The organism is Collimonas sp. OK412, from assembly GCF_900112135.1.
Classification (GTDB): Bacteria; Pseudomonadota; Gammaproteobacteria; order Burkholderiales; family Burkholderiaceae_D; genus Collimonas; species Collimonas rhizosphaerae.
On the sequence record NZ_FOLC01000032.1, the window covers coordinates 1 to 45,211 of the forward strand.

The 45,211-nt window shown below is 59.9% G+C and carries 45 protein-coding genes; 16 read left to right on the forward strand and 29 right to left on the reverse strand.

Annotated elements, in window-relative coordinates:
* Nucleotides 1-284, reverse strand: a 284-nt coding sequence (locus tag BM062_RS22235; protein ID WP_139220162.1) for a transposase, incomplete at its 3' end; no start/stop codon positions are given.
* A 188-nt stretch (nucleotides 285-472) separates the two neighbouring features.
* On the opposite strand from BM062_RS22235, the gene BM062_RS22240 reads away from it, so the two are divergent.
* Entirely contained in the window at nucleotides 473-820 is a 348-nt protein-coding gene (locus BM062_RS22240) for a putative signal transducing protein (RefSeq protein WP_092401073.1), read from the forward strand.
* A 17-nt stretch (nucleotides 821-837) separates the two neighbouring features.
* Here BM062_RS22240 and glnE read toward each other — a convergent pair whose 3' ends face one another.
* Nucleotides 838-3,594 (reverse strand): bifunctional [glutamate--ammonia ligase]-adenylyl-L-tyrosine phosphorylase/[glutamate--ammonia-ligase] adenylyltransferase, encoded by a 2,757-nt coding sequence (gene glnE / locus BM062_RS22245; protein ID WP_092401076.1) that lies wholly within the window; start codon nucleotides 3,592-3,594, stop codon nucleotides 838-840.
* 269 nt (nucleotides 3,595-3,863) lie between these two features.
* Here glnE and BM062_RS22250 point away from each other — a divergent pair, with 269 nt between their 5' ends.
* From BM062_RS22250 to BM062_RS22265, 4 genes are all read left to right on the forward strand, one after another.
* The gene (locus BM062_RS22250; RefSeq protein ID WP_254785213.1) at nucleotides 3,864-8,060 is read left to right on the forward strand and encodes a YhdP family protein; all 4,197 of its coding nucleotides are present in this window, start codon (nucleotides 3,864-3,866) and stop codon (nucleotides 8,058-8,060) included.
* A gap of 65 nt (nucleotides 8,061-8,125) precedes the next feature.
* On the forward strand, nucleotides 8,126-8,947 hold the full coding sequence (locus BM062_RS22255) for a carbon-nitrogen hydrolase family protein (RefSeq protein WP_092401082.1): 822 nt from the start codon (nucleotides 8,126-8,128) through the stop codon (nucleotides 8,945-8,947).
* Between the two features lie 101 nt (nucleotides 8,948-9,048).
* Nucleotides 9,049-10,509: a metalloprotease TldD gene (gene tldD / locus BM062_RS22260; protein ID WP_092401085.1), complete on the forward strand. Its 1,461-nt coding sequence runs from the start codon at nucleotides 9,049-9,051 to the stop codon at nucleotides 10,507-10,509.
* 19 nt (nucleotides 10,510-10,528) lie between these two features.
* The gene (locus tag BM062_RS22265) at nucleotides 10,529-10,984 is read left to right on the forward strand and encodes a GNAT family N-acetyltransferase (RefSeq protein WP_092401187.1); all 456 of its coding nucleotides are present in this window, start codon (nucleotides 10,529-10,531) and stop codon (nucleotides 10,982-10,984) included.
* Nucleotides 10,985-10,988: 4 nt separating this feature from the next.
* Here the strand turns inward: BM062_RS22265 and BM062_RS22270 are convergent, their stop codons facing one another.
* Together BM062_RS22270 and BM062_RS22275 are read right to left on the reverse strand one after the other, a co-directional pair.
* Nucleotides 10,989-11,423 (reverse strand): hypothetical protein, encoded by a 435-nt coding sequence (locus BM062_RS22270; protein WP_092401088.1) that lies wholly within the window; start codon nucleotides 11,421-11,423, stop codon nucleotides 10,989-10,991.
* Nucleotides 11,404-12,006, reverse strand: a complete 603-nt coding sequence (locus BM062_RS22275; protein WP_092401091.1) for a nucleotidyltransferase domain-containing protein — start codon at nucleotides 12,004-12,006, stop codon at nucleotides 11,404-11,406. The genes BM062_RS22270 and BM062_RS22275 overlap by 20 nt, the downstream gene beginning before the upstream one ends.
* Before the next feature lie 119 nt (nucleotides 12,007-12,125).
* Here BM062_RS22275 and BM062_RS22280 point away from each other — a divergent pair, with 119 nt between their 5' ends.
* Together BM062_RS22280 and BM062_RS22285 are read left to right on the forward strand one after the other, a co-directional pair.
* Nucleotides 12,126-13,151 carry a cupin-like domain-containing protein gene (locus BM062_RS22280; protein ID WP_092401094.1) on the forward strand — a complete coding sequence of 342 codons (1,026 nt, stop codon included), beginning with the start codon at nucleotides 12,126-12,128 and terminating at the stop codon, nucleotides 13,149-13,151.
* A gap of 39 nt (nucleotides 13,152-13,190) precedes the next feature.
* Nucleotides 13,191-13,562, forward strand: coding sequence for a cupin domain-containing protein (locus tag BM062_RS22285; RefSeq protein ID WP_092401097.1), 372 nt, complete (start codon nucleotides 13,191-13,193; stop codon nucleotides 13,560-13,562).
* 21 nt (nucleotides 13,563-13,583) lie between these two features.
* Here the strand turns inward: BM062_RS22285 and ada are convergent, their stop codons facing one another.
* The 5 genes from ada to BM062_RS22310 form a co-directional block, all read right to left on the reverse strand.
* Nucleotides 13,584-14,666, reverse strand: coding sequence for a bifunctional DNA-binding transcriptional regulator/O6-methylguanine-DNA methyltransferase Ada (ada, locus tag BM062_RS22290; protein WP_092401099.1), 1,083 nt, complete (start codon nucleotides 14,664-14,666; stop codon nucleotides 13,584-13,586).
* Between the two features lie 78 nt (nucleotides 14,667-14,744).
* Nucleotides 14,745-15,416: a DNA-3-methyladenine glycosylase family protein gene (locus BM062_RS22295; RefSeq protein ID WP_092401102.1), complete on the reverse strand. Its 672-nt coding sequence runs from the start codon at nucleotides 15,414-15,416 to the stop codon at nucleotides 14,745-14,747.
* Nucleotides 15,417-16,070 (reverse strand): DNA oxidative demethylase AlkB, encoded by a 654-nt coding sequence (gene alkB, locus BM062_RS22300; protein ID WP_092401105.1) that lies wholly within the window; start codon nucleotides 16,068-16,070, stop codon nucleotides 15,417-15,419.
* 10 nt (nucleotides 16,071-16,080) lie between these two features.
* Nucleotides 16,081-16,800: a 2OG-Fe(II) oxygenase gene (locus tag BM062_RS22305; RefSeq protein ID WP_217647637.1), complete on the reverse strand. Its 720-nt coding sequence runs from the start codon at nucleotides 16,798-16,800 to the stop codon at nucleotides 16,081-16,083.
* Between the two features lie 20 nt (nucleotides 16,801-16,820).
* Nucleotides 16,821-17,384 carry a methylated-DNA--[protein]-cysteine S-methyltransferase gene (locus BM062_RS22310; RefSeq protein WP_092401111.1) on the reverse strand — a complete coding sequence of 188 codons (564 nt, stop codon included), beginning with the start codon at nucleotides 17,382-17,384 and terminating at the stop codon, nucleotides 16,821-16,823.
* A gap of 325 nt (nucleotides 17,385-17,709) precedes the next feature.
* On the opposite strand from BM062_RS22310, the gene BM062_RS22315 reads away from it, so the two are divergent.
* Nucleotides 17,710-18,915 carry an MFS transporter gene (locus tag BM062_RS22315; protein WP_092401114.1) on the forward strand — a complete coding sequence of 402 codons (1,206 nt, stop codon included), beginning with the start codon at nucleotides 17,710-17,712 and terminating at the stop codon, nucleotides 18,913-18,915.
* Between the two features lie 286 nt (nucleotides 18,916-19,201).
* On the forward strand, nucleotides 19,202-20,269 hold the full coding sequence (gene aroG / locus BM062_RS22320; protein ID WP_092401117.1) for a 3-deoxy-7-phosphoheptulonate synthase AroG: 1,068 nt from the start codon (nucleotides 19,202-19,204) through the stop codon (nucleotides 20,267-20,269).
* A 61-nt stretch (nucleotides 20,270-20,330) separates the two neighbouring features.
* Here the strand turns inward: aroG and BM062_RS22325 are convergent, their stop codons facing one another.
* Together BM062_RS22325 and BM062_RS22330 are read right to left on the reverse strand one after the other, a co-directional pair.
* On the reverse strand, nucleotides 20,331-20,966 hold the full coding sequence (locus tag BM062_RS22325) for a retropepsin-like aspartic protease family protein (RefSeq protein WP_092401120.1): 636 nt from the start codon (nucleotides 20,964-20,966) through the stop codon (nucleotides 20,331-20,333).
* 122 nt (nucleotides 20,967-21,088) lie between these two features.
* Complete coding sequence (locus BM062_RS22330) at nucleotides 21,089-21,574, reverse strand: YajQ family cyclic di-GMP-binding protein (RefSeq protein WP_014007212.1); 486 nt, start codon at nucleotides 21,572-21,574, stop codon at nucleotides 21,089-21,091.
* 196 nt (nucleotides 21,575-21,770) lie between these two features.
* Between BM062_RS22330 and murB the strand changes: the two genes are divergently transcribed.
* Nucleotides 21,771-22,802 (forward strand): UDP-N-acetylmuramate dehydrogenase, encoded by a 1,032-nt coding sequence (gene murB / locus BM062_RS22335; RefSeq protein ID WP_175501129.1) that lies wholly within the window; start codon nucleotides 21,771-21,773, stop codon nucleotides 22,800-22,802.
* Nucleotides 22,803-22,947: 145 nt separating this feature from the next.
* Here murB and BM062_RS22340 read toward each other — a convergent pair whose 3' ends face one another.
* Entirely contained in the window at nucleotides 22,948-23,262 is a 315-nt protein-coding gene (locus BM062_RS22340) for a pyrimidine/purine nucleoside phosphorylase (RefSeq protein WP_092401123.1), read from the reverse strand.
* A 284-nt stretch (nucleotides 23,263-23,546) separates the two neighbouring features.
* On the opposite strand from BM062_RS22340, the gene BM062_RS22345 reads away from it, so the two are divergent.
* A complete protein-coding gene (locus BM062_RS22345) occupies nucleotides 23,547-23,969 on the forward strand; it encodes a universal stress protein (RefSeq protein ID WP_092401126.1) in 423 nt (140 codons plus the stop codon).
* Between the two features lie 124 nt (nucleotides 23,970-24,093).
* Here the strand turns inward: BM062_RS22345 and BM062_RS22350 are convergent, their stop codons facing one another.
* The 5 genes from BM062_RS22350 to BM062_RS22370 form a co-directional block, all read right to left on the reverse strand.
* The gene (locus BM062_RS22350) at nucleotides 24,094-24,774 is read right to left on the reverse strand and encodes an MgtC/SapB family protein (RefSeq protein WP_342831296.1); all 681 of its coding nucleotides are present in this window, start codon (nucleotides 24,772-24,774) and stop codon (nucleotides 24,094-24,096) included.
* Nucleotides 24,775-25,054: 280 nt separating this feature from the next.
* A complete protein-coding gene (gene argG, locus BM062_RS22355; protein WP_092401132.1) occupies nucleotides 25,055-26,389 on the reverse strand; it encodes an argininosuccinate synthase in 1,335 nt (444 codons plus the stop codon).
* Between the two features lie 48 nt (nucleotides 26,390-26,437).
* Nucleotides 26,438-27,352 (reverse strand): ornithine carbamoyltransferase, encoded by a 915-nt coding sequence (gene argF / locus BM062_RS22360; RefSeq protein ID WP_092401135.1) that lies wholly within the window; start codon nucleotides 27,350-27,352, stop codon nucleotides 26,438-26,440.
* A gap of 187 nt (nucleotides 27,353-27,539) precedes the next feature.
* Nucleotides 27,540-28,505, reverse strand: a complete 966-nt coding sequence (rsgA, locus tag BM062_RS22365; RefSeq protein WP_092401138.1) for a ribosome small subunit-dependent GTPase A — start codon at nucleotides 28,503-28,505, stop codon at nucleotides 27,540-27,542.
* Nucleotides 28,498-29,781: a M48 family metallopeptidase gene (locus tag BM062_RS22370; RefSeq protein ID WP_092401141.1), complete on the reverse strand. Its 1,284-nt coding sequence runs from the start codon at nucleotides 29,779-29,781 to the stop codon at nucleotides 28,498-28,500. Before BM062_RS22370 ends, rsgA begins: the two co-directional genes overlap by 8 nt.
* 88 nt (nucleotides 29,782-29,869) lie before the next feature.
* On the opposite strand from BM062_RS22370, the gene orn reads away from it, so the two are divergent.
* On the forward strand, nucleotides 29,870-30,478 hold the full coding sequence (orn, locus tag BM062_RS22375; protein ID WP_092401144.1) for an oligoribonuclease: 609 nt from the start codon (nucleotides 29,870-29,872) through the stop codon (nucleotides 30,476-30,478).
* Nucleotides 30,479-30,533: 55 nt separating this feature from the next.
* Here orn and BM062_RS22380 read toward each other — a convergent pair whose 3' ends face one another.
* The 3 genes from BM062_RS22380 to BM062_RS22390 form a co-directional block, all read right to left on the reverse strand.
* A complete protein-coding gene (locus BM062_RS22380) occupies nucleotides 30,534-31,232 on the reverse strand; it encodes a UPF0149 family protein (RefSeq protein ID WP_092401147.1) in 699 nt (232 codons plus the stop codon).
* A gap of 288 nt (nucleotides 31,233-31,520) precedes the next feature.
* Nucleotides 31,521-32,390: a DNA ligase gene (locus tag BM062_RS22385; protein WP_092401150.1), complete on the reverse strand. Its 870-nt coding sequence runs from the start codon at nucleotides 32,388-32,390 to the stop codon at nucleotides 31,521-31,523.
* 81 nt (nucleotides 32,391-32,471) lie between these two features.
* On the reverse strand, nucleotides 32,472-32,858 hold the full coding sequence (locus BM062_RS22390; RefSeq protein WP_092401153.1) for a VOC family protein: 387 nt from the start codon (nucleotides 32,856-32,858) through the stop codon (nucleotides 32,472-32,474).
* A gap of 86 nt (nucleotides 32,859-32,944) precedes the next feature.
* On the opposite strand from BM062_RS22390, the gene BM062_RS22395 reads away from it, so the two are divergent.
* Nucleotides 32,945-33,937: a serine/threonine protein kinase gene (locus BM062_RS22395; RefSeq protein WP_092401193.1), complete on the forward strand. Its 993-nt coding sequence runs from the start codon at nucleotides 32,945-32,947 to the stop codon at nucleotides 33,935-33,937.
* Between the two features lie 27 nt (nucleotides 33,938-33,964).
* Here BM062_RS22395 and BM062_RS22400 read toward each other — a convergent pair whose 3' ends face one another.
* Both BM062_RS22400 and BM062_RS22405 read right to left on the reverse strand, forming a co-directional pair.
* Nucleotides 33,965-34,294 carry a DMT family transporter gene (locus BM062_RS22400; RefSeq protein ID WP_092401156.1) on the reverse strand — a complete coding sequence of 110 codons (330 nt, stop codon included), beginning with the start codon at nucleotides 34,292-34,294 and terminating at the stop codon, nucleotides 33,965-33,967.
* Between the two features lie 39 nt (nucleotides 34,295-34,333).
* Nucleotides 34,334-35,230 carry a LysR family transcriptional regulator gene (locus tag BM062_RS22405; protein ID WP_092401159.1) on the reverse strand — a complete coding sequence of 299 codons (897 nt, stop codon included), beginning with the start codon at nucleotides 35,228-35,230 and terminating at the stop codon, nucleotides 34,334-34,336.
* 134 nt (nucleotides 35,231-35,364) lie between these two features.
* On the opposite strand from BM062_RS22405, the gene BM062_RS22410 reads away from it, so the two are divergent.
* From BM062_RS22410 to fahA, 3 genes are read left to right on the forward strand one after another with little or no spacing between them, the layout of a single operon-like run.
* Nucleotides 35,365-36,720 (forward strand): MFS transporter, encoded by a 1,356-nt coding sequence (locus BM062_RS22410; RefSeq protein ID WP_092401162.1) that lies wholly within the window; start codon nucleotides 35,365-35,367, stop codon nucleotides 36,718-36,720.
* 29 nt (nucleotides 36,721-36,749) lie between these two features.
* Nucleotides 36,750-38,066, forward strand: a complete 1,317-nt coding sequence (hmgA, locus tag BM062_RS22415; RefSeq protein WP_092401165.1) for a homogentisate 1,2-dioxygenase — start codon at nucleotides 36,750-36,752, stop codon at nucleotides 38,064-38,066.
* Between the two features lie 10 nt (nucleotides 38,067-38,076).
* Complete coding sequence (fahA, locus tag BM062_RS22420; RefSeq protein WP_092401168.1) at nucleotides 38,077-39,348, forward strand: fumarylacetoacetase; 1,272 nt, start codon at nucleotides 38,077-38,079, stop codon at nucleotides 39,346-39,348.
* 67 nt (nucleotides 39,349-39,415) lie between these two features.
* Here the strand turns inward: fahA and BM062_RS22425 are convergent, their stop codons facing one another.
* From BM062_RS22425 to BM062_RS22450, 7 genes are all read right to left on the reverse strand, one after another.
* Nucleotides 39,416-39,907, reverse strand: coding sequence for an Hcp family type VI secretion system effector (locus BM062_RS22425; protein WP_092401171.1), 492 nt, complete (start codon nucleotides 39,905-39,907; stop codon nucleotides 39,416-39,418).
* Nucleotides 39,908-40,234: 327 nt separating this feature from the next.
* On the reverse strand, nucleotides 40,235-40,618 hold the full coding sequence (locus BM062_RS22430; protein WP_092401174.1) for a type II toxin-antitoxin system HicB family antitoxin: 384 nt from the start codon (nucleotides 40,616-40,618) through the stop codon (nucleotides 40,235-40,237).
* Between the two features lie 7 nt (nucleotides 40,619-40,625).
* A complete protein-coding gene (locus BM062_RS22435) occupies nucleotides 40,626-40,820 on the reverse strand; it encodes a type II toxin-antitoxin system HicA family toxin (protein WP_254785216.1) in 195 nt (64 codons plus the stop codon).
* A 236-nt stretch (nucleotides 40,821-41,056) separates the two neighbouring features.
* Complete coding sequence (locus BM062_RS22440; RefSeq protein ID WP_092401177.1) at nucleotides 41,057-42,121, reverse strand: purine-nucleoside phosphorylase; 1,065 nt, start codon at nucleotides 42,119-42,121, stop codon at nucleotides 41,057-41,059.
* A gap of 143 nt (nucleotides 42,122-42,264) precedes the next feature.
* Entirely contained in the window at nucleotides 42,265-43,167 is a 903-nt protein-coding gene (lpxO, locus tag BM062_RS22445; RefSeq protein ID WP_092401180.1) for a lipid A hydroxylase LpxO, read from the reverse strand.
* Nucleotides 43,168-43,200: 33 nt separating this feature from the next.
* Nucleotides 43,201-43,392 carry a hypothetical protein gene (locus BM062_RS25365; protein WP_139220163.1) on the reverse strand — a complete coding sequence of 64 codons (192 nt, stop codon included), beginning with the start codon at nucleotides 43,390-43,392 and terminating at the stop codon, nucleotides 43,201-43,203.
* 169 nt (nucleotides 43,393-43,561) lie between these two features.
* Entirely contained in the window at nucleotides 43,562-45,208 is a 1,647-nt protein-coding gene (locus BM062_RS22450) for a DUF2334 domain-containing protein (RefSeq protein WP_092401184.1), read from the reverse strand.
* Between the last annotated feature and the right edge of the window lie 3 nt (nucleotides 45,209-45,211).

A 45,211-nucleotide genomic window follows, 5' to 3' on the forward strand; every position in this document is an offset into this window, starting at 1 on the left:
AAACCGGCGAACCAGCGATACGCAACGTTCACTTGTACTTCGCGCATCAACTGCCGTTCACTGCGTACGCCAAACAGATAGCCAATGAATAAGAGTTTGAACAACACTACCGGATCGAGCGCCGGACGCCCGTTATCGGCGCAGTACAGGTGCGCTACCTTCTCACGGATAAAATCGAAATCGACCGCCGCAGCGATCTTACGTAGTAGATGATCACTGGGCACCAGGCTTTCCAGTGTCACCATCTCCAGTTCGTGCTGGTACGGTGCAGGGATTTTTAGCATGCCCCATTATAGAAAAAGCCTTCCAATTTCGGAAGGCTTTGTCAGCAACCTGAGCCCCGCTCATTAACTGAGCGGGGCTTTTTTGCGTAGGATCGGCGCAGTCTCCTCACCGTGGCTTTATGTCCGGCCGCGTGAGTGCGGTATACTGGTTTATGTTGTGAATATTTTAACTTAATCCGAGAGCCCGTATGACAGTTAGCGTACGCAGCCAGGGCGATTTTGAAACGATTGCCCGTTCAACGATTCCCTCCGATCTGGAAGTCCTGAGGGCTTTGCTTGAGTCTGAGAGGATACCGGCGTTTGTCGTCGATGGCGGCATCAACCAGGTGTATTCCTTGCTGGCGGTCGCCACCGGCGGGGCTCGCTTGCAGGTGGCGTCCGAGCACGTGGAGGCAGCCAGGCAGATCCTGACGGCTTTCGAATCCGGGCAGCTGACGTTGGACGACGAAATTGTCGGCGAAGAGCGCGCTGCTCCGCCGGACAAGCGCAGGGGCCGTGCCCTTATCATCATGCTCATGAAATTACTGACTGGGTAGCGTTTAAAACCCTGTTTTCATGAGCCGGCGATCTTGAAAATCTCGGTCCACAATTGTTTTACTACGGAGATTTCCGCGGCTATGCGGCTCGCCGCCACGCGCGCTCGTTCCTCTCCCTGCAAACGGCCCTGGTGCTGCAGCTTGCGGAAAGTCCGGTAAGCGTCGGCTACTGCGTGAGCCAGGCCCCCATCAATCAGTCCGAGTTTCCCGCACAGTTTCAGCAAGGCGATATTGCCGATGTCGGCGGTCAGCTGCGGGTAGGCGGCGGCATGGCGCAGGATCAGGAATTGCACCAGGAATTCGATGTCGATCATGCCGCCGGCGTCGTGCTTGAGGTCGAAACGGTCGCTGCGGTTGGGATGGGCGTCGCGCATTTTCTGGCGCATTTCCAGCACTTCGCTTTGCAGCCTGGCGGCATCGCGCTGCTGGCTTAGCACTTCCACGCGCAGGGTTTCGAAGCGTTCGCCGATCGCGGCGTCGCCGGCGCAGAAGCGGGCTCGGGTCAGGGCCTGGTGCTCCCACAGCCAGGCCGATTCGCGCTGGTATTTCTCGAATTTGCCGAACGACGATACCAGCAGGCCGCTGGCGCCGTCGGGGCGCAGCGCAATGTCGATGTCGAACAGGATGCCGGCCGGCGTATGGCTGGTCATCCAGGTGATGAAGCGCTGTGCCAGCTTGGCGTACAGGGCCGGGCCATCCTGGTCTTCATCCTCATACAGGAACACCACGTCGAGGTCGGAAACATAACCGAGTTCCTTGCCGCCCAGCTTGCCGTAGGCGATCACGGTGAACAGCGGCGTCTCGCGGTGGCGGCCGGGCATCATGTTCCAGATCGCCTGCACGGTGGCGGCGACCAGGATGTCAGCCAGGATCGAAAGGTGGTCGGCCAGCGCCTCGACGCTGAGCACGCCCTCCAGGTCTTGCGCCAGCAGGCGGAACTGCTGGGCGTGGTGCATTTCGCGCAGGATGTCCATCTGGCGTTCGGTGTCGCCGGGAGCGGTGTCGAGCTGGCGCTTGCATTCCTGGGCGAACACCGGCCAGTCCGGTGCGGCATTCAGGCTGCGCGGATCCAGCAGCTCGTCCAGCAGGATCGGGTGCTGGGTCAGGTATTTGGCGGCCCAGTCGCTGGCGCTGATCATGCGGATCACGCGATGCAGGGTGGCGGGATATTCAGTCAGCAGCGCCAGGTAGGCGGCGCGCCGCACGATCGCCTCCAGGAAATCCAGCAGGCGGTTGAGGGTAGGCAGGTGGCGCTCGGGTTCGGGGATGGCGGCGACCACCGGCAGCGCCGCGTTGACCAGCGCCAGCAGGCGCGTGCGGCTGGCGGCCGGCAGGTTTTGCACGCGCGTCGATTGCCAGGTGGTGACCAGCCGTTGCGCCGCCGCCGAGGCGTCGGAGAAGCCGCAATGGGTCAGCACCAGCGCAATCGTTTCGCGGCTGTCGGTTTCGCTCAGCGTGTGCAAGGGATTGTCGCACTCATCCCAGTCTTGCTGGCTGGGGCGGCTGTGCTGCTTGTCCTTGAAGATGTCGTCGAACTGGGCATCGACCAGGGTCCGGTGCTTGTCGAGTTCCTGCATCAATGAGGCCACGTCGGCAAAACCCATTGCCTGGGCGATGATCAGGCAGTCGGCGCCGTTGGTGGGGAAGGTATGGGTTTGCGCATCGTCCAGGTATTGCAGCCGGTGTTCCAGGTTGCGCAGGAAATCGTAGGCTGCCAGCAGCTTGTCCACCACTGCGGCGTCCAGCAGGTTCTTGGCCGCCAGGGTGCGCAGGGTGGTGCGGGTCGAGCGGTCGCGCAAATCGCCATCGCGGCCGCCGCGGATCAGCTGGAATACCTGTGCCAGGAATTCGATTTCGCGGATGCCGCCGCGTCCCAGCTTGACGTTGTTGCTGCGCTCAGGATGCAGCGCTTCCAGGCGTTTCACTTCCGAGCGGATTTGCGCATGCATGGAACGCATGGCGTCGATCGAGCCGTAATCCAGGTAACGCCGGAACACGAACGGACGACTGATGTTGGCCAGGGTGGCGATATCTTCCGGCCGCCCGGTCAGCGCGCGCGCCTTGCACCAGGCATAACGCTCCCATTCCCGGCCCTGGGTCACCAGGTAGGTTTCGACCATGTTGAAGCTCGCCACCAGAGGCCCGGAAGCGCCGTTCGGCCGCAGCGCCATGTCGACCCGGAAGGTGAAGCCGTCTTCGGTGATCTCGGACAATGCACCTATCAGTTTCTTGCCGAGGCGAGTGAAGAATTCATGATTCGACAAGGAGCGCTGTTCTGCGCTTGTGGTCTGCGTATCGCCGTCTTCCGCGTACGTGAAGATCAGGTCGATATCGGAGGAAACATTGAGTTCGCAGCCGCCCAGCTTGCCCATGCCCAGCACCAGCAACTCCTGCGGCTGGCCCGATTCTTCGCCCAGCGGCGTGCCGTGCAGCGCCACCAGGTCTGCGGTCAGCGCCGCCAGGTGGGTTTGCACTGCAAATTCGGCGAAAGTGGTGATGGCGCTGACCACTTCGTCCAGGTCGGCCAGTCCGCGCAAATCGCGTTCGATCAGGGTGCATACCAGCAGGTTGCGTAGGCGGCGCATGGCGCGCGGTAACGGCATGCCGGAATCTGTTTCTTTTTGTAACAAGTGCTTAAGCAGCGTCTGGTCGACGGTTAATCTTGTCAACGGCTTGGCCAACTCTGCGACCTGTCCGGCGCGTCCGGCTTCGGCATTCACCCAGCGTGCAAAATAACGCGAGGCGGCGGTGCTGCTTAATAGAGATGGGGTCACGGGGATGAGATCAGGGATTGAAGGGTAAATGGCGCAAAATTCAAAGAAAATAGCAGGGTTTTCGACGGTCTTTTTGTTTTTTTAGCTATGCGCGGGCATGATCCATGCGAACATATGGCTTGGCGGCTTGTCGAACATCAACAGCTTGCCACTCTGGAAACACCCAGATGCAGCCGATTTATTTTACTTCCTATCCCTGCTCAGTTGGGGGACAGAGTAACAGGCCCTAGCCGCTGTCTCACAATGATTAATTTTACCCATTCTGATTGATGTTGGAAGAACAAGCAAAAATCCCGCCGCCGGCCAGCAAGCTTCAAATCTGCTGGCGCGCCGGGATCGCCACCTATAGACACGCTAACCTGGTCACCCACCATCTGCTGGGGGCTTTGCTGACGCTGGTGGTGGTGGCGTATTTTCTGTTTTGCGGACTGTTCCTGGGTTTGCGTTATGTAGTGCTGCCGAACGTCGGCTACTACAAGGCCGAGGTCGAGCATATCGTCAGCAAGACAGTCGGCAATCCGATTTCGATCGGCACGATCCAGGCCTCCTGGCATGGCTTGCAGCCGCGCCTGGTGCTGGACAACGTCGTGGTGCACGACAAGGGCGGCCAGCCGGCGCTGACGCTGCCGCAGGTGGCGGCCACCATTTCCTGGCGTTCGGCGCTGGTGGGGGCGGTGCGGCTGGCTTCGCTGGAGATCAATAAACCCGATTTGCAAATCGAGCGCGATGCCCAGGGCAACCTGTTCGTCGCCGGCATCCTGGTCAACTCCAAGCAGGAAAACGACGGCGCCGGCGCCGAATGGCTGCTGGCCCAGCGCAAGATCGTGATCCGCGGCGGCCAGGTACGCTGGCGCGACGACCTGCGCAAGGCGCCAGAGCTGGTCCTGGCCAATATCGACCTGGTGCTGCAAAACCGCTGGCGCCGCCATCAGCTGTCGGCGCGGGCGACGCCGCTTGCCTCATTTGCGGCGCCGCTGGATCTGCGGGCGGATTTTGTCCATCCGGTATTTACCCACAAGACCGCCGATTTCAAGCGCTGGACCGGCACCCTTTACGCGAACCTGCACGATGCCGACCTGACGGTGTGGAAGCCTTACTTCGATTATCCCTTCGAGATCAGCCAGGGCAAGGGCGCGGTGCAAGCCTGGCTTGACCTGGACCATGCCAAGGTCAGCAACTTTACCGCCGACCTGGAGCTGAACGACCTGGCCATGCAGCTGCGGCCCGACCTGCAGCCGCTCAGCCTGGCGAATATCAGCGGACGCATTTCCGCGCATGAGGAACTGGGGCCGGCGCCGCAAGATGGCGCGCCGACCTTCGGCGCCAACGGCCATGCCGTGACGCTCACCGATTTTTCCCTGAAAACCGCGGACGGCCTGAGCCTGCCGCGCACCACCATCAGCGAATCCTATGCGCCGGCGCGCGGCAAGCAGGCGGAAAAATACAGCTTGCAAGCCAAGCAGCTGGATTTGCAGACATTGGCGAGTTTCGCCCAGCGCTTGCCGCTGACAGCCGCGCAGATCAAGATGATTGACGATTTTGCGCCACGCGGCCAGTTGCGCGACTTTGCCGCGCAGTGGCAGGGCGCTTATCCGGCAATCGTGTCGTACAGCGCCAAAGGCCAGTTCGACGGTTTGACCGTCAACGCCCAGGCGCCGCATGCGGCGCAGCCCAAGACCGCCAGCCAGCCGGCGCAAGCCGCGGTGCCTGGCATTCCGGGGATTGAGAACCTGAGCGGCAGTGTCGACGCCAACCAGGACGGCGGCAGCGTCAGCCTGAAATCGGAAAAAACCCAGCTGGAATTGCCCGGCTTCTTCGATACGCCGCTGCTGCCCTTCGACAAGCTCGACATGCAGGCGCGCTGGCATTTCCAGCAAAAGAATGTGCTGCTGCAGATCGACAGCATGGATTTTGTCCAGGACGGCCTGGCGGGATCGCTCTCGGGCACGCATCTGCTGCCGCTGCAAGACCGCCACGGCGTCGCGCTGGGGGTGATCGACATGACCGGCAGCATCAGCGAATTCAACCTCAAGAAAATCGGCACTTACCTGCCGCTGCATACCCCCGAGCATTTGCGCAACTGGCTGGTCGGCGCGCTCAAGGAGGGCAAGGCGAAAGACGTGACGATCAGGCTCAAGGGCGACCTGGCCGATTTCCCGTTTCACACGGACACCGCGAACGCTAAACCGAAAGGCGAATTCAGCGTCGCCGGCAAGATAGAAAACGGCACGCTGGAATACGACCCCTCCCACGTCGGCCAGGATGGCAAGCAGCCGCTGTGGCCGCTGCTGGAAAAGATCGAAGGCACGTTTGCGGTGGACCGTACGCGCTTGCAGATCAAAGCCGCCACCGCGCAAACCTCGGCGGTGACGGTAAGCGACGTGACGGCGACGGTGCCGGACCTGGCGTCGCATGACGAGATGCTGCTGATCGACGGCACCGCCGCCGGCGCCTTGCAGAATTTCGTGCAGTTCACCAACAATAGTCCGGTGCTGCACTGGATCGACGGTTTCACCAGCGAATCGCAAGCCAAGGGCAATGCCAAGCTGCAGTTGAACCTGCAACTGCCGCTGGCGCATGTGATCGACGCCAAGGTCACCGGCGTGCTGCAATTCCAGAACAATGACGTGGTCCTGCAAAAGATCATCCCGCCTATCGCCAACGCCACCGGCCAGCTTGAATTCAATGAAAAGGGCTTCAACCTGAACGGCATCAAAGGCAGCCTGCTGGGCGGGCCGGTGCAAGCCAGCGGCGGCACCCAGGCCGATCGCCAGACTGTGATCAAGATCGAAGGCAGCGCCGGCGCCGACGGCTTGCGCGCCATGTATCCGGCCGCGTCGATGCAAAAGCTGCTGTCGCACGCCAGCGGCAGCAGCCGCTATACCGCCACCGTGGCGATCCGAGAGCATCATCCTGAGCTGGTGGTCGAATCCAGCCTGCAAGGCATCGGCCTGGATTTCCCGGAACCCTTGCGCAAGAGCGCCAGCGAAGCGATGCCGCTCAAGTTCGAGTGGCTGGGCGTAGCTTCCGACGATGCGGCGATGGCGCGCGACGAACTCAAGCTGGCCCTGGGATCGGCCGTCGTTGCGCGTTACCAGCGGCAGAAGCCGCTCGGCAAGAGCGCCGCCGAGAACGGTAAACCGGCCGACTGGAAAATCCTGCGCGGCGGCATCGGCATCAATGCGCCGGCGCCGGACCCGGATAGCGGGCTGGCGATCAACATGAATGCCAAGACCTTGAATGTCGACGCCTGGAACAACCTGGCCGGCGCCTTGAACGAAGATGGCGCCGCCAAGGCCGGCGAGGAAACACCCCTGACCGGTCTGGCGCAGTATGCCGAACCGAACCTGGTGTCGGTCAAGGCCGGCCAGCTGGTCCTGCTGGGCAAGACGCTGGACAATGTGGTGCTGGGCGCTACCCATCAGAAAAACGCCTGGCAGGTCAACATCGATTCCAGGCAGGCTTCGGGTTACGTCACCTGGAATGCCGCGCCGTCGGGCCGCGGCCTGGGCAAGGTGACCGCGCGCCTGTCTTCGCTGATCATTCCGCAAGGCGGCGAGACGGATGTCGGCGACGTGCTGGAAGGCAAGGGCGGCTCTACCCAGATTCCCGGGCTGGACATCATCGCCGAGGATTTCCAGCTGCTGGGCAAGAAGCTCGGGCGGCTTGAACTGAGCGCCAACAACGTGCGCGCCAATGTCGGCAACGAATGGCGCATCCATAAGCTGTCGATCAAGAATCCCGATGCGGAATTGAAGGCCGACGGCAAATGGACCACCGTCAACGGCGACAACACCACCAGCCTGACCTACGCCATGGATATCGCCGACGCCGGCAAGCTGCTGGACCGCTTCGGTTTTGCGCATGTGCTGCGGGCCGCCAAGGGACGCATGGATGGCGAAGTCAGCTGGAAGGGTTTGCCGTTCACCATGGATATCCCGTCGCTGTCCGGCCAGATCAACCTGGACATGGCGGCCGGCCAGTTCCTGAAGGTCGATCCCGGCGCCGCCAAGCTGCTCGGCGTGCTCAGCCTGCAATCGCTGCCGCGCCGCCTGACCCTGGATTTCCGCGATATTTTTTCTGAAGGTTTCGCTTTCGATAGCGTGGTCGGCACCGCTTCGATCACCCAGGGCAAGGCGCATACCGACAATTTCAAGATGCGCGGCGTGAGCGCCACGGTGCTGATGGATGGCGTCGCCGATATCGCGCGCGAGACCCAGGACCTGCATGTTGCGGTGCTGCCGGAAATCAATGCCGGCACCGCTTCGGTGGTGGCGCTGGCGATCAATCCGGTGATCGGCATCGGCACTTTCCTGGCGCAGCTGTTCCTGCGCGACCCGCTGATGCGGGCCTTCACCTTTGAATATAATATTACCGGCGGCTGGACCGATCCGGTCGTGACCAAGCTGGACCACAAGACCGACACGCCGGCGGCCGGTACCCCCGACCTGTCGTCCGGCCGCTAAGCAGCCAGCCAAGCAGTTATCCAGGCAGCCGCTCCGGCAGTTGCCCCAGCACAGGAGTCCGCACGATGAACCAAGCACTCAGCCCAGCCAGTTTCAATGTCGCCGCAATCCAGATGGTGTCGACGCCGGTGCTGGAAGAAAATTTCAACACCGCGCGGCGCCTGGTCGCTGAGGCGGTTGCACAAGGCGCGCAACTGGCGCTGCTGCCCGAATACTGGCCCATCATGGGCATGGTGGACACCGACAAGCTGACCTGCGCTGAAATCCTGGGCGAAGGGCCGATCCAGGCTTTCATGGCGCAACTGGCGAAAGAATACGGTATCTGGCTGATCGGCGGCACCTTGCCGATGATTGCCGATGAAGCCGGCAAGGTGCTCAACACCACCCTGGTCTACGATCCCGACGGCCGGCAGGTCAGCCGCTACGACAAGATCCACCTGTTCAGCTTCAGCAAGGGCGAAGAGTCCTACGACGAGGCGCGCACCATCGTCTACGGCAAGGACACCGGCAGTTTCCAGGCGCCGTTCGGCAAGGTCGGCTTGTCGGTCTGCTATGACCTGCGTTTCCCCGAGCTGTACCGGGCGCTGGGAGATTGCGCCCTGATCGTGGTGCCGGCGGCATTTACCTACACCACCGGCAAGGCGCACTGGGAAATCCTGCTGCGCGCCCGTGCCATCGAAAACCAGTGTTACGTGCTGGCGGCGGCGCAGGGCGGCAAACACCCCAACGGCCGGCGCACCTGGGGCCACAGCATGCTGATCGACCCCTGGGGCGAAATTAAATCGGTGCTGGCGGAAGGCGAGGGCCTTGTCAGCGGCAGCATCGACCCCCATTTCCTTAAGGGAGTGCGGGATAGCCTGCCGGCGTTGCTGCATCGCAAATTATAGGAATAATTGGCAATACGATATGACTATTTTCGCCGTCGAGGCCAGCCCCGCCTCGGATGCTCTACAATCCGTACCAACACCACAGTAAAACCGGAATACCAATGAAACCATTCGAACCAAACCTCGGTACTTTAGCCATTGCACGCGATATCCTGCTGACCCCGTTCGGGCTGGACGAATCGAGCTTGCTGAAAGCGCTGGGGACCATGTTCACGCACAAGGTCGACTACGCCGATCTTTATTTCCAGTTCACCAAGAGCGAAGGCTGGAGCCTGGAAGAAGGCATCGTCAAGACCGGCAGCTTCTCTATCGACCAGGGGGTAGGCGTGCGCGCCATCTCCGGCGACAAGACTGCGTTTTCCTATTCCGATGAAATTTCCGAACGCGCCTTGCACGATGCGGCGGTAGCTACCCGCACCATCGCGCGCCAGGGCGCCGGCAAGGTCAAGATCGCTGCCGGCATGGCGCAAAGCGGCGGCCGCTCGCTGTACCTGCCGCACGATCCGCTGGTGTCGCTGGACGCCACCGAAAAGGTCAAGCTGCTGGAACGGGTAGAGCGGATGGCGCGCGCCAAGGATCCGCGCGTGGTGCAAGTGATGGCCGGCCTGGCCGCCGAATACGATGTGGTGCTGGTGGCGCGCAGCGATGGCGTGATCGCGGCCGATATCCGGCCGCTGGTGCGCTTGTCGGTGACCGTCATCGTCGAACAGAACGGGCGCCGCGAAACCGGCAGCAGCGGCGGCGGCGGACGCTACAGTTACAGCTATTTCAGCGATGCCTTGCTGGAGGAGTACGCGGCCGATGCAGTCGCCTCGGCGCTGGTCAACCTGGACGCGCGGCCGGCTCCGGCAGGTCCGATGACCGTGGTGCTTGGACCTGGCTGGCCCGGCATCCTGCTGCATGAAGCAATCGGCCATGGACTGGAGGGAGATTTCAACCGCAAAGGCTCCAGCACCTTCTCCGGCCGCATCGGCGAACGGGTGGCGGCCAAGGGCGTTACCGTGGTGGATGACGGCACGATTGCCGACCGCCGCGGTTCGTTGAATATCGACGACGAAGGCAATCCTAGCCAGTGCACCACCCTGATTGAAGACGGTATCCTGAAAGGCTATATCCAGGACACCATGAACGCGCGCCTGATGAAGATGCCGGTGACCGGCAATGCTCGCCGCGAATCGTTCGCCCACCTGCCGATGCCGCGCATGACCAACACTTACATGCTGGCCGGCGACAAGGATCCGGCGGAAATCCTGGCGTCGGTGAAGAACGGTTTGTACGCAGTCAATTTCGGCGGCGGCCAGGTTGATATCACCAACGGCAAGTTCGTGTTTTCGGCGAGCGAAGCCTACATGATCGAAAATGGCAAGGTCACCTATCCGGTCAAGGGCGCCACGCTGATCGGCAACGGCCCGGACGTGCTCAACCGGGTCTCCATGATCGGCAACGACATGAAGCTCGATCCCGGCGTCGGCGTTTGCGGCAAGGAAGGCCAGAGCGTGCCGGTCGGCGTCGGCCAGCCTACGCTGCGCATTGACGGCGTGACCGTCGGCGGCACCGCTTAAGGCGATGGCTGAAGCAACCATGATGGAATGGCACTGGCTGCCGTTCCAGGAGCTGAGCACCGTGCAATTGTATGCAGCCATGCAATTGCGGCAGCGCGTGTTCGTGCTGGAGCAGACCTGCGTATTCCAGGATGCCGACGGCGTCGACCTGTATTCCTGGCATGGCCTGGGTTACCTGCCGAACGGCGAACTGGGCGCCTACGCGCGCATCGTGCCGCCGGGGAAGGCGTTCCACCTGCCGTCGATCGGGCGGGTAGTGACCGCGCCCGAGCTGCGCGGCAAGAGCGCCGGCTACGAACTGATGCGGCAGGCAATGGCGCAAACCGCCAGGCTGTTCCCGGGGCATGAGGTCAAGATCGGCGCGCAAGCCCACTTGCAGCGTTTTTATGGCAGTTTTGGCTTCCAGCCGGTTGGCGAGCTGTATGACGAAGACGGCATTTCACACATCCACATGATTGCGCCGGCTGCGCAGTGATCTGTCACGCGGGTGTCGGCTTGACTGGCGCCAATGCTTCGACTTTCCTTTGCAACATACCTGTGGCGGCAATCAGTTCGGCAAGTAATTGATCGCCTACCTCAAGATGGCCTTCATACTCGGCCACATTGCGCCGCTGGTGGCATAACGCTAGCACGCGCCAGATTTCCGGTTTTATTCGCAGAGTGTGTTCCAGGCATTGGAAAACAATATAACGATTATCCGAGCGGTAGCCGTGCCAGCGCAGGGCGGCCAGCGCCAGTGCGTGCGACGCGTTATACGCCAGGTCGAAACGACTCTCGATGGCAAGGCTGGTGTTGGCGGAATCGGCCAGCCGGGCTTTCGCCGAGCGCAGCAACCCGTTGAATTCGCCCTGGTTCGCCGGTTCCGATTTCAGATTGCCGGTCTTGAACAGGTTTTCAAGATTCTGGGAGGACATCCGCAGAGCCTAGCAGAAAAATTTTCGGCTGCTCCAATAGGCGCAGCACGAAAGCATTTTTCTCCATTAGCTTACGTTCCAGTTCCTGCATTGAATAAATCGAGGGATTCACCGGCCTCGCAAGCTTCGCTTCGCTGTCGCTTAGCAAGGTGTACAAATCTGCGTAAGCTACATGGTCGCTGACGATGAATATATCGATGTCGCTTTTTGCCGTGTCGCTGCCTTTGGCAATAGAGCCATAAATAAAAGCTGTGCGAATTTTATCGGATAGAGGCAATAGCGCGGCGCGTAAAATGTCCGCCAGGCCGACTGTCTTGAGCATGATGCCGCGCAGTTCCTCGAAAATCGGCGCCTCGCGATTCGCCTGGTAATGTTTCTGGTTGCCGATTCTTTTGGTTGTCACCAATCCTGATGCGGTCAGCTTTTCCAGTTCGCGTTGCACGACGCCGATTCCTGAATCGACAAATCGCACAATCTCGTTTGTATAAAAGCTGCGCTCTGCATTGACGAACAGCAGCCCCAGCACTCGCTGCTGTACCTTGGAAAAAAGCGCATCTGCCAATCCGATTGAATTGATACCCATAAATGGAATGTTAATACCCTATTTGGGTATTGTAAAGCTGCTTTGCATTCTGGCTCGCCAGCTCAAATCGGGTTATCCTCCTCAGGCAAATTGATCGCCGTCTTTAACCGGGAAGCTGAATGAGCCAGAGCTTGCAAGCGATTGCGGAACGATACGATGTCGACGACCGCATCTTCAAGGAAGAGATCGCCACCCAATACCAGCCGGTGGTCCTGCGCGGCTATGTCAAACATTGGCCGGCGGTGCAGCTGGCCAAAACCTCTACCGAAGCGATTTGCGGCTACCTGACGAAACTGGATAGCGGCAGCGACGTCGATGCCATCATGACGCCGCCGCATGCCAAGGGCCGCATTTTCTACGATGAAGCCATGAACGGTTTCAACTACCTGCGCAACCGGCTTCCGGTCTCCGCCATCATCGAACAGTTGCTGCGTTACCGGCAGTTTGCCAACCCGCCCGCGGTTGCGGCGCAGAGCGCGCTGATCGCCAATTGCCTGCCGGGTTTCCTGGACGATAATTCATTGTCGGTGCTTGGCCCCGAGGTCATCCCCAGGATATGGATAGGCAACGCCGTCACCACGCCCGCACATTTCGACGATGCCCATAATATCGCCTGCGTGGTCAGCGGCAAGCGCCGGTTTACCTTGTTCCCGCCGGAGCAGATCGGCAATCTTTACATCGGACCCCTGGATTTCGCACCCACCGGCGCGCCGATCAGCATGGTGGCGCTGAACGAGCCGGACTTCGAGATGTATCCCAAGTTCAGGGAGGCCCTGAAGGCAGCCCAGGCGGCCGAGCTGGAGCCGGGCGATGCGCTCTACATACCGCCGCTGTGGTGGCATCATGTCGAATCGCTGCAGGCATGCAATATCCTGGTCAACTACTGGTGGGGCGGCGCGGTCGGCACTGCCGACTCCATCCATTCCGGCTCCGACAGCCTGATGCTGGCGCTGGTCAACCTGAAAAAACGCGCCCCGGCTTATCGCCAGGCCTGGGCCAGCATCTTCAACCATTATGTGTTCGACTCCGGCCAAGATTTGACCGCGCACATTCCGCCGCATCGGCATGGCGTCCTGGGCGACATGTCGGCGGAGCAGGAACAGCAGGTGCGGAGCTACCTGGCGAACAAACTGAAAGGCCCGTAACGGACGGGCGGTGCTCAACCTTCATCAACTGGAAAAATCATGTCAGACATCAGCTCGCCGCAGCAAATAGCCGCATCATTGACAGAACACTGGTCGCCGCGCGTAGTCGCCGAGGTTGACGATTCTTACGTCAAGGTCGCCAAGGTAAAAGGCTCCCTGGCCTGGCACAGCCACGATCAGGAAGACGAACTGTTCCTGGTCCTGAAAGGCCGCCTGCGCATCGAAATGGAAGACCGCACGGTTGAACTGGGCGAAGGGGAGATGTTTGTCGTGCCCAAGGGTGTGCGGCATAACCCCGTGGCGGAGGAAGAGTGCCACCTGATGCTGATCGAACGCAAAACGACGCTGCATACCGGCGACGTCGTCAGCGACAAAACGCGCTCGCTGGCCGAGCAGCTGCGTCCGGTCTGATAGCAGGTTTGCGGGCCTGCATCACGCTGGGTTTTGTTCACGCTCCAGCAGCGCATGCTTGCGTTCCACTCCCCAGCGATAGCCGGAGGCGCTGCCGTCGCTGCGGATCACGCGATGGCAGGGAATCGCCACTGCCAGGCTGTTGGCGGCGCAAGCTTGCGCGACGGCGCGTACCGCCTTGGGCGAGCCGATGCGGGCGGCGATCTCGGCGTAGCTGGTGGTGCTGCCGGCCGGGATGTCGCGCAGCGCCTGCCACACGCGTTGCTGGAAAGCGGTGCCGCGCACGTCCAGCGGCAGGTCCAGGCCGATGGCAGGCGCTTCGATGAAACCCACCACTTGCGCCACCAGCTGCTCGAAGTCATGGTCGGCGCCGATCAGATGCGCGCGCGGGAATTTATCCTGCAAGTCATGCGCCAGCGCGTTGGGATCGTCGCCCAGGAAGATGGCGCAGACGCCGCGTTCGCTTTGCGCCACCAGGATCGCCCCCAGTGAACATTCGCCGATCGCAAAACGGATATCGGTGTTGGCGCCGCCGGCACGGTAGTCGGTCGGCGTCATGCCCAGCACTTTGCCGGAAGCTTCATAAAAACGGCTGTTGGAATTGAAGCCGGCGTCGTAGATCGCCTCGGTGACGGAATGGCTGTGGCTGAGATGGTCGCGCACTTTTTTTGCCCGGTGAGCGTTGGCGTAAGCCTTGGGCGTCAAGCCGGTGACGGCCTTGAACACGCGATGGAAATGGAACAGGCTGAGGCCGGCGTCGGCGGCCAGCATTTCCAGGCTCGGCAGTTCCTCCGCGCGCTCGATGCGGCGGCAGGCGGCTGCTACCAGTTCGGCGTGATGGGCCGCCACCGAGGTCTGGTCGGCGCCGCGTTTGCTGGGCCGGTAGCCGGCTGCTTCGGCTGCTTCCGGCGTATCGAAAAACTCGACGTTTTCGGGGCGCGGCAGGCGTGTCGGGCTGCTCGGGCGGCAATACACGCCAGTGGTCTTGACGGCATACACAAATTGCGTGTCTGCAGCCGGATCGCGCGCCAGCACCGCTGCCCAGCGCGGATCGCGTTCGGCAGCCTGCCTGGCGGTGTGTTGGTATTGTGTCAGCGGTCGCATATCGGTTTCCGGTTGGATATCGTAGCTGTACTTTAGCAAGGCGTCGGGGGCGCGGCACTCCGAGTCTTGCTGTCGAATTCAGACCATATCATTAGCCGGCGGATTTTTCGGAAAACGCCACAAATACCAGGCGGCCACGGTGCGGTATGGACTCCAGGCCAGGCCGATGTCGCCGATCTGTTTCCTGGTCGGCGCCTGCGGCAGGTTCTTCAGGCGGCGATAGCCTTCGCGCACGCCGAAGTCGTCGGCCGGCAGGATATCCATGCGCTCCAGCGTATAGATCAGGAACATCTCGACTGTCCAGCGGCCGACGCCGCGCAGGCTCGTCAGCCGTTCGATGAGGGCGGCGTCGCTCATGGCCGCAGCGTCGGCGCGCAGAGGCACGACGCCATCCAGCGCAGCCTGGGCGATGCCGTGGATAGTGGCGATCTTGCCGGCCGAGAAGCCGCAGCCGCGCAAGACATCGACCGGCGTATCCAGCAATTGCCGTGCGCTTGGAAAAGGCGTGCCGGCATATAGCGCCAGCATGCGGCCAAGGATGGCGTCGCCGGCGCGCGCATGCAGCTGCTGGTAGGCAATCGCCCGCACCAGGGCTTGATAGGGATCGCGCGCCGGTTTGGCGGCGTGGCGGCACGGGCCGACATGGGCGATGTGGCGCTCCCAGTCGGAATCCAGCGCCGAGAGGAATTGCTCGGCTTCAGCGTAGGCGTTCTCGGATGTATCCGCGGCGATCATGGTTGAACCAGGCATTTAGGCAGCCTTGCGAAAAGTGAGGTTGATCCTTTGTCCGCCGAGCAGAGGATGCTCGGCTTCCTTCAGCGGCAGCACGCCGTGGTAGCGCAGCCGGTCGACGCCGCCCCAGACCACGACATCGCCATGGAACAGCGGCACGCGGGCTGCCTTGTCGCCGCGCTCATGGCCGCCGAACAGGAACATCGCGGGGATGCCCAGCGAGACGGAAACGATGGGGGCGTCGTAATCCTGTTCATCCTTGTCCTGATGCAGCGACAGCCTGGTTCCCGGCTGGTAGCGGTTGATCAGGCAAGCGTCCGGCAGGAAGCCGTCGAATCCGGCCTGCGCTGCGGCGGCTTGCGCCAGCTGCAAGAAAACGTCGGGCATGGCAGGCCAGCGGCGGCCGTTGTCGGGATCGATAGCGCTGTAGCGATAGCCGCGGCGGTCGCTGGTCCAGCCGAGAGCGCCGCAGCAAGTCATGGCTACCGACATGCGGAAGCCGCCCGGCGTCACCAGGTGGCGGAACGGCGATGCTTGCTGGATTGCTTCCAGCTGCGGCAGCAATTGCGCTACGTATGGCGTGGCGAAAGCGCGCAATACGACAGCATCTTGCGCCAGTTGCTGCTGGCGGTTATCGGACAATTCCTCGGTGTCGAACAAATCTAAAGTCATGTGATGCTCTTCATAAGGCGTCATGGAAAATCACGCCCAGCGTGTGCCGCGACCCGGAGCGGATGCGGCTGACGCCATGCCGTAAATTTACCCTATATGCGCCGCGCTGGCCCTGGACCGGGCGATTGTGGACGGCAAACACGACAGCGTCGCCCTGGACCAGGGGAATGACTTCGGGACGCGATTGCATGCGCGGCCTTTGCTCGGTCATCACGAATTCACCGCCGCTGAAATCGCGGCCCGGTTCGGATAGCAGGATCGCCGCCTGCAGGGGAAACACGTGTTCGCCGTACAGGTCTTGATGCAGGCAGTTGTAGTCGCCGGCGCCGTATTGCAGCATGAGCGGCGTCGGACGCAGTTGTCCCGCCGCGTGGCAACGAGCGATGAAATCGGCATGCCGTTGCGGGAAGCGGACGCCGATATCCATGGTTTCGTGCCAGCGGTTGGCGAGCGGCGCCAGCAATGGATAGAGGCCGGTGCGCATGGCGCCGACCAGGTCGGGCAAGGGATAGCTGAAATATTTGTACTCGCCGCGTCCGAAGCCGTGGCGTTCCATCAGCACCCGGCTGCGGAAGATATCGTCGCGCGGATAGAGCGCGATGAGCGCCGCGCATTCTTCTGGCGTCAGCAGGCGCGGCAGCAGGGCGCTGCCGTAGTTGTCCAGGTCCTGGTAGACGTTTTCCCAATCGATGCGGTTGAGCCGGTCGGCGATGGCGCCGCCATCCGGCATGGCGCGGCGTGCGACGGTGTTCATGCCCGCGCCTCGCGCTGCAGCAGTGCTTGCTTGCGTTGCACGCCCCAGCGATAGCCCGAGATGTCGCCGTCTTGCCTGATGACCCTGTGGCAGGGGATGGCCAGCGCCAGCAGGTTAGCGCCGCAAGCGCCAGCCACCGCACGCACGGCATCGGGCTTGCCGAGGCGATTGGCGATGTCCTGGTAGCTGGCGGTGGCGCCCGTGGGAATTTGCAGCAGCGCCTGCCACACTTGCTGCTGGAAACCGGTGCCGCCGATGTCCAGCGGCTGGCTCAGCTTGTATTCCGGCCAGGCTATCGCGGTATTGATTTCCGTGATCAATCCTCGCAGCGCGTAGTCGCTCAGGGCGAGTTTTGCCCTGGGGAAGCTGCGCGCCAGTTCGCTGGCCAGGACTTGTTCGTTATCGCCGAACATGATGGCGCAGATACCGTGCGAGCTCTGGGCCGCCAGGAATTTCCCCAGCGGACCGTCGCCGACGGCGTAGCGGATCTGCTCTTCCACGACAGTATCGGGTTGCCTCAAATAGAGCCCTGTCGAGGCAGTGCCGTGCAATGTGTCCATGATTTACTCCAAAGTGGTTGATGGTTCCCAGTCTAGGCAGGCAACCGAACCGTCGCACTCCGGCTCTTGCGGTCGAATTCAGTAATGTTAAATAGGGTCAGAGTCGAATTGTTGACCGGTCAACAATTCGACTCTGACCCTATTTATTCTATTTGTTTGGATGCGGACTGCATGCCCTGGTGCTCGGGGAGTTTTGTGCGGAATTTACATCAAATTTCGCATATATTTGATTTTCAGTCACATATGTATTGTGAGCGGGGTGGTTTTTCTTTGTTGCGCCGGCCGTCAAACTGCATGGCGTCAAACTTCAAACAGGAAAAACATCATGCCACTCGCACTTTGGGCGCTGACGCTCAGCGCTTTTGCCATCGGGACGACAGAATTCGTTATCGTTGGCCTGATTCCAACTATTGCCGCCAGCCTTGGCGTTTCCGTTCCTTCGGCCGGCTTGCTGGTCAGCCTTTATGCATTGGGTGTCGCGGTAGGCGCGCCGGTGCTGACAGCCTTGACCGGCCGTGTGCCGCGCAAGCATCTGTTGCTGGGCCTGATGGCCTTGTTCACTGTCGGCAACCTGGTGGCATGGATGGCGCCGGGGTATGAAGCGCTGATGGCGGCGCGTGTGCTGACGGGGCTGGCGCACGGCGTGTTCTTCTCGATCGGATCGACCATTGCCACCAGCCTGGTGCCGAAAGAAAAGGCAGCCAGCGCCATTGCCCTCATGTTTACCGGGCTGACGGTGGCCTTGGTCACCGGCGTGCCGCTCGGTACGTTCATCGGCCAGACTTTCGGCTGGCAGTCGACTTTCCTGGCAGTGTCGCTGCTGGGAGTGATTGCGTTTGTCGGCAGCTGGATCCTCGTGCCTGACAATATCGCCAGCAGCAAGCCGGCATCGTTGCTGACCCAGGCTGCCGTCCTGAAGAAACCGCGGCTGTTGCTGGTATATGCGATCACGGCCCTGGGTTACGGCGGTTCTTTTATCGCTTTTACTTACCTGGCGCCGATCCTGCAGGAAGTCTCCGGCTTCTCGGCTTCTACGGTGAGCCTGGTCATGCTGGTGTACGGCGTTTCAGTGGCATTCGGCAATATCTGGGGCGGCAAGCTGGCTGACAGGAAGGGGCCGATACGCGCATTGCAGATGGTGTTTGCCTTACTGGCGCTGGTCCTGTTCGTGCTGACTTTTACCGCGGCCAATCCTTGGCTGGCTGTGCTGACCGTGCTGGCCTGGGGCGCTTTTGCCTTCGGCAACGTGCCGGGCTTGCAGGTGTATGTGGTGCAGCAGGCGGAACGCCATGCGCCGCGTGCGGTGGATGTGGCTTCCGGCCTGAACATTGCAGCGTTCAATGTCGGCATTGCGCTGGGCGCCTGGGGTGGCGGCCTGATCGTCAGTCATCTCGGCTTGATGGCGACTCCCTGGATCGGCGCTATCGTGGTGCTGGGCGCGTTGGGGCTGACTTCGCTGGCGGGACGGCTGGATCGGCGGGATGGGATTGCGCCTATCGTTGGTTCGGGGCATGCGGTTGCCATGCATTGATCAGCGAAGCCAGGCCGGCTACAGTTTTGCGCCGCCGCCAGGTGTGGTAATCCTGGCCTTGCCAAATTTCTGGAAATCCTGCACTATTGGCCTTGATTTTAATAATCCTTTACTGAAAAACATGTCTTTCGCACGCGCTTATTTCTTTTTTTACTTTAGCTATTCCAGCCCCACGGCGGTGAAAAGCGGTAAGCGTTCGTAAGTAAAGAGCAAACCGAAATTTCTAAAAAACCGCCAGCGATGGCGGTTTTTTTATACCCAGTCACTTTTGAGCCAGGAGAAAAACATGCTACGCACCGACGATCTGCGCATACGAGAAATGAAAGAACTAGTTCCGCCATCCCATTTGATCCGCGAATTCGGCTGTTCCGAAAAGGTGGCCGAGACGGCCGCCAATTCGCGCATTGCCTTGCATCGCATCTTGCATGGCCAGGATGACCGCCTGATGGTGGTGATCGGCCCGTGCTCGATCCACGATACCAAGGCGGCGATGGAATATGCCGGCCGCCTGGTCGGCGAGCGCGAGCGCTTCAAGGGCGAGCTGGAAATCGTCATGCGCGTGTATTTCGAGAAGCCGCGCACTACGGTGGGCTGGAAGGGCCTGATCAACGATCCGTACATGGACAACAGCTTCCGCATCAACGACGGCTTGCGCATGGCGCGCGAGCTGCTGCTGAACATCAACGAACTGGGCCTGCCGGCCGGCACGGAATTCCTGGACGTGATCAGCCCGCAGTACATTGCCGACCTGATCAGCTGGGGTGCGATCGGCGCCCGTACCACCGAATCGCAGGTGCACCGCGAACTGGCTTCCGGCTTGTCATGCCCGGTCGGTTTCAAGAACGGCACCGACGGCAACATCAAGATAGCAGTGGACGCCATCAAGGCCGCTTCGCAGCCGCATCATTTCCTGTCGGTGACCAAGGGCGGACATTCGGCGATCGTGTCGACCAACGGCAATGAAGACTGCCATATCATCCTGCGCGGCGGCAAGGCGCCGAACTACGACGCAGCCAGCGTCGAGGCGGCTTGCAAGGATATCGCCAACAGCGGCCTGGCATCGCGCCTGATGATCGACGCTTCGCACGCCAACAGCTCGAAGAAGCCGGAAAACCAGATCCCGGTATGCGCCGACATCGGCAGCCAGGTTGCTGCGGGCGACGACCGCATCGTCGGCGTCATGGTGGAGTCGCACCTGATCGCCGGCCGCCAGGACCTGGTGCCGGGCAAGGAACTGGTATATGGGCAGTCGGTGACCGACGGCTGCATCAATTGGGAAGAAAGCGTGGCGGTGCTGGAAGGTTTGGCGGCGGCGGTAAAACAACGCCGTTTGCTGAACAGCAATCCGGCTTGAACAAGTAAGCGGAGCAGGGCGGATGGGTTATCCGCCTGCCCGTCTGCAAGACCGGGCGCTGTCAGAAGCGCTTGGTCAGCACCATCATCTCGCCTTCGCGCCGCATCTCGGTGCGGTTCAGGAACGACATGCCGAGCAGCGCGAACGGCAGCCCGGCTTCCTGCACCAGGGCATCGACCTGGTTCATTTCAATATCGCCGATCTTCACGGTGTTCAGCTTGACCATGTACGCCGGCGCCGCGCCGTTGGCGGTATTGACCATGGTCATGCGGCCCTTCTTGTAGTCGACGCCGAGCCGCATTGCATCCGAAGCGGGCAGGGCGATCATGGTGGCGCCGGTATCGACCAGCATGGTCATCGTCGCGCCGTTGATCTGGGCCTGCGCCACGAAGTGCCCCTGCGGATTGACTTTCAAGGTGACGCTGGAAGTAGCGCCCGGCGCGCTGCGGCTGACATATTCGCCGATGCCGATCACCTGGCGCTTGCCTTTGACCTCCAGCGTTGCGGTCGAACCGTTGGCTTCCACCAGCTTGACGTCGTCGGTGACCTTGCTGCCGACCGAGAAGGTCTTCGGCGCGGAGCCGTCGATGACCAGCACCGCCTTGCCCGGAAACAGGCCGACTACGCCGATATCGGAAGCTTGGGCGGTGATGGAGGCAAACAAAAACAGGCTGGAGATCAAGGCAAGCGGGCGCATGAGTATCCGACTTTCGTGGCAAGAGGTTGAGATGGCGCCGTATTGCCGATTTCATGATCAGCGGGCAACAGCAGAAGGATAATAACCTTATATGTTGCCTCGATACAATTTAACTACGGAATTTAATCACGGAAATTATTGAATTCCAGCGGCAGGTCGGCCACTTCCTTGCGCAGCATCGCCATCGCCGCCTGCAAGTCGTCGCGCTTGGCGCCGGTGATGCGTACGGCGTCGCCCTGGATGCTGGCCTGGACTTTCATCTTGCTGTCCTTGACGATGCGCACGATCTTCTTGGCCGCTTCGGATTCGATGCCATTCTTGATCTTGATGACTTGCTTGACCTTGTCGCCGCCGATCTTTTCGATCTTGCCGATGTCGAGGAAGCGGGTGTCGACATTGCGCTTGACCAGTTTTGCGGTCAGTACGTCGCGCACCTGGCTCAGCTGGAATTCCGAGTCGGCATAGGCGGTCAGGTCGCGCTCTTTCAATTCGATGCGGGCGTCGCTGCCCTTGAAGTCGAAGCGGGTCGAGATTTCCTTGTTGGCCTGGTCGTTGGCGTTTTTTACTTCAACCAGGTTGGCTTCCGATACGGTATCAAATGATGGCATGGTGATATTCCTTCTATATGTTCAAACAAAGCCGGCCGCGGAACCGGTGGCTGGCGCGGCCGTCAAGCTATGCGCATTTTAGCGGACAAGAAACCCGAGGTGTCGGTCCGGCCGCGCTATTTTCTTGCCGGTCTGCCTGGCTCCGGGCGCCTGGCTGCCCGCTGGCGGTGGTTACTTACTTTATAATCCCGGTGCTATGACTATCTCCCAGCTTCCGCTCCAATTCGATTTTTCGCTGCGCCGGCACAATACCTTCGGTATCGACGCCAAGGCGCATGCCTATCTGCCGGTTACTTCACTGGAAACCCTGCAGGCGCTCAGGTCCGACGCTGTTACATCGGGTTTGCCGCGCTTGGTGCTGGGCGGCGGCAGCAACCTGGTGCTGACCCAGGATTTCCCGGGGCTGGTGTTGCATATGTGTAATCGCGGCCGGGAAATTGCCGGCGAGGATGACGATGCTGTCTATGTCCGCGCCGCCGCCGGCGAGAACTGGCACGAGCTGGTGCTGTGGACATTGGCGCAGGGTTTGGCCGGACTGGAGAACCTGTCGCTGATTCCCGGCAGCGTCGGCGCCGCGCCGATCCAGAACATCGGCGCCTACGGCATCGAGCTGCAAGAGCGCTTCCATGCCTTGACCGCCATCGATATGGAAAGCGGCGAAATCCTGGCGCTGGACCGGGACGCTTGCGCTTTTTCCTATCGCGACAGCGTGTTCAAGCACAGCCTGCGCGACCGGGCCATAGTGACGGACGTTACGTTCGCCTTGCCCAAGCGCTGGCAGCCCGACCTGCGTTACGCCGATGTGGCGCAAGAGCTGGACGCACGCAAACTGGCGCAGCCGAGCGCACGCGATATCAGCGATGCGGTGATCGCAATCCGCACCCGCAAGCTGCCGGATCCTGCGGTAATCGGCAATGCTGGCAGTTTTTTCAAGAATCCTGTTGTTACGGCGGCGCAACGTACGGCCTTGCTGGCGCAGCATCCGCAATTGGTGAATTATCAACAGCCGGGCGGCAGTTACAAGCTGGCTGCAGGCTGGCTGATCGACCAATGCGGCTGGAAGGGGAAAAGCCTCGGCGCAGCCGGCATCTATGAAAAACAGGCGCTGGTGCTGGTCAACCGCGGCGGCGCCAGCGGGCAGGATGTGGTGCGCCTGGCGCAGGCGGTGCAAGCTGATGTGATGGGGAAGTTTGGGGTGGCGCTGGAGCCGGAACCGATTTTTGTATGAGGCGCAAGCGCTTTGTATCTTAATGTGTCATTATTGGGTCACATAACGGAATTAAACTCCGTTGTGCCTCATATCCAACACTCCCTAAGGTAATGGATTTAACCCGCAATGCAACCGCATCGCGGGTTTTTTTTGCCCTGGCGTGTCAGGCGTAATGGCAGACGTAATTCACCGTTTCCAGCGTCTCGATGTCAAAACTCGAATTGGCCGGGATATCGAAGCTCTGGCCGTCGCTGTATGTGGTCCAGGCTTGCTGGTCTTTCTGGCGCACGCGGCAGCTGCCGCTGGTGATGTCCATGATTTCGGCGGCGCCGGTGCTGAAAGTCAGCGACGACGGCAGGATCACGCCCAGCGTCTTCTTGCTGCCGTCGGCGAACACCACCGTGTGGGAAACGCATTTGCCGTCAAAGTAGACGCTGGCTTGCTTTAGTACGGATACATTGTCGAATTGAGTGCTCATGACTTAAGGATGCTTTCTCATTGTTGGTTTTTATAACCCATTGTTTTAATGGTGCTTATTAGAACTGTAGAACTGTAGAACTGTAGAACTGGCAGCTTGAACAGATCGATGCTGGTTTGATGTGTACGGGGGTTTTTGATGCAAATCATATTTTACGTTCCGTCTACGCAATCAACCCGACTATTTACACAATCTTTACATCCAAACTGCTAATCTTCCTAACAAGATATCCACGATTGTGGATGTGATCATGTCGCCGGGATGTTGGTGGACGAGGTGCAAAAATGCAAAAAATATTGATTCCAGTTGACGGCTCAGACTATGCCTTAAGGGCTGTGAAATATGTGAGCTCGATGGTCAAGGGGGACGCTGCCGCACAGATTCATTTGCTGAACGTGCAAGAACATCTTGATGGGAAAATCCAGGCTTACCTGTCTCTCGAAAAAATCAAGGCAATTGAAACGGCAGCGGCCGATGAAGCATTGAATCCCGTCAAGCGGATTCTGGAACAGGCGGAGGTCCCTTACATCGCCAGCACCCGCATCGGTCCGATTGCGAAGAGCATCGTTGACTATGTCCAGGAGCAGAAGTGCGACTGCATTGTCATGGGCACCCACGGCAGGGGAGCTTTGGGCAACCTGATCCTTGGTTCGATCATGAACAAAGTGATTCATCTGGTTCATGTGCCGGTGACGCTGATCAAATAAGCGCGTGGCGGCGTCAGGACGACCATGTTCTCGAAGTCAAATGCAGCCAACCCGCTGTTGCGTGATATTCGCTGTATCCGGATGCAGCGATGCGACGACATTTACCGTGATCTGGAATCGCAGCTCAGTTGCGGCAGTGGGTCAAATCAAAATTCTCTACCCCTTCGTAAGAATTCATCATGCGTGCCAGTTCTGAGACGGACGAGCCTTTTTTGCTGTCGATGGCGAAGGCGATGAAATGCCATTTTGCATGCCTGTCGTGCGAGCTGATGGACAACGAATCTTTGGCAATCTCGTAGCCATGCTCCAAAGCCACCTTGCGCAGCGCTTCTTCGTGCGGGACAAAACCTTTTTCGAACTCAACCAGGATGGCCACGCCGGCGCGCGACGGCAGCCAGTATTCAAGCTTGGCTATCCACACCATGCAGATGGCGGACAGCAGCGTGAGCGATATCGCCGCCATGTAAAATCCGACGCCCACCAGGACGCCGATCGCCGACGCTGCCCAGATCGACGCCGCCGTAGTGAGCCCCCTGATATTCAAGCCTTCTTTCATGATGACGCCGGCGCCGAGAAAACCGATGCCGGTGACGATTCCTTGCACTACCCGGGTCGGATCCGGATTGATCGGCAAGCCGGAGTGGCCGCCATACCAGAGCGCCGGATAGCCGGCGAACACTGTCAGGGCGGTCGAAGCCATGCATACCAGGCCGTAAGTGCGCATGCCGGCGGCGCGGCCATGATAGGCGCGCTCGTAACCGACCAGCGCCCCCAGGAACAAGGCTCCCAGCAAATTGAGAAACATGAGGACGTTAGCTCCGACCTCTGGGCCGGACCAATAAGCGGCCAGTGAATCAAGTGAAAGAATGTTCATGCTTTTATCTGGGTTGATTGTCGGTACCGCGGTAATTGGTCCTAGGATAAACCCGTTGCGCAATTGCGCCTGCATTTGACCCAAGCGACATTTTGCCTGTGGCCATGCCTGCCGGGGTGTTCCTTGGAGGATCTTTGACAAAAAAAGAACCGGCGCAAAGCCGGTTCTGTGTCACGCCTGTGCTGGCGGCTTATTTGCCGCTGCCGTGGATTTACTCTGCGTCTTTGTCGAGCAGCGGCAGCGATACGGCGTTGCTGGATGCCAGCAGGCCGGTGCTTTGATAGATCGCCAGCTTCTGGCGTGTATCGCTGATGTCGAGGTTGCGCATGGTCAGCTGGCCGATACGGTCTTGCGGCGTGAAGGCGCCCGCGCCCTTTTCCATGGTCAGGCGGTCCGGATGGTAGGTCAGGTTGGCCGACTCGGTGTTGAGGATCGAATAATCGTTGCCGCGGCGCAGCTCGATCGTGACCTCGCCGGTGATGGCGCGCGCCACCCAGCGCTGCGCCGTCTCGCGCAGCATGATCGCCTGCGAGTCGAACCAGCGGCCTTGGTACAGCAGGCGGCCCAGGCGGCGGCCGCTTTCGCGGTACTGCTCGATGGTGTCTTCGTTGTGGATGCCGGTGACCAGACGCTCGTAGGCGATGAACAGCAGGGCCAAGCCCGGCGCTTCATAGATGCCGCGGCTCTTGGCTTCGATGATGCGGTTTTCGATCTGGTCGCTCATGCCCAGGCCGTGGCGTCCGCCGATGCGGTTGGCTTCCATCATCAGCTCGACCTGGCTGGCAAACGCGACGCCGTTGAGGGCAACCGGACGGCCTTCTTCAAAGCGCACGGTGACTTCCTCGCGCTTGACTTCGACGTCGTCGCGCCAGAAAGCGACGCCCATGATCGGTTCGACGATCTTCATGCCGCTGTTCAGGTACTCGAGGTCTTTGGCTTCATGGGTGGCGCCGAGCATGTTGGAATCGGTCGAGTAGGCTTTTTCCACCGACATCTTGTAATCGAAGCCAGACGCGATCATGAATTCCGACATTTCCTTGCGGCCGCCCAGTTCCTGGATGAACTGGTCATCCAGCCAGGGCTTGTAGATGCGCAGGTTGGGATTGACCAGCAGGCCGTAGCGGTAGAAACGTTCGATGTCGTTGCCCTTGAAGGTGCTGCCGTCGCCCCAGATGTCGACCTTGTCTTCGCGCATGGCGGCCACCAGCATGGTGCCGGTGACAGCGCGTCCAAGCGGAGTGGTGTTGAAGTAGGTGACGCCTGCGGTGGAGATGTGGAAGGCGCCGCTCTGCAGTGCAGCGATGCCTTCGGCCACCAGCTGTTCGCGGCAATCGACCAGGCGCGCCAGCTCAGCGCCGTAGGCCTTGGCTTTCTTGGGGATGGCGTCGTAGTCCGGCTCGTCGGGCTGGCCCAGGTTGGCGGTATAGGCGTAGGGAATGGCGCCTTTCTGGCGCATCCAGTGCAGCGCGGCGCTGGTATCGAGGCCGCCTGAAAAGGCGATGCCGACTTTTTCGTTGACTGGAACGGATTGCAGGATATTGGACATGATATTTCTACGTGGGTTGTTGTGACTGGGGTTGTACTGTTTGTACCGTTAATCGACTTTTCCGAGCACCAGATATTCCAGCAGCGCCTTTTGCACATGCAAACGGTTTTCCGCTTCGTCCCAGACCACCGATTGCGGGCCGTCGATCACTTCGGCCGAAACTTCCTCGCCGCGATGCGCCGGCAGGCAGTGCATGAACAAGGCGTCCGGCTGGGCGCGCTGCATCTTGGCCTGGTCCACGATCCAGCCGTCGAAGGCTTTCAGGCGCGCTGCGTTTTCATCTTCGTAACCCATGCTGGTCCAGACATCGGTGGTCACCAGGTCGGCCCCTTCGCAAGCATCGGATGGATTGGCGAAGAAGGTGTAGCGCTGGTTGTCGGCGGCCACCTGGCCGGGATCGATATCGTAGCCCTTGGGGGTCGAGACGTTGACGTGGAAACCGAATACCTGCGCCGCTTGCAGCCAGGAATACAGCATGTTGTTGGCGTCGCCGACCCAGGCCACCGTCTTGCCGGCGATGGAACCGCGGTGCTCGATGTAGGTGAAGACATCGGCCAGCACCTGGCAGGGATGCTGCTCATTGGTCAAGCCGTTGATCACCGGCACCCGCGAGTGGGTGGCGAAACGCTCGATGATGTCCTGGCCGAAAGTACGGATCATGATCACGTCGCACATGCGCGACATTACCTGCGCCGCATCTTCCACCGGTTCGCCGCGGCCGAGCTGGCTGTCGCGCGTATTGAGGTAGATGGCGGCGCCGCCCAGCTGGTGCATGCCGGCTTCGAACGAGAGCCGGGTGCGGGTCGAGTTTTTCTCGAACACCATCACCAGCGTGCGGTCGAGCAGCGTGTAGTGCGGTTCGTAATTCTTGAATTTGCGTTTGATGAGACGGCTACGTTCAATCACGTACTCGTATTCGTCCAGCGAAAAATCAGAAAACTGCAGGTAGTGTTTGATTGCCATAAATGAAAACGGCGGCCGCTGTGGCGACTGCCGCCGATAGTTGGAATTCCATTTTTAAAACAACTGCTCAACTGCCGCGCTGCCGTTTTCCCTGCTACCTGAGATTGGCTTAGAAATGAAATAAGTGCTTCAATTATAAGGGATTTCAGTAGAAAAGATACCTGTCAAAAGATGGTGTTTTTGGCAATCAATACAGCTTTTGCGACGATTCATGCAGCAATTGCACGTACAGCTGATGGCGCATGGTCGCGATCTTGTTTTCCTTGACGGCTTCCAGCACGGCGCAGCTCGGTTCAGTCAGGTGGTGGCAATTGTAAAACTTGCATTTGCCGAGGTAGGGCGAGAATTCGACGAAGGCGCGCTCCAGCATGCCTTCGCTCAGCTGGTACAGGCCGAATTCCTGGAAGCCGGGCGAGTCGATGATGTTGGCGGGATGGCCGTCCAGGCTGGCGTCGGCCGCATCCATTTCGTACAGGCGGGTGAAAGTGGTGGTGTGCTTGCCGGTATCGAGGGCGGCGGAAATTTCGCGCACGGCGATGTCGGCGTCCGGCACGATCAGGTTGATCAGCGACGACTTGCCCATGCCGGACTGACCGATCAGGATGGTCGACTGGCCTGCCAGCAGGGGCGCCAGCGTGGCGCAGGTCTGTTCCGGGAAGGCGCGCGCCGACACTTCATGCACCGGATAGCCGAGGCCGGCATACAGCTGCAGGCGCTGCCGGGTTTTTTCGAGCGCATCGACGATATCGGTCTTGTTCAGCACGATGTGGGCGGTGACGCCGGCCGCTTCGGCTGCCACCAGCGCGCGTGAAATCAGGTCGTCGGCAAAACCAGGCTCGGTCGCCACCACGATGAACAGCTGGGTGACGTTGGCGGCCAGCAGCTTGGATTTGTACTGGTCGGAACGGTACAGCAGGCTGCGGCGCTCATCGATGGCTTCGATCACGCCCTGGTTGGGCGAGGTCAGTTTCAACTGCACGCGGTCGCCGACGGCGACATCGCTTTTCTTGCCGCGCGTGACGCATTGCAATTTCAGCGACTTCCCTTCTACAGTCCCTTGCACCAGGTAGTGCCGGCCGTGGGCGGCGATCACCAGGCCGCTGCCGGCCTGGCTGCCGTGTTGCTTGCCGTTCTGCTTGTTGTGCTCAGCCATGGGCGGCCGATAACTTGTTGGCTAGCTTGTTGATGCGCACCGAGGCCGGCGGGTGCGAGTCGTAAAACGCCGAGTGCAGCGGATCCGGCGTCAGGGTCGAGGCGTTGTCTTCATACAGCTTGACCAGCGCGGTCACCAGGTCGTTGGCGTCGGTGTGCCGGGCGGCGAAGGCATCGGCCTCGAATTCATGCTTGCGCGAACTGATCGACGACAGCGGCGACAGCAGGAAGGTAAAGATCGGCAGCGCCAGCATGAACAGGATCAGCGCCATCGCGTCGTTATTGCTGAGGTCGGGCAGCAGCAGCGGATTGACGCCGAGGCCGGTATAGAACCAGAGCTGCTGTTTCAGGTAGCCGAGTAAAGCCAGGAAGGCCAGCGAAAGCGCAAACATGACGACGATGCGCTTGACGATGTGCTTCAGCTTGAAGTGACCCAGCTCGTGCGCCAGCACTGCTTCGATCTCATGCGGCGCCAGGCGCGCCAGCAGGGTGTCGAAAAAAACGATGCGCTTGCCGGCGCCGAAGCCCGAGAAGTAGGCATTGCCGTGGGCGCTGCGCTTGGAGCCGTCCATCACGAACAAGCCCTTGGAAGCGAAGCCGACCCGTTTCATCAGGCCCTCGATGCGGTCGCGCAGGCTGTCGTCGCTGAGCGGCGTGAACTTGTTGAACAGCGGCGCGATCACGGTCGGGTAGAGCACCAGCATCAGCAGCTGGAAAGCGCTGAACACCAGCCAGGCGTAGAACCACCAGAGACCGCCCGATTTCGCCATCAGCTGCAATACCACCCAGATCAGCGGCAGGCCGATGGCGGCGCCGATCAGGGTATTTTTCAGCATGTCGGTGAAGAACAGCTTGAGCGTCATCTTGTTGAAACCGAAACGGGCTTCAAGCACGAATTGCTTGTAATAATCGAGGGGCAGGTCGATCAGGCCGGAAATCAGGGCAAACGCCACCAGCAGGCTCAACTGGTAGACCATGCCCGGGCCGGCCCAGCTGAACATGACGCCGGAAAGCCATTGCAAACCGCCGAGCAGGGTGAAGCCGATCAGCACGGCGGCGCTCACCAGCATCGAAAACAGGCCGAATTTGGTCTTGGCGACGGTGTAGTCGGCGGCGCGCTGGTGGGCCGCCAGGGGGATCTTTTCGGCGAATTCGGCCGGCACCGCGCTGCGATGGGCCAAAACATGGCGGATCTGGCGCGAACTCAGCCAAAAGCGCACCACCAGGGTGATCGCCAGGAAAACCACAAACAAAACCGAAAATGCAAATGAAGACATGTAGTCCCTATGTGAGAAAATAGCCGCTTATGGCTTGCGCAAACAAATGCCGGGCCTGTCTTAGCTAAATATAACGAAGAGAACAATTATGTCACAAGCCGCCGACGTATCCACTACCATCGCCGCCACTACCGCAGCCCCGGCAGCGCCGGTGCGGCCCAATGAATTCAACCTGATCTGGGTCGACATGGAAATGACCGGCCTCAACCCGGACAGCGACCGCATCATTGAAGTGGCGGTGGTGGTGACAGACCCGCAACTGAATATCCTGGCCGAAGGCCCGGTGTTTGCGATCCACCAGCCGGACGAGATCATGGACGGCATGGATGCCTGGAACAAGGGCACCCACGGCCGTTCGGGCCTGATCGAGAAAGTCAAAAACTCGACCGTGACCGAAAGCGAGGCTGAACTGGCCCTGATCGAGTTCCTGAAGAAATACGTGCCGAACGGCAAGTCGCCCATGTGTGGCAACACCATCTGCCAGGACCGCCGCTTCATGGCGCGCGGCATGCCCAAGCTGGAAGCGTTTTTCCATTACCGCAACCTGGACGTGTCGACCTTGAAGGAACTGTGCCGCCGCTGGAAGCCGGAACTGGCCAGCGGTTTCAAGAAGCATCAAAAGCATACCGCGCTGGCGGACATCATCGAATCTATCGAAGAACTGCGCTATTACCGCGAGCATTTCATCAAGGAATAACACTGCGGCGGGTGGCTATCCTGCCCGCCCGCTGTCTTGCCTGATGCGTCTTCGCTCAATCTTCCTTTGAATCGATACCGCAGCATTTCTTGAATTTCTTGCCGCTGCCGCAAGGGCACTCGTCATTGCGGCCGACCTTCGGCGCCTCGCGCTGTATCGTCTTGACCGCGGACTTGCGGTGCGGCAGCCAGTAACGGTAGATTTCCGGAATCGCGGCTTCCACTTCCACCGCCAGCTTGTGGCGCTGCACCGGATCGTCGCGCAGCGCCATTTCTTCCTCTTCCAGCTCTTCCGCTCCCAGCAGGTAGATTGGCCGCACCACCTGCGCCAGGTTGGAATGCCAGATCGGCTCCCAGGCTTTGGCGCGCAGGTTGATGCCTTCCCAGAAACCCCAGGTCCAGGCTTCGCCGTCAAGCAGCGACTTGCCTTCGTATTCCTGTTCGCAAAACAGCGGTTCGTATTCTTTTGGCGCCACTTCCAGCGTGACCGCGATTTCATTCATGTAGCGCGCGATCAGGCCGACGATTTTTTCATATTCCTTGTCGGACTTGAATTTCGGCGCGTCTTTCAGCGACGGTCCCCACACGTGCGGCAGCCACTCGCCCAGCAGCACCTGCTCCGGGCCGATCACCAGCGCCGTCAGGTAGCCGTGCAGGGTATCCATGGTCATGCTGTCTTCAGCGCAGCGATCGGACAACAGGAAGTCGTCCAGTTCGTCAAATTCTTTGTCTGAGAGGGGTTCGTCGAGATTCATGGAAATGGCCGCTTAAATTTACGATGGAAATGGGATACGGATTTTACGATTGAAATGGCCGCGGGCTGGAAAATATTCGAGCTGCTTGCCTGCGCACAATCATTTATCCTGTAACAAGTCTATCCAGATCAGGCCATCTTATATGAAAAACAGAGCATTAACCCCGGCCGATCTAGCATCCTGCCGCCAGCTGAGGCGAGGATCCATCCTCGACTCGCCGTCTTCATTCGTGCCCACGCATGAGGAAGAACGCATGGCCCTGTAGCTCGATGCGGCATGGCGCCGCAATTACGGTTCATAAACGCGCATGAAACTGGCGAAGCGCGGGATGCCGCTGTCATTCAAGCCGCGGAAGCGGTAAGTCACGACGCTGCCCAAGGGCGGCGGCCGGCGCCGCTGCAGGTCGCTTAAGCCGCTGCCGAGCTTGAAGCGCCGGCCGTCCGGCGTTTCCACCAGCAGGGCGCCAAGCATGCCCTGGTATTTTCCCTTGCCCGGCAGATGGCCGATGACCGCGGCTTCGGCATCTTCATGGGTTTTGACCTTGAGCAGGTCGTCGCTGCGTTGTGTGCGGTAAAGCGAAGCGCCCAGGTGCAGCATCAAGCCTTCGCCGCCTTGCTTGACGGTCTGTTGCAGCAAGCGCTGCAGGGTCGCGTGGTCGCTCAGCTTGAATTGTTCCACCGGCTGCACCCAAGGCACGGCAAGTTTGGCGAGCATGTCTTGCAAGGCTGGCATGCGCTGGTCGAAGGTGCCGGGGTGGGCCGGCAGGTCGAACACCATGAAGCGCATGCGGCGCCAGGCGGCATCGTCCGGCGTTTCGCGGCGTACGGTGGAAACCGCGCGGCTGAACTGCTGGCGGCCGGCCCACAGTTCGCCGTCCAGCGCGGTTTTCGGCCAGTTGGCGGTGAACCAGTGTGGGGCGTTGATCCGCTGGCCGCCGCGCGTCAGCAATTTTTCGCCATCCCAGTAGCCGCGCACGCCGTCGAGTTTTTCGCTGATCCAATAATCGGCCAGGGTTATGCCGGGATGGTAAATATTGGCCAGCATCAGCGGCGGCGCTGCGGGAGGTGTCGCCGCTGTTGCGATGGATGGCCGGCCGAGAAAGAAGCAAAGCAGCGCGGTGCTCAGCAATCTGGCGATAATTGACGATAACGCATGCATGGGACGTGGACTGTCAGGCAAGGAAGCGATATCGTAAAACGACGTTGCCTGTAGAAGCGCCCCGCAAGCGCGATTTGCGATTTAGCTTATATGCACGAAATTCAGCTCCACCCCGTTCCCGGCCGGGTCGCGCAAGAAAATCTGTTTTTGCTGCGCAGACGGCACAAACGCCACCTGGTAGGGCAGTGCATGCGCCTGCAGGCAAGCTTCCATTTCTTCCGGATCGACGCAACTGAAGGCAATATGGTCGAAGGTGGTGGCGATATCGGTATGCCTGATATCGCCGGTGCGCGCTTCGCTCAGGTGCAGCACGGCCTGGTCGCCGGCGTACAGCCAGAATCCGAAACTGTCGAAGGGCGGCCGCGCACCCGCTTCCAGGCCGATCACCTCGCAATAGAATTCCTTCAGCTGCAATAGCAGCGCACGCGGCGCGCGCAGGTTGTAATGGTTGAGGGCGATGGCTGGCACAAGCTGCTCCCGGCAATGGTGAACGATGCAAGAGTATTAGTGTAATCGATGCGATGAGCGCGCCGCTGGCGCTTACAATAGCCGACATGACAATCCCAAGCCCCGCCTCATTCTCTACCCTGACTCCCGACACCGTGCTGGACGCGCTCGACAGCATCGGCCTGCACGGCGACGGCCGCCTGCTGGCGCTCAACAGCTATGAAAACCGCGTGTACCAGATCGGCATGGAAGAAGGGCCGCCGCTGGTGGCCAAGTTCTACCGGCCGCAACGCTGGAGCGACGCAGCCATCCTGGAAGAGCATGGTTTCGTGCAAGAGCTGGTGGAGCGGGAAATCCCTGTGGTCGCCGCCTGGGCCGACGTGGACGGCCGCACCCTGCATCAGTTCGACGGTTTCCGCTTTGCAGTGTTTCCACGCCACGGCGGCCGCGCGCCGGAGCTGGAGGACAGCGCCACGCTGGAATGGCTGGGGCGTTTTCTCGGCCGCATCCACGCAGTCGGCGCACTCAGCAGCTACCAGCACCGGCCGACGCTGGATATCGTCAGTTTTGGCGAAGAACCCAGCGCTTTCCTGCTGGCCAACGGGTTTGTGCCGGAGGATCTGCTGGAAGCCTATCGCAGCACCGTGAGCCAGGCCTTGGAAGGCGTGCGCCGCTGTTTCGAGCGCGCCGGCAGCGTCGGCGCCTTGCGCCTGCATGGCGATTGCCACGGCAGCAATGTGCTGTGGACCGACGCCGGGCCGCATTTCGTCGATTTCGACGACAGCCGCATGGGGCCGGCAGTGCAGGATCTGTGGATGCTGCTGTCGGGAGAACGGCGCGACATGGTGCAGCAGATGGGCAGCTTGCTGGCCGGCTACGAGGATTTCTGCGATTTCGATACGCGCGAGCTGTACCTGATCGAAGCGCTGCGCACCTTGCGGCTGATCCATTACGCGGCGTGGATAGCGCGGCGCTGGGACGACCCGGCTTTCGCCGTGGCCTTCCCCTGGTTCAATACCCAGCGTTACTGGCAGGACCGGGTGCTGGAGCTGCGCGAGCAGATCGCGCTGATGGACGAAGCGCCGCTGTGGCAGGCATGAAGCCGGCCTGACGCGGCTTGGTGCGGGTTAGTGCGATACCGACTTCGAGAAGATGTTCAGCACCAGCACGCCCGCGACAATCAGGCCGATGCCAGCCAGGGCCGCGGCATCCAGGCTCTGTTTCAGGAACAGCCAGCCGACCAGGGCAATCAGCGCAATGCCGATGCCTGACCACATCGCATACACGATCGCCACCGGCAAGGTGCGCAAGGTCAGCGACAGGAAATAGAACGCCGTCAGGTAACCGGCCACCACCACGATCGACGGCACCAGCCGCGTGAACTCGGCGCTCGCTTTCAGGGCGCTGGTGGCAATCACTTCGGCGACGATGGCAATCAATAGATAGACCCAATGCATGACTTCTCTCCTGGCTAAAAAACAAAACGGTACGAAACTCTAATCGATAGCGGCAAACAGCTCTGTAACAAAATCGACAAAAACCCTCACCTTGGCCGACAACTGATGGCTCTGGTGATACACCACCGACACCGGCGGCCCCGGCGTCGACCAATCCGCCAATACCGGCGCCAGCAGGCCGTCGCGGATCTGCGGATTGAGCGACAGCGTCAGCAGCTGGACGATGCCGGCGCCGCTGGCCGCCGCGTGGATCAGGGTTTCCGCGTGGTTGATCGCGATATTGCCGGGTGGCGCCCAGCTCAGTTCCTGCTTGCCCTTGCTGAAAGTCCAGGGCACGTTCTGGCCGCTGTTCGGATGAATGAACGCCAGGCAGCGGAAATCCTGCAGTTCCTGCGGCGTTTGCGGCGTGCCGTGCTGCGCCAGGAATGCGGGCGAGGCGCAGCACAGGTTGCGGGTCTGGTAGATGCGGCGCGCCACCATGCTGGAATCCTTCAGCTCGCCGATGCGTATCCAGACATCGCCGCGGCCTTCCACCATGTCCACCATGCGGTCGCCCACATTGAGCCGGATCGACAGCTCTGGATACATGGCGCTGAAACGCGCCAGCGCCGGCGCCAGGTAGATGCGCGCAATCACAGTCGGCACGTCGACGCGCAAGATGCCTTGCGGCGTCACGCGCCGGCCTTGCAGCCCGTCTTCCAGCTCGCTCATGTCGCCCAGCAGGCGCTGGGCGCGCTGGTAGCAGCTATGGCCGTCGTCGGTCAGCGAGATCTTGCGGGTGGTGCGGTTCAGCAGGCGCACGCCGAAATGCCGCTCGAGGGCGGCGATATGATTGGTGATGGTGGCGTTCGACATCTCCAGCTGTTCAGCCGCGCGGCTGAAGCTGTTCAGTTCCACCACCTGGCAAAACACCCTTAACGATTCCAGCCTGTCCATGATGATGATTTTATATTATTTAAATTAATTAAAAAATGATTTTAATTATTGCCTATTTTTCTGAATATTAAAAAGGATGATAATGCCAAAAACCAGATCGTATTGATACGACGCCAACTTCCCAGGAGACACGCATGGCCGTCGCGACAAACAGCAGCCCGATAGACATTCCCGCCTTGATCGACCGCAGCCGCATCGGCGGCTTCCAGGTCGTCATGCTCAGCCTGTGCGCCATCTGCCTGATCATCGACGGTTTCGACGTCCAGGCCATGGGTTACGTGGCGCCCGCCATCATCCAGGAATGGGGCATCGCCAAGGCCAACCTGGGGCCGGTGTTCGGCGCCGGCCTGTTCGGCATGCTGCTCGGTTCGCTTGCCTTCAGCATCCTGGCCGACCGCATCGGCCGCCGCCCGGTGCTGATTTGCGCCACTTTGTTCTTCGCTGCCTGCATGCTGCTCACGCCGCTGGCCGCCACGGTAGGGCAGCTGATCGTCTTGCGTTTCATTACCGGCCTCGGGCTGGGCGCGATCATGCCGAACGCGATGGCGCTGGCCGGCGAATACAGTCCGCTGCGCAAGCGCGTCACCCTGATGATGCTGGTGTCCTGCGGCTTTACCCTGGGTGCGGTGCTGGGAGGTTTGCTGTCGGCGGCGCTGATCCCGCGTTTCGGCTGGCAGTCGGTATTCCATGTCGGCGGCCTGGTGCCGCTGGTGATCGGCGTGCTCATGATTTTCCTGCTGCCTGAGTCGATGCAGTTCCTGGTGTTGCGTGGAAAAAGACTGGAGCAGGTCGGCAAGTGGCTGCGCCGCATCGATCCCGATGTCGTTATCAGCGAGGATACGCGCTACGTGGTTAACGAAAAGGCCGGCAAGGGTGCGCCCATGCTGCAGCTGTTCCAGGAAGGCAGGGCCAGGGTCACGATCCTGCTGTGGATCATCAATTTCATGAACCTGGTCAACCTGTATTTCCTCTCCAACTGGCTGCCGACCATCGCCAAGGACGCCGGCCTGTCCACCGCCACCGCTGTGATGGCCGGCACCACCCTGCAGATAGGCGGCACGCTCGGCACCCTGGTCATGGGCCAGCTGATTGACCGTTCCGGCTTCCGCCGCGTGCTGATCCCGGTATTCCTGGCGGCCGGACTGGCGGTGTTCCTGATCGGCCGTCCCGAGATTTCGCTGCTGTTCCTGTTCGCCAGCATCTTCGTCGCCGGCTTCTGCATCGTCGGCGGCCAGCCGGCGGTCAATGCGCTGGCCGGCACTTACTACCCGACCACCTTGCGCTCCACCGGCATCGGCTGGAGCCTGGGCGTCGGCCGCATCGGTTCTATCGTCGGGCCGGTGCTGGGCGGCGAGCTGATCCGCCTGAACTGGCCCAACAGCACCATCTTCATCGTGCTGGCGGTGCCGGCGCTGGTGTCCGCCGCGATGCTGGTGCTGATGCAAGAGACTTCTCATCGCAGCAAAGCGCAAGCCGTCGTTGCGCATTAAGATCAGAACTTGAACCAAGGATGAAACCCATGGAAAACACGCTCCGCAGTCAGCTCCATTACCAGTCCGGATTTTGCAACGACTTCGCCAGTGAAGCCTTGCCCGGCGCCTTGCCCGCAGCCCAGAACTCGCCGCAGAAAGCGCCTTACGGCCTGTATGCAGAGCAGCTGTCCGGCACCGCGTTCACTGCGCCGCGCGCACACAACAGGCGCTCCTGGCTGTACCGCATCCGCCCGGGTGCGATGCACCACGCCTTTGAAAAAATCCAGCAGCCTCTGCTGGCCAGCGGCCCTTTTGCCCAGTCCGATACGCCGCCCGACCAGCTGCGCTGGAATCCGCTGCCGATGCCGGCCGACGGCCAGGCCGTCGATTTCATCGACGGCATCGTCACCTTCGCCGGCAACGGCGATGCCGCCGCCCAGGCCGGGGTGGCGATCCATCTGTATGCGGCAAACCGCTCCATGCACGACCGTTTCTTTTACGATGCCGACGGCGAACTGCTGATCGTGCCGCAGCAAGGGCGCTTGCTGGCCCGCACCGAACTCGGCGTGCTGGAAGTCAAGCCGGGCGAAATCGTGGTGATTCCGCGCGGCATGCGCTTCCGCATCGAACTGCCGGACGGCAGCGCGCGCGGCTATATCTGCGAAAACTACGGCGCCGCTTTCCAGCTGCCGGAACTGGGGCCGATAGGCTCCAACGGCCTGGCCAATGCGCGCGATTTCCAGGCGCCGGTAGCCGCCTATGAAGACCGCGAAGGCGAATTCCAGCTGCTGGCCAAATTCGGCGGCCGGCTGTGGGCTGCGCGCATCGGCCATTCGCCGCTGGACGTGGTGGCCTGGCATGGCAACTACGTGCCGTACAAATACGACCTGGGCCTGTTCAACACCATCAACACGGTCAGCTACGATCATCCTGACCCGTCGATCTTCACGGTGCTGACGTCGCCCTCGGATACGCACGGCACCGCCAATGTCGATTTCGTGATTTTCCCGCCGCGCTGGATGGTGGCCGAGCACACGTTCCGTCCGCCATGGTTCCACCGCAACGTCATGAGCGAATACATGGGCCTGATCCACGGCGCCTACGACGCCAAGGCCGACGGCTTCACGCCCGGCGGCGGCAGCCTGCACAACTGCATGAGCGGCCACGGTCCGGACGCCGCCACTTTCGACAAGGCATCCAGCGCGGCATTGGCGCCGCACCGCATCGACAATACAATGGCCTTCATGTTTGAAAGCCGCTACGTGATCCATCCCACACCCTATGCACTGGCGACGCCGCTGCTGCAGAAAGACTACCTGCAATGCTGGCACGGCCTGCAAAAGCATTTCACCGGTCAACCCTGAGAGAAAAGACATGATGCAAACCAACGATCCCGCACTGAAATCATTTATCCCGGTTGCGCCTGAATCGCATTTCCCAATCCAGAACCTGCCGTTCGGCATTTTCAGCAACGCCGCCAATCCGGCGCCGAGAGTAGGCGTGGCAATCGGCGACCAGATCGTCGACCTGGCTGCGCTGGCCGAAGCGGGTTTGCTGAACGCCGGCCCGGAAGTGTTCCGCCAGGCCGCCCTGAATCCATTCATCGCGCTGGGCCGCGCAAGCTGGCGCAGCACACGCGCCGCGGTCAGCGAGCTGCTGCGCGAAGACAACCTGCAGCTGCGCGACAACCAGGCCTTGCGCGCCAAGGCGTTGGTTGCCCAAGAGCAGGCAACGATGCACCTGCCGCTGGAAATTCCCGGCTACACCGATTTCTATTCGTCCAAGGAACATGCGACCAATGTCGGTTCCATGTTCCGCGATCCGGCCAATGCGCTGTTGCCCAACTGGCTGCACATCCCGATCGGCTACAACGGCCGCGCCAGCTCGGTCGTGGTCAGCGGCACGCCGCTGCAGCGGCCGATGGGCCAGCTGAAATTGCCCGATGCCGACGCGCCCATCTTCGGCGCCTGCCGCAAGCTCGATTTCGAACTGGAAACCGGCTTCATCATCGGCCAGCCGAACGCGCTCGGGGAGCCCATCGACATCGCCAATGCAGAACAGCATATCTTCGGCATGGTCTTGCTCAACGACTGGAGCGCGCGCGACCTGCAGCAATGGGAATATGTGCCGCTCGGCCCGTTCAACAGCAAGTCGTTCGCGACGTCGATTTCGCCTTGGGTGGTCACGATGGATGCGATGGAACCATTCCGCGTCGCCAGCCCGGTACAGCAGCCGGAGCCGCTGCCGTACCTGCAGCAGAGCGGCAAGAACGGCTACGACATCACGCTGGAAGTTTCGCTCAAGCCGGGTGCAACCGCGGCAGCGCAAACCATCTGCCGCACCAATTTCAAAGCGATGTACTGGACCATGGTGCAGCAGCTGGCGCACCACACGGTTTCCGGCTGCAACACCCGCATTGGCGACCTGATGGGTTCAGGCACCATCAGCGGCAGCACGCCGGAATCATTCGGCAGCCTGCTGGAACTGACCTGGAACGGCAAGAACCCGCTGGCATTGGCAGACGGCAGCCAGCGCAGTTTTATCCAGGATGGCGATGAGGTAGGGATGACCGGCTGGTGCCAGGGCGATGGCTATCGCGTCGGTTTCGGCGCGGTCAGCGGCAAGATATTGCCGGCGCGCGGCTGACAGGAATGCAGGGATTAAAAAAAGAGCCGTGGGTTACCACGGCTCTTTTTTCTTGCGCAGCGTCGTATCAGGCAACCTTGTTGGTCGACAGATCCCAGCCGCCCGAAGTATTGCCGCCCGAACCGCCGGCGATTTTTTGCTGGGTGTATTTCCATTTGACCTTGGAATACTTGAGGCTGACGGTTTCAGTCAGCACGCTGCCTTCCGTGACGGATGGCGCGACGTCGGAAATCAGCAGGTTTTCCAGCTCGATCTCGAAATAGCGGATGCGCTCGCCCTTGCCGTCGGCACGCAGGAATTCGAACTTGGCCTTCGGGATGGTCTTGCCCGACGAGCAGTTTTGCAGCAGCAGCGGCGAAGCCAGGTCAGCCAGCTTGGTGATCACGATATCCTTGTGCTCGCAACGCTCGGCCGTATGGCCGCCACCGGTGGATGCGGTGGCCGACTTCGGCTGCAGCACTTCCCACTGCACCGATTTGCACTCGATCCAGTCTTTATGGATGTCGTCGGTGGATTCCCCTTTGATGCCGTCAATTTGCAGATATACGTCGATTGCCATGGTTTTGCCCCTTAGTTTAAAAAGTGAAGCCCGGTTGACGCTGCTGGCCCCGCTAGAGAGCGGAGTGAAACTGGAAGTCCATCAAGTGGAATGTGTGGCGTAAATGCGGGACTGTCGGATAGACCCCAGTGGTCCGCGGCACATCGGGAATCGATGGAAAGTAATTCCGCAAGGCAATTTTAAACCATATTTTTGACGATATCTTAGGTCTTCGATACTAAATAACATTGCCGTTTTATCCATATCCCGGTTTCGAGCCTTGGCTATGCAGTCCGAATTGGTTGATATCAAGAGGACGCCGCCGGGGAAGGTAACTACCTGCAGAACTTATTGCGCCATTGCCTTTAGCGCGGCCTGGGCCAGGAATCCCGATCGGGTCAGTTGATGCGACTTGGCGAAAGCATCGATGTCACGCAAGAGATTTTCCGGCAGCGAGATGTTGAGCCGTACGGGCTTGGTGTTGATTTTCGAACGGTCGATATCGACCAGCATCCAGAAGCCGCCGGCGTAGTCCGCCGCATCCTTCCATTCCTCGATGGATGACGCCTCGGGGATATGCGCTTCACCCTCGTACATGGTTGCCGCAGCTTCCTGCGCCATTGCCGGAAGATCATTCAATTCGTCGGCGGCGGTAAATACGCCGGGCAGATCGGGAAAGCGGGCGCCATAAGCGCTATCGCCGTCCTTCCACACATAAAGTGGATATAACATTTTGTCCTCATTTCAGTCCAGCGTGTTTCAGGATGCTCTCGGCTGTTCCTAGCGGAAGATCTTTCTTCGGATGCGGAACAATTACCGACTTGCCAGTAATCGGGTGGCGGTATTTGTGATGGCTCCCGCGTGTGGAAACATGTTTCCAGCCGGCCGCTTTCAACTGCTTGATGATGTTTGTGCTGTTCCTATTATTATACACAAAACTACACAATTCAATAATGATTTTGTGTATTCTTGTGTATCCACGATGCATGATAAGTAGTTGGAATTCAGAGGACTTCGAATACTTGAATGTCATGAAAAGCCGACTTTCGCGATAGAGGCAAAAGTCTGAAAACAGCTTCGGAATTGCGTGCGGGCACGAGAGCATGGATAAAAATGTCCGGGCGTAAAAAAAGCCGCCAAAAAGGCGGCTTGGAATCTGCGCAGAAACGCTTACCGGTGCGGCACCCCATCCCGCCACTCACCCCAATGCGTCACGATATCCTGCACCAGCGGATTCCCTGCCCGGTACAGGTTCTCGGTGGCCGGCACGAAACCGCCCTGGTCCGCATAGTTGAGCAGGTTGTCGGCGCTGGTCTGTCCCTGGTAAGGCCGGTCGAAATCCGACCCCGTGCGCAATGCCGCCACGCGGTTCAAGTCCACCCGCTTGATGCTCGATGCGCGCTTCAATGCTTCAAAGGTTGCATTGTCTTCCTGCGCTGTCATGCAATACACGCCCTTGTTGTCGGTGAGGATCTTGGTCCATTCGCGCGCGCGTTCGCCCAGCAGCGTGCCTGACCACCAGGTGTTGCCGGAAGCGATGTCGCACTGGACTACCGTCGGCGGCTGGTTGGCCGGCGCGTAACCGAACTTGGAGCGTGCTACCTGCGCCTGCGCGCTGTCGGCCAGCGCTACATTGCGCGACAACGCAAACGCGGCGTCGGCCAATTTCGGATTCAGCTGGAATACTTCGTTGCGGTAGTCGAGCGGCGGTTTTTCGCTCGGGCTCTTGGTGTTGATGCCGAGATAGCCGGTTTTCCAGCCGGCCGGGATTTCGCGCGCATCGAGTTCCCACTGGATGCCGAAATCGACCAGGTACTTGGCCCAGGCTGCCGAACCGACAGTACCGCGCGCCGGATCGACGCCGGCGATGCCGGAGATCAGGAAATAGGTATGGCGCAAGTCGAAGCGCTGCGAAAACGTCAGGGCCATGATCGACGCCGAGGCATTGGCGTAGCCCATGCCGGTGGTGATCACGCAGACATCCTGCTTGTTGCAGTTAACGTTCGGATAGTCTGGCGACAGGCCTGGCACCGCGACGGTTTTCCACGGGCCGAGGCGATCCAGCCAGGCTTGGCCCTCGGGACCGAACATGGTGATGATCATCACCTTGACGGGGCGGTTTTGTGCATTCGATTCGGCCAGTCCGTCGCTGCCCCTGTCTTGTGCGATCGACGGGCCGGTGGCGCAGGCGGCAAGCGATAGAACTGCGGTGGCGATAAGCGAACGAGTCATCATGGGTTTTCCTTGTGCAAAGTAGGACCTGTAGTCTACCTGTGAAAGCCAGATATTGTTACCGCAGCGCAACATCTGCGGGCTATATGCCAGGCGTAAAAAAGCCGCCCGGAGGCGGCTTGGTCAAATGCTGTCGGGCCAGCAATTCAAAGATAAATGACGGCCAGCACCACGCCGATGATCAGGCCGAACTTGATGCACATGTACAGCGGCTTGCTGAATTTCTTCAGTGCGCGCCGGTATTGGCCGGCGGCCCAGACGAAGCGGAACAGCTTGTTGATGCCGCCGGTCTCGTCGCCGGTTTCATTGGGCGATGCGGCGGCGCTCATCATGTGGCGGCCGAGCCAGCGGTTGATTGCCTGCGCCCAGCGGTAGCGCATCGGCCGTTCGATGTCGCAGAAGATGATGATGCGGTTGCTGTCGCAGCCGTTCTGCGCCCAGTGGATGAATGTTTCATCGAACACCACGCCCTGGCCGTCGCGCCAGCTGTAGCGCTGCTGGTTGACTTCGATGAAGCAGCGGTCGTCGTTGGGCGTGACCAGGCCCAGGTGGTAGCGCAGCGAACCGGCGAACGGGTCGCGGTGCGGATTGAGGGTGCCGCCGGGAGCAAGTTCGGCAAACATCGCGGCCTTGACGCTCGGCGTGCTGCGCAGCAGGGCCACGGTCTTGGGGCAGAACTGTTCGGCCGAGGGATGGCTGGCGTCGTACCATTTCAGGTAGAAGCGTTTCCAGCCGGCCTTGAAGAAGGAATTGAAGCCGGCATCGTCGTTCTTTTCCGCGGCGCGGATCTTTTCCAGGCCGATCAGGCCCTTGGCTTCATCGCGTATGGTTTCCCAGTTGTCTTCCAGGATCTTCAGGTCGGCGAAGGTGCTGGTCGGCAGGTAGGGCGTGTTGGTCGGCACCTTGGAAAACATGTACATGAAGATGTTGAGCGGGGCCATGATCGACGAATGGTCGAACAGCTGCCGGAAAAACGGCAGGCGCGCCTTGCCGCGGAAATGCACGTACAACACCGATAAAAGGAAAATACTGACTACTGCCCATTTCATAAAAATGCGCTCCGTTACAAATAAGCCGCCATTTTATCTCTTTTGCGCCTGTTGTCCGTTATCCAAGCCGTTTGTTACCCTGGCTTGTTGCGCAGGAGAATGTTTGAGGAAGCCGCGGCCATCATTGCGGCAGTCAATATGTTCTAATGTTGTAAAGATCAACAGGGGCAACCGGTGCTTTAAAAAAAGAAGAATGAAGATCGTTTCTTCAATCTCAGGACGCACTGCTCCTCCTGTCCATAGAAGCTGTGAAGGACGCCGGCATCAAGCTCTTCAATCAGCATGTCCAGGGCCTGCTCGCGCAGCTGTCCAAGATTCCCTATTTTTTTGTTGAGAAAGCTGAAATGCCCCGCCTGCCAAAGGAACCGACTCCTTTGGCAGGCGGATGCATGGCTTACGGATGCGCGAGTGTACTGGCATCAGTCCAGGTGTAGCCCAATGTCGTAATGCACTGAATTATGTTTTTGAAGTCGCTGAATCCCGTCGTAACCAATGGCGCGAGTGACGACTCCAGCCAGAACGGATGAAAGAAGAAAGATGCGAATCCATCTCGTACCACCGTGGCATATTGGGCATTGAGACAAATATCCTGCCAAGTATAGGTAACGTTTGAAAACGGATCGATGGCGCTGATATTGTATTCAACATTCCCCAGATTTTCCGGCACGTTCCACTGGCCGTAGTAGTCTTGCCTGATGACGTAGGGGAAGAACTGTCCAACTGAAAAATCCTTACCCGTGGTTGCCGTAAAATTAGGGGTGTCGGAGGTGTAATAGACAGCGCGCTGATAGGTTGTATTAAATGCTAGCGGTATAGCTTTCGTGCTTAGCGGCGACGCCTGATAGTGTGGAGTCTCCCAGGCAAATGGCTTGGCGTAACCGTTATTCTTGAATTCTGCCAGCCCGGCCAGGAGACGTCCCAATGCCCATGGCGAGAATAGCGGGATAATGCCGGCGACCAGATCTTCGGTCACCGGGGTATTTGCCACGGCATTCCAGAATTCAAAATCATCGGCGCTGACCCCTGTATTCTTATTCCGCATCGAATCGTATTGATGGGTATATCCATGCATCACAAGTTTCCCGCCTCGCGCCAGCGCGTAATTCAACGATGTCTTGAGAGTTCCGGCCTGCGACAACGGTACTTCTTCTCGCACCCCGCCGTTGTACACACCCAAAGGGTCCAAATAGTGTGGAATAGTTGCAATCGAAAATGGAATGCGTTTGCTGAACATATAGTCCGACAGTGTTTTCATCGTGCCGAAATTGACCAATGCATCGACGTCTTCCAGCCGTACCAGAGCTTTATGGCTTACCGGTTGATTGTCGGCGAATATGTCATGCAATATGTCGCAAAGCACCAGATAGCGGTCGCGTGGGCCGATGTATGACAATGGCATGTCAGCGAAATACCAGAAATTGCCGGAGCGGATAATATACGGCGCCTGCGCGGACGTCTTGCTGTTTGTAATCGTTACCAGCGCCTGTGCCTTGGCGGTATCGATGACCTGCGTGACGCCGACATCGGGATCTGCGTTTACCGTGTTGCTCGCAGCATCGTAGGCATAGTACTTCACCATCGACTGACCCTTGTAGGAGACGGTGTCGAAGAAACCCGGCGTCGGGTTGCTCGAGCTGGGCGGCGCATTCAATCCCTGCAAGCCGACAAAGCTGAATCCGTAACGGGTATTGAAATTGTAGGCCGTGTTCCATGCGAACTGCCACAGGTTGTATTTGAACCAGACGACGGTTTTCTGCGTGGCATTGACATCGTTAAGAAATGCAGTCGGAATCGGATTGTTATAGTACGACCCCAGATAGAAAGTGGCCTGATAGGATTCGATTTTTCCGGCGCTATAGTTTTGTATCGGCACCAGATCGACGGCACTGTTGAAATGTCCAATCAGATTACGCAGCATGATGGCGTAGGCAAATCCCAGCTTCTCATACTGATCAGGAGAAGGGGCATCGTACACAATCAATACTTTTATCGGTGTGGTTAGGATTTGCGCTGTTGCTGGTGACGGGTTAAGCAAAAACAGCTC

What these genes read in the sequence shown, in the direction of transcription:
- orn (WP_092401144.1), top strand. Translation starts at nt 29,870, where the DNA reads ATGTCACAAGCCGCCGACGTATCCACTACCATCGCCGCCACTACCGCA.
- BM062_RS22345 (WP_092401126.1), top strand. Translation starts at nt 23,547, where the DNA reads ATGCAAAAAATATTGATTCCAGTTGACGGCTCAGACTATGCCTTAAGG.
- BM062_RS22385 (WP_092401150.1), bottom strand. Translation starts at nt 32,390, where the DNA reads ATGCATGCGTTATCGTCAATTATCGCCAGATTGCTGAGCACCGCGCTG.
- BM062_RS22285 (WP_092401097.1), top strand. Translation starts at nt 13,191, where the DNA reads ATGTCAGACATCAGCTCGCCGCAGCAAATAGCCGCATCATTGACAGAA.
- alkB (WP_092401105.1), bottom strand. Translation starts at nt 16,070, where the DNA reads ATGACTTTAGATTTGTTCGACACCGAGGAATTGTCCGATAACCGCCAG.
- fahA (WP_092401168.1), top strand. Translation starts at nt 38,077, where the DNA reads ATGATGCAAACCAACGATCCCGCACTGAAATCATTTATCCCGGTTGCG.
- BM062_RS22350 (WP_342831296.1), bottom strand. Translation starts at nt 24,774, where the DNA reads ATGTTTCTCAATTTGCTGGGAGCCTTGTTCCTGGGGGCGCTGGTCGGT.
- BM062_RS22410 (WP_092401162.1), top strand. Translation starts at nt 35,365, where the DNA reads ATGGCCGTCGCGACAAACAGCAGCCCGATAGACATTCCCGCCTTGATC.
- tldD (WP_092401085.1), top strand. Translation starts at nt 9,049, where the DNA reads ATGAAACCATTCGAACCAAACCTCGGTACTTTAGCCATTGCACGCGAT.
- BM062_RS22370 (WP_092401141.1), bottom strand. Translation starts at nt 29,781, where the DNA reads ATGTCTTCATTTGCATTTTCGGTTTTGTTTGTGGTTTTCCTGGCGATC.
- BM062_RS22405 (WP_092401159.1), bottom strand. Translation starts at nt 35,230, where the DNA reads ATGGACAGGCTGGAATCGTTAAGGGTGTTTTGCCAGGTGGTGGAACTG.
- BM062_RS22440 (WP_092401177.1), bottom strand. Translation starts at nt 42,121, where the DNA reads ATGATGACTCGTTCGCTTATCGCCACCGCAGTTCTATCGCTTGCCGCC.
- BM062_RS22380 (WP_092401147.1), bottom strand. Translation starts at nt 31,232, where the DNA reads ATGAATCTCGACGAACCCCTCTCAGACAAAGAATTTGACGAACTGGAC.
- argF (WP_092401135.1), bottom strand. Translation starts at nt 27,352, where the DNA reads ATGGCAATCAAACACTACCTGCAGTTTTCTGATTTTTCGCTGGACGAA.
- BM062_RS22325 (WP_092401120.1), bottom strand. Translation starts at nt 20,966, where the DNA reads ATGCGCCCGCTTGCCTTGATCTCCAGCCTGTTTTTGTTTGCCTCCATC.
- BM062_RS22265 (WP_092401187.1), top strand. Translation starts at nt 10,529, where the DNA reads ATGATGGAATGGCACTGGCTGCCGTTCCAGGAGCTGAGCACCGTGCAA.
- argG (WP_092401132.1), bottom strand. Translation starts at nt 26,389, where the DNA reads ATGTCCAATATCCTGCAATCCGTTCCAGTCAACGAAAAAGTCGGCATC.
- BM062_RS22255 (WP_092401082.1), top strand. Translation starts at nt 8,126, where the DNA reads ATGAACCAAGCACTCAGCCCAGCCAGTTTCAATGTCGCCGCAATCCAG.
- lpxO (WP_092401180.1), bottom strand. Translation starts at nt 43,167, where the DNA reads ATGAAATGGGCAGTAGTCAGTATTTTCCTTTTATCGGTGTTGTACGTG.
- BM062_RS22430 (WP_092401174.1), bottom strand. Translation starts at nt 40,618, where the DNA reads ATGTTATATCCACTTTATGTGTGGAAGGACGGCGATAGCGCTTATGGC.
- hmgA (WP_092401165.1), top strand. Translation starts at nt 36,750, where the DNA reads ATGGAAAACACGCTCCGCAGTCAGCTCCATTACCAGTCCGGATTTTGC.
- BM062_RS22400 (WP_092401156.1), bottom strand. Translation starts at nt 34,294, where the DNA reads ATGCATTGGGTCTATCTATTGATTGCCATCGTCGCCGAAGTGATTGCC.
- BM062_RS22250 (WP_254785213.1), top strand. Translation starts at nt 3,864, where the DNA reads ATGTTGGAAGAACAAGCAAAAATCCCGCCGCCGGCCAGCAAGCTTCAA.
- BM062_RS22305 (WP_217647637.1), bottom strand. Translation starts at nt 16,800, where the DNA reads ATGCCGGATGGCGGCGCCATCGCCGACCGGCTCAACCGCATCGATTGG.
- BM062_RS22340 (WP_092401123.1), bottom strand. Translation starts at nt 23,262, where the DNA reads ATGAGCACTCAATTCGACAATGTATCCGTACTAAAGCAAGCCAGCGTC.
- BM062_RS22295 (WP_092401102.1), bottom strand. Translation starts at nt 15,416, where the DNA reads ATGCCTGGTTCAACCATGATCGCCGCGGATACATCCGAGAACGCCTAC.
- aroG (WP_092401117.1), top strand. Translation starts at nt 19,202, where the DNA reads ATGCTACGCACCGACGATCTGCGCATACGAGAAATGAAAGAACTAGTT.
- rsgA (WP_092401138.1), bottom strand. Translation starts at nt 28,505, where the DNA reads ATGGCTGAGCACAACAAGCAGAACGGCAAGCAACACGGCAGCCAGGCC.
- BM062_RS22275 (WP_092401091.1), bottom strand. Translation starts at nt 12,006, where the DNA reads ATGGGTATCAATTCAATCGGATTGGCAGATGCGCTTTTTTCCAAGGTA.
- BM062_RS22310 (WP_092401111.1), bottom strand. Translation starts at nt 17,384, where the DNA reads ATGGACACATTGCACGGCACTGCCTCGACAGGGCTCTATTTGAGGCAA.
- BM062_RS22395 (WP_092401193.1), top strand. Translation starts at nt 32,945, where the DNA reads ATGACAATCCCAAGCCCCGCCTCATTCTCTACCCTGACTCCCGACACC.
- BM062_RS22425 (WP_092401171.1), bottom strand. Translation starts at nt 39,907, where the DNA reads ATGGCAATCGACGTATATCTGCAAATTGACGGCATCAAAGGGGAATCC.
- murB (WP_175501129.1), top strand. Translation starts at nt 21,771, where the DNA reads ATGACTATCTCCCAGCTTCCGCTCCAATTCGATTTTTCGCTGCGCCGG.
- ada (WP_092401099.1), bottom strand. Translation starts at nt 14,666, where the DNA reads ATGCGACCGCTGACACAATACCAACACACCGCCAGGCAGGCTGCCGAA.
- BM062_RS22330 (WP_014007212.1), bottom strand. Translation starts at nt 21,574, where the DNA reads ATGCCATCATTTGATACCGTATCGGAAGCCAACCTGGTTGAAGTAAAA.
- BM062_RS22270 (WP_092401088.1), bottom strand. Translation starts at nt 11,423, where the DNA reads ATGTCCTCCCAGAATCTTGAAAACCTGTTCAAGACCGGCAATCTGAAA.
- BM062_RS22240 (WP_092401073.1), top strand. Translation starts at nt 473, where the DNA reads ATGACAGTTAGCGTACGCAGCCAGGGCGATTTTGAAACGATTGCCCGT.
- BM062_RS22315 (WP_092401114.1), top strand. Translation starts at nt 17,710, where the DNA reads ATGCCACTCGCACTTTGGGCGCTGACGCTCAGCGCTTTTGCCATCGGG.
- BM062_RS22280 (WP_092401094.1), top strand. Translation starts at nt 12,126, where the DNA reads ATGAGCCAGAGCTTGCAAGCGATTGCGGAACGATACGATGTCGACGAC.